At 68.6% G+C, this 57,671-nt stretch carries 56 protein-coding genes and 1 riboswitch (2 of these 57 only partly in view); of the genes, 6 read left to right on the plus strand and 50 right to left on the minus strand.

Going from position 1 to position 57,671, the window contains the following annotated elements; all coding sequences use genetic code 11:
* The 19 genes from VG502_RS06810 to mihF form a co-directional block, all read right to left on the minus strand.
* A protein-coding gene (locus VG502_RS06810; protein WP_325549270.1) for a phosphoribosyl-ATP diphosphatase crosses the window boundary here: on the minus strand, positions 1-2 show a 2-nt sliver of it. The gene continues 262 nt to the left of window position 1, outside the view; a 2-nt sliver of its 264-nt coding sequence is all that appears in the window; its start codon straddles the left edge of the window (only 2 of its three bases are visible, at positions 1-2); its stop codon lies off the left edge, out of view.
* Positions 3-47: 45 nt separating this feature from the next.
* Positions 48-1,064: a DUF2971 domain-containing protein gene (locus VG502_RS06815; RefSeq protein ID WP_325549271.1), complete on the minus strand. Its 1,017-nt coding sequence runs from the start codon at positions 1,062-1,064 to the stop codon at positions 48-50.
* A gap of 36 nt (positions 1,065-1,100) precedes the next feature.
* Complete coding sequence (locus VG502_RS06820) at positions 1,101-1,973, minus strand: class I SAM-dependent methyltransferase (RefSeq protein WP_325549272.1); 873 nt, start codon at positions 1,971-1,973, stop codon at positions 1,101-1,103.
* Between the two features lie 9 nt (positions 1,974-1,982).
* Positions 1,983-2,483, minus strand: a complete 501-nt coding sequence (gene ribH / locus VG502_RS06825) for a 6,7-dimethyl-8-ribityllumazine synthase (RefSeq protein WP_325549273.1) — start codon at positions 2,481-2,483, stop codon at positions 1,983-1,985.
* 133 nt (positions 2,484-2,616) lie between these two features.
* The gene (gene ribB, locus VG502_RS06830; RefSeq protein WP_325549274.1) at positions 2,617-3,807 is read right to left on the minus strand and encodes a 3,4-dihydroxy-2-butanone-4-phosphate synthase; all 1,191 of its coding nucleotides are present in this window, start codon (positions 3,805-3,807) and stop codon (positions 2,617-2,619) included.
* Entirely contained in the window at positions 3,804-4,508 is a 705-nt protein-coding gene (locus tag VG502_RS06835; RefSeq protein ID WP_325549275.1) for a nicotinamide mononucleotide transporter family protein, read from the minus strand. Before VG502_RS06835 ends, ribB begins: the two co-directional genes overlap by 4 nt.
* Positions 4,505-5,119 carry a riboflavin synthase gene (locus tag VG502_RS06840; protein ID WP_325549276.1) on the minus strand — a complete coding sequence of 205 codons (615 nt, stop codon included), beginning with the start codon at positions 5,117-5,119 and terminating at the stop codon, positions 4,505-4,507. The genes VG502_RS06835 and VG502_RS06840 overlap by 4 nt, the downstream gene beginning before the upstream one ends.
* Position 5,120: 1 nt before the next feature.
* A complete protein-coding gene (gene ribD, locus VG502_RS06845; RefSeq protein ID WP_325549277.1) occupies positions 5,121-6,128 on the minus strand; it encodes a bifunctional diaminohydroxyphosphoribosylaminopyrimidine deaminase/5-amino-6-(5-phosphoribosylamino)uracil reductase RibD in 1,008 nt (335 codons plus the stop codon).
* 118 nt (positions 6,129-6,246) lie between these two features.
* Positions 6,247-6,375, minus strand: a riboswitch (FMN riboswitch).
* A gap of 149 nt (positions 6,376-6,524) precedes the next feature.
* Complete coding sequence (gene rpe / locus VG502_RS06850) at positions 6,525-7,184, minus strand: ribulose-phosphate 3-epimerase (RefSeq protein ID WP_325549278.1); 660 nt, start codon at positions 7,182-7,184, stop codon at positions 6,525-6,527.
* Positions 7,185-7,226: 42 nt separating this feature from the next.
* A complete protein-coding gene (locus tag VG502_RS06855; protein WP_414655713.1) occupies positions 7,227-8,756 on the minus strand; it encodes an RsmB/NOP family class I SAM-dependent RNA methyltransferase in 1,530 nt (509 codons plus the stop codon).
* The gene (gene fmt, locus VG502_RS06860) at positions 8,750-9,679 is read right to left on the minus strand and encodes a methionyl-tRNA formyltransferase (RefSeq protein ID WP_325549280.1); all 930 of its coding nucleotides are present in this window, start codon (positions 9,677-9,679) and stop codon (positions 8,750-8,752) included. Before fmt ends, VG502_RS06855 begins: the two co-directional genes overlap by 7 nt.
* A gap of 1 nt (position 9,680) precedes the next feature.
* Positions 9,681-10,226, minus strand: coding sequence for a peptide deformylase (def, locus tag VG502_RS06865; RefSeq protein WP_325549281.1), 546 nt, complete (start codon positions 10,224-10,226; stop codon positions 9,681-9,683).
* 9 nt (positions 10,227-10,235) lie between these two features.
* The gene (locus VG502_RS06870; protein WP_325549282.1) at positions 10,236-10,919 is read right to left on the minus strand and encodes an HAD family hydrolase; all 684 of its coding nucleotides are present in this window, start codon (positions 10,917-10,919) and stop codon (positions 10,236-10,238) included.
* Positions 10,920-10,967: 48 nt separating this feature from the next.
* Entirely contained in the window at positions 10,968-13,133 is a 2,166-nt protein-coding gene (locus VG502_RS06875; RefSeq protein ID WP_325549283.1) for a primosomal protein N', read from the minus strand.
* Positions 13,134-13,394: 261 nt separating this feature from the next.
* Complete coding sequence (metK, locus tag VG502_RS06880; protein ID WP_325549284.1) at positions 13,395-14,609, minus strand: methionine adenosyltransferase; 1,215 nt, start codon at positions 14,607-14,609, stop codon at positions 13,395-13,397.
* Between the two features lie 66 nt (positions 14,610-14,675).
* Positions 14,676-15,908, minus strand: coding sequence for a bifunctional phosphopantothenoylcysteine decarboxylase/phosphopantothenate--cysteine ligase CoaBC (gene coaBC, locus VG502_RS06885; RefSeq protein WP_325549285.1), 1,233 nt, complete (start codon positions 15,906-15,908; stop codon positions 14,676-14,678).
* Between the two features lie 12 nt (positions 15,909-15,920).
* Positions 15,921-16,184 carry a DNA-directed RNA polymerase subunit omega gene (gene rpoZ / locus VG502_RS06890; protein ID WP_325549286.1) on the minus strand — a complete coding sequence of 88 codons (264 nt, stop codon included), beginning with the start codon at positions 16,182-16,184 and terminating at the stop codon, positions 15,921-15,923.
* A 75-nt stretch (positions 16,185-16,259) separates the two neighbouring features.
* Positions 16,260-16,850 carry a guanylate kinase gene (gene gmk, locus VG502_RS06895; RefSeq protein WP_325549287.1) on the minus strand — a complete coding sequence of 197 codons (591 nt, stop codon included), beginning with the start codon at positions 16,848-16,850 and terminating at the stop codon, positions 16,260-16,262.
* Entirely contained in the window at positions 16,847-17,173 is a 327-nt protein-coding gene (gene mihF, locus VG502_RS06900) for an integration host factor, actinobacterial type (protein WP_325549288.1), read from the minus strand. Before mihF ends, gmk begins: the two co-directional genes overlap by 4 nt.
* 326 nt (positions 17,174-17,499) lie before the next feature.
* Here mihF and VG502_RS06905 point away from each other — a divergent pair, with 326 nt between their 5' ends.
* The gene (locus tag VG502_RS06905) at positions 17,500-17,757 is read left to right on the plus strand and encodes a hypothetical protein (protein WP_325549289.1); all 258 of its coding nucleotides are present in this window, start codon (positions 17,500-17,502) and stop codon (positions 17,755-17,757) included.
* 35 nt (positions 17,758-17,792) lie between these two features.
* Here VG502_RS06905 and VG502_RS06910 read toward each other — a convergent pair whose 3' ends face one another.
* The 27 genes from VG502_RS06910 to VG502_RS07040 form a co-directional block, all read right to left on the minus strand.
* Positions 17,793-18,629 (minus strand): universal stress protein, encoded by an 837-nt coding sequence (locus VG502_RS06910; RefSeq protein ID WP_325549290.1) that lies wholly within the window; start codon positions 18,627-18,629, stop codon positions 17,793-17,795.
* A 93-nt stretch (positions 18,630-18,722) separates the two neighbouring features.
* Positions 18,723-19,622 (minus strand): orotidine-5'-phosphate decarboxylase, encoded by a 900-nt coding sequence (gene pyrF / locus VG502_RS06915; protein ID WP_414655710.1) that lies wholly within the window; start codon positions 19,620-19,622, stop codon positions 18,723-18,725.
* A 14-nt stretch (positions 19,623-19,636) separates the two neighbouring features.
* Entirely contained in the window at positions 19,637-22,948 is a 3,312-nt protein-coding gene (gene carB / locus VG502_RS06920; protein ID WP_325549292.1) for a carbamoyl-phosphate synthase large subunit, read from the minus strand.
* Positions 22,948-24,108, minus strand: coding sequence for a glutamine-hydrolyzing carbamoyl-phosphate synthase small subunit (gene carA, locus VG502_RS06925; protein WP_325549293.1), 1,161 nt, complete (start codon positions 24,106-24,108; stop codon positions 22,948-22,950). Before carA ends, carB begins: the two co-directional genes overlap by 1 nt.
* A complete protein-coding gene (locus VG502_RS06930; RefSeq protein WP_325549294.1) occupies positions 24,105-25,400 on the minus strand; it encodes a dihydroorotase in 1,296 nt (431 codons plus the stop codon). The genes carA and VG502_RS06930 overlap by 4 nt, the downstream gene beginning before the upstream one ends.
* On the minus strand, positions 25,397-26,329 hold the full coding sequence (locus VG502_RS06935) for an aspartate carbamoyltransferase catalytic subunit (RefSeq protein WP_325549295.1): 933 nt from the start codon (positions 26,327-26,329) through the stop codon (positions 25,397-25,399). Before VG502_RS06935 ends, VG502_RS06930 begins: the two co-directional genes overlap by 4 nt.
* Complete coding sequence (gene pyrR / locus VG502_RS06940) at positions 26,326-26,910, minus strand: bifunctional pyr operon transcriptional regulator/uracil phosphoribosyltransferase PyrR (RefSeq protein ID WP_325549296.1); 585 nt, start codon at positions 26,908-26,910, stop codon at positions 26,326-26,328. Before pyrR ends, VG502_RS06935 begins: the two co-directional genes overlap by 4 nt.
* A 109-nt stretch (positions 26,911-27,019) precedes the next feature.
* Entirely contained in the window at positions 27,020-27,784 is a 765-nt protein-coding gene (locus tag VG502_RS06945; protein ID WP_325549297.1) for an acetyltransferase domain-containing protein, read from the minus strand.
* Positions 27,785-27,820: 36 nt separating this feature from the next.
* A complete protein-coding gene (gene nusB / locus VG502_RS06950; RefSeq protein ID WP_325549298.1) occupies positions 27,821-28,270 on the minus strand; it encodes a transcription antitermination factor NusB in 450 nt (149 codons plus the stop codon).
* 11 nt (positions 28,271-28,281) lie between these two features.
* Positions 28,282-28,842: an elongation factor P gene (gene efp, locus VG502_RS06955; RefSeq protein ID WP_325549299.1), complete on the minus strand. Its 561-nt coding sequence runs from the start codon at positions 28,840-28,842 to the stop codon at positions 28,282-28,284.
* Between the two features lie 150 nt (positions 28,843-28,992).
* Entirely contained in the window at positions 28,993-29,505 is a 513-nt protein-coding gene (locus VG502_RS06960) for an O-acetyl-ADP-ribose deacetylase (protein ID WP_325549300.1), read from the minus strand.
* 54 nt (positions 29,506-29,559) lie between these two features.
* The gene (gene aroB / locus VG502_RS06965; RefSeq protein WP_325549301.1) at positions 29,560-30,651 is read right to left on the minus strand and encodes a 3-dehydroquinate synthase; all 1,092 of its coding nucleotides are present in this window, start codon (positions 30,649-30,651) and stop codon (positions 29,560-29,562) included.
* 68 nt (positions 30,652-30,719) lie between these two features.
* Positions 30,720-31,304 carry a shikimate kinase gene (locus tag VG502_RS06970; protein WP_325549302.1) on the minus strand — a complete coding sequence of 195 codons (585 nt, stop codon included), beginning with the start codon at positions 31,302-31,304 and terminating at the stop codon, positions 30,720-30,722.
* Complete coding sequence (aroC, locus tag VG502_RS06975) at positions 31,301-32,515, minus strand: chorismate synthase (RefSeq protein WP_325549303.1); 1,215 nt, start codon at positions 32,513-32,515, stop codon at positions 31,301-31,303. The genes VG502_RS06970 and aroC overlap by 4 nt, the downstream gene beginning before the upstream one ends.
* A gap of 62 nt (positions 32,516-32,577) precedes the next feature.
* Positions 32,578-33,456: a shikimate dehydrogenase gene (locus VG502_RS06980; protein ID WP_325549304.1), complete on the minus strand. Its 879-nt coding sequence runs from the start codon at positions 33,454-33,456 to the stop codon at positions 32,578-32,580.
* Positions 33,426-34,883, minus strand: coding sequence for an endolytic transglycosylase MltG (mltG, locus tag VG502_RS06985; protein ID WP_325549305.1), 1,458 nt, complete (start codon positions 34,881-34,883; stop codon positions 33,426-33,428). Before mltG ends, VG502_RS06980 begins: the two co-directional genes overlap by 31 nt.
* Positions 34,880-35,353 carry a Holliday junction resolvase RuvX gene (ruvX, locus tag VG502_RS06990; protein WP_325549306.1) on the minus strand — a complete coding sequence of 158 codons (474 nt, stop codon included), beginning with the start codon at positions 35,351-35,353 and terminating at the stop codon, positions 34,880-34,882. The genes mltG and ruvX overlap by 4 nt, the downstream gene beginning before the upstream one ends.
* A 26-nt stretch (positions 35,354-35,379) precedes the next feature.
* Positions 35,380-38,097: an alanine--tRNA ligase gene (gene alaS / locus VG502_RS06995; RefSeq protein WP_325549307.1), complete on the minus strand. Its 2,718-nt coding sequence runs from the start codon at positions 38,095-38,097 to the stop codon at positions 35,380-35,382.
* A 149-nt stretch (positions 38,098-38,246) separates the two neighbouring features.
* Positions 38,247-38,459: a hypothetical protein gene (locus VG502_RS07000; protein WP_325549308.1), complete on the minus strand. Its 213-nt coding sequence runs from the start codon at positions 38,457-38,459 to the stop codon at positions 38,247-38,249.
* On the minus strand, positions 38,456-38,836 hold the full coding sequence (locus VG502_RS07005; RefSeq protein ID WP_325549344.1) for a DUF948 domain-containing protein: 381 nt from the start codon (positions 38,834-38,836) through the stop codon (positions 38,456-38,458). The genes VG502_RS07000 and VG502_RS07005 overlap by 4 nt, the downstream gene beginning before the upstream one ends.
* Before the next feature lie 118 nt (positions 38,837-38,954).
* On the minus strand, positions 38,955-40,070 hold the full coding sequence (locus VG502_RS07010) for an ABC transporter ATP-binding protein (protein WP_325549309.1): 1,116 nt from the start codon (positions 40,068-40,070) through the stop codon (positions 38,955-38,957).
* Between the two features lie 3 nt (positions 40,071-40,073).
* Positions 40,074-41,168: an ABC transporter ATP-binding protein gene (locus VG502_RS07015; protein WP_325549310.1), complete on the minus strand. Its 1,095-nt coding sequence runs from the start codon at positions 41,166-41,168 to the stop codon at positions 40,074-40,076.
* Positions 41,165-42,163 (minus strand): ABC transporter permease, encoded by a 999-nt coding sequence (locus VG502_RS07020; RefSeq protein ID WP_325549311.1) that lies wholly within the window; start codon positions 42,161-42,163, stop codon positions 41,165-41,167. The genes VG502_RS07015 and VG502_RS07020 overlap by 4 nt, the downstream gene beginning before the upstream one ends.
* A 95-nt stretch (positions 42,164-42,258) precedes the next feature.
* A complete protein-coding gene (locus VG502_RS07025) occupies positions 42,259-44,034 on the minus strand; it encodes an ABC transporter substrate-binding protein (protein ID WP_325549312.1) in 1,776 nt (591 codons plus the stop codon).
* A gap of 89 nt (positions 44,035-44,123) precedes the next feature.
* Entirely contained in the window at positions 44,124-45,161 is a 1,038-nt protein-coding gene (locus VG502_RS07030) for an ABC transporter permease (protein ID WP_325549313.1), read from the minus strand.
* 198 nt (positions 45,162-45,359) lie between these two features.
* Positions 45,360-47,117 (minus strand): ABC transporter substrate-binding protein, encoded by a 1,758-nt coding sequence (locus VG502_RS07035; protein ID WP_325549314.1) that lies wholly within the window; start codon positions 47,115-47,117, stop codon positions 45,360-45,362.
* Positions 47,118-47,250: 133 nt separating this feature from the next.
* Positions 47,251-48,624 (minus strand): replication-associated recombination protein A, encoded by a 1,374-nt coding sequence (locus VG502_RS07040; RefSeq protein ID WP_325549315.1) that lies wholly within the window; start codon positions 48,622-48,624, stop codon positions 47,251-47,253.
* 19 nt (positions 48,625-48,643) lie between these two features.
* Between VG502_RS07040 and VG502_RS07045 the strand changes: the two genes are divergently transcribed.
* Positions 48,644-49,417, plus strand: a complete 774-nt coding sequence (locus tag VG502_RS07045; RefSeq protein WP_325549316.1) for a GNAT family N-acetyltransferase — start codon at positions 48,644-48,646, stop codon at positions 49,415-49,417.
* Between the two features lie 7 nt (positions 49,418-49,424).
* Entirely contained in the window at positions 49,425-50,261 is an 837-nt protein-coding gene (locus VG502_RS07050) for a thioesterase family protein (protein ID WP_325549317.1), read from the plus strand.
* Between the two features lie 57 nt (positions 50,262-50,318).
* On the opposite strand, the gene aspS is transcribed toward VG502_RS07050, so the two are convergent.
* Positions 50,319-52,121: an aspartate--tRNA ligase gene (gene aspS, locus VG502_RS07055; protein WP_325549318.1), complete on the minus strand. Its 1,803-nt coding sequence runs from the start codon at positions 52,119-52,121 to the stop codon at positions 50,319-50,321.
* Between the two features lie 349 nt (positions 52,122-52,470).
* Between aspS and VG502_RS07060 the strand changes: the two genes are divergently transcribed.
* The gene (locus VG502_RS07060) at positions 52,471-53,175 is read left to right on the plus strand and encodes a phosphotransferase (RefSeq protein ID WP_325549319.1); all 705 of its coding nucleotides are present in this window, start codon (positions 52,471-52,473) and stop codon (positions 53,173-53,175) included.
* Here the strand turns inward: VG502_RS07060 and VG502_RS07065 are convergent.
* Both VG502_RS07065 and VG502_RS07070 read right to left on the minus strand, forming a co-directional pair.
* The gene (locus tag VG502_RS07065; RefSeq protein WP_325549320.1) at positions 53,169-53,765 is read right to left on the minus strand and encodes a hypothetical protein; all 597 of its coding nucleotides are present in this window, start codon (positions 53,763-53,765) and stop codon (positions 53,169-53,171) included. The genes VG502_RS07060 and VG502_RS07065 overlap by 7 nt on opposite strands.
* Entirely contained in the window at positions 53,762-54,136 is a 375-nt protein-coding gene (locus VG502_RS07070; RefSeq protein WP_325549321.1) for a YchJ family protein, read from the minus strand. The genes VG502_RS07065 and VG502_RS07070 overlap by 4 nt, the downstream gene beginning before the upstream one ends.
* A gap of 58 nt (positions 54,137-54,194) precedes the next feature.
* Here VG502_RS07070 and argG point away from each other — a divergent pair, with 58 nt between their 5' ends.
* Both argG and VG502_RS07080 read left to right on the plus strand, forming a co-directional pair.
* Positions 54,195-55,613, plus strand: coding sequence for an argininosuccinate synthase (gene argG / locus VG502_RS07075; RefSeq protein WP_325549322.1), 1,419 nt, complete (start codon positions 54,195-54,197; stop codon positions 55,611-55,613).
* The gene (locus VG502_RS07080) at positions 55,603-56,490 is read left to right on the plus strand and encodes a patatin-like phospholipase family protein (protein WP_325549323.1); all 888 of its coding nucleotides are present in this window, start codon (positions 55,603-55,605) and stop codon (positions 56,488-56,490) included. The genes argG and VG502_RS07080 overlap by 11 nt, the downstream gene beginning before the upstream one ends.
* Positions 56,491-56,702: 212 nt before the next feature.
* Here VG502_RS07080 and VG502_RS07085 read toward each other — a convergent pair whose 3' ends face one another.
* Positions 56,703-57,671: the 3' portion of an aminotransferase class I/II-fold pyridoxal phosphate-dependent enzyme gene (locus VG502_RS07085; protein WP_325549324.1), read on the minus strand. 189 nt of this gene lie beyond the right edge of the window; 969 of the gene's 1,158 nt are visible here — the last part of the coding sequence; its start codon lies off the right edge, out of view; its stop codon occupies positions 56,703-56,705.

A 57,671-nucleotide genomic window follows, 5' to 3' on the forward strand; every position in this document is an offset into this window, starting at 1 on the left:
ACAGCGGCCAAGGCTAATTGCACGCGGCCACGCAGCGCGCACCCGGATCACTCTCTGAACGGTATGCCGGATCTGGTGACCGGCACATCCGCTCGTCCACCCGCTGCCAGGAGGTCGCGCACGGACTGTTCGGCCGCCGCACCGTGCGCCGACGGCGACACGGTCACGGCGCGGATCGGCAGCGGGCAGGGACGAGCACTGAGCGGTGCCTCCGGGTCGTCTCCCGGGCCGGTCAGCCGCAAGTACGGCGCGAGTCCGTACCTGCTGGCGCGGTACTGGATCACGTCGCGCAGGGCGTGCATCGTCGTTCCCCGATCACCTTGCAACCACAGCACGTAGGACGCACGAACCTCGTCCTCGTCGATGAACCCCGGATGTTTGATCAGCAGCAGGACGTCCTCCAGGTCCCCGAGCATGCGCTCCAGATCGTCGCGTCGCGCCGGCGACAGCAGGCGGCGCAGGTCCTCCGCGTCGCCCACGCCGGCGAGGTCGGCCGCCGCCTGCCGCAGCTTCTCGGCGGTGCCGGCCCGGTCGTCCAGCACGTGGTCGATCAGGCTCAACTGGGACGGACGGTCGTAGTGCACGGCGCGCCACGGCTTGCGCCGCAACCGGACTCCCCCGCCCAGCATCCCGTGGCCGCCCTCGTGCTCCTCGCCCGCGAGTTCGCCGAGCACGCGCAGCGGCCGCGCCGGGTCGAGGCCCACCGCGTAGGACTCGCCGGCGCCACCGTAGTTGCGCCACATCGCCAGGGAATCCGGGGAGCTCGACGCACTGAGCACGAAGAAGATGGCGCCGGCCCCGTCCTGCTCGGGCGGCGAGTTGCGTTCGTCGTTCGCCCGGAGCAGGCCGCCGAGCCGGCCGTAGATGCTGTCCGGCTCCAGTCGAGCGCGCTCCCGCATCCGTTCCTCGGCCAACTGGCGACCGAGCTGCACCTCGCCCCGGTCGTTCAGGAACTCCGACGACGTTGCCCACACCGTGTCGGTGCGCAGGATCGACAGCAGACCGGCCGCATCCGTGTAGTGCCAGACGAGATCAGTCAACGAGGGCTTCGGCTGGTCGTCCACTCCGCGATCGTATGCCGCTCGCAGCGACGAGGAGGCTCAGTGCGCTCCCCGCGTCGTGGCGTGCAGCAGGTGCGCGCCCGAACCTGCGGCGGGTGCCGGGACACCGAGGAACCGCTCGACCCAGCCCGCAGTCGTCAGGTCCTCGACGACGCCGAAGCCACCCTCCGCCAGCATCGCCGCCATCTCCTCGGGCCGGTATGACGACAGCCACGGCTCACCGATCGCCGCGACGCGTGCGGCACTCCGGGCTCGCGACCGGGCGGCCGGTCCCGACAGCCCGTCGGTCGGCTCCGGATAGTCGAAGACCAGGTCGACCCCTGCGGTCGCGAGCCCCGCAAGATCTGCCACGGTCCGCTCGATCGCGCGACGGGTCAGGTAGACGAGTACGCCGAGCCACACCACCACGACGGGAGATTCCGGGTCGAGGCCGGCGGCGTGCAATGCGCCTCGAGAGGACCCTCGAGAGGACTCTGTCTCGAAATCGACACCGACATACGCGACCGGGGCCGTCGCTGCGATGCCCTCACGACGTAGATGATCGCGCTTCCAGGCGCCGGTGTCCGGGTGATCGACCTCGAAAACCTTTGCCACCTGCGTTGATTCGATGCCATCGCGATATGCCGTGGTGTCCAGTCCGGCGCCGAGAATCACGACCTGCACCGGGCCATCGTTCCGTCCCGAAGCCGCCCGCAGGACCTCGCGCGCGAACTGGTGCCGCGCCGCGATGAAGAAGCGCATCCCTCGACGTTCGGGATGCTCTGCGACGTCGTCGGCAATCCGCTGCTCGCTCCACCCGGTCATCGGGATCGCCATCGGATCGTCGAAAACGCTTGCGCCATCGACGATCTGGTGAGCTGCACGATGCTTTGCCGCCGACCACGCGGTCCGGCTGGGTTCGCCCCGGATCATGCGCGGAGACTATTTCCCTTCCCTGGGCTGTCCGGAGGCGTCGGTCAGCCGGGCGAGGGTGACAGCGGTCGCGACGGCTGCCGTGGCGGCCTCGTGTCCCTTGTCCTCGGCCGAGTCCGGCAGCCCGGCACGATCCAGCGCCTGCTTCTCGTCGTCACAGGTGAGGACGCCGAAGCCGACCGGAACACTGGTGCGCACGGTCACGTCCGTGATGCCGGACGTCGCGGACGAGCAGACGTAGTCGAAATGTGGCGTCCCACCGCGGATCACGACACCCAGGGCGACCACTGCGTCATATGACGGCGCGAGCCGGGCGCACGCGACCGTCAGCTCGAACGTCCCCGGGACACGCACGACCGTCACATCGGTCACACCGCAGTCCTGCAGCCCACGTTGCGCACCGTCGAGCAGGCCGTCCATCACCTGCTGATGCCACGACGCCGCGATGACCGCCACCCGCAGCCCGGCCCCGTCGACGACCACACTGTCCGGCGCTCCATGCCCACTCATCCTTGTCCCCTCCTTCGTCGGGTCCCAGCATTCGGCTGAGCCATCTGGTCGTTCGCTGCGTTCCTCATGCTCGTCCCCTCCTTCGTCGGGTCCCAGCATTCGACTGAGCCATCTGGTCGTTCGCTCCGCTCACTCATGCCGACTCCAGGCGGTGGCCGAGGCGCACCCGCTTGGTCTCGAGGTAGCGGCTGTTGTTGACCGTGCGATCGGTGATCAGCGGCACCGTCTCGATGGTCAGGCCCGTCTCGCGCAACTGCGTCTCCTTCTCGGGGTTGTTGGTCAGCAGGCGTAGCGACTCGATCCCCAGATCGCGCAGGATCGCGCCGGCGGCGCCGAACTCGCGGTCGTCGACCGGCAGCCCGAGGGCCGTTTGTGCGTCGACGGTGTCCAGGCCCTGGTCCTGCAGCGAGTAGGCACGCAACTTGTCCAGCAGGCCCACGCCGCGGCCCTCGTGACCGCGCAGGTAGACCACGACGCCGCCTTCGGCTGCGACCCGGCGCATCGACTCGGCCAGCTGTGGCCCGCAGTCGCATCGTGTGGAGCCGAAGGTGTCACCGGTGAGGCACTCGGAATGCACTCGCACCAGCGGGGATTCGGCCGGTATGCCGAGCGGCGACACCAGGGCGACGTGGTCGGCGCCGGTGAGCAGATCGGCATACCCGATCGTTTCGAACGTGCCGGTGGCGGTGGGCAGCGTCGTGTGCGCACGCTGCTCGACCCGGTCATGCAGCCGGCGCCACGCGATCAGGTCGGCGATCGTCACGACGATCAGCCCCTCGCGCAACGCGAACGCTTCGGCGTCCTCCAGGCGCATCATCGAACCGTCGTCGTGCACGATCTCGACAATCGCGCCGACCGGTGCGCAGCCGGCCAGGCGGGCCAGGTCGACCGCTGCCTCGGTGTGTCCGGGACGCTCCAGGACACCGCGCTCACGTGCCCGCAGCGGGAAGACGTGGCCCGGGCGGGTGAACGTCTCCGACGTCGCCGACGGGTCCGCCAGCAGGGAGATCGTCCGTGCGCGTTCGGCCGCGCTGATGCCGGTCGTCAGGCCGGTCGCGTCCACGGACACGGTGTATGCCGTGCCCTTCGGGTCCTGGTTGTGCAACACCATCGGCGGCAGCCCGAGCCGATCCGCGACGGAGTCGGGCATCGGCGTGCAGATGACGCCCGAGCCGTGCCGGATGGCCCAGCCGACCCAGCGCTCATCGGCATGCTGGGCGGCCATCACCAGGTCAACCTCGTTCTCCCGGTTGGCGTCGTCTGCGACGAGCACCGGTCGGCCGGCGGCGATTTCGGACAGCGCCGCATCAATGGTGCTGATCATGATGACACCAACTCCTCGTTGAGATCGGCTCCCCGATCGGACGTGCGACTCACCCGGAGCCAGACGGTGAATCCCCAGATCACGAAGGCCGCATAGATCGCGTAGAGCGCGGCCGACGGGTAGTACTCGAAATGGATCAGCTCGGGAACGCCGACCAGGTCCACGGCGATCCACGCCAGCCAGAACTCGTTCAGGCCGCGGGCCATGGCGAAGGTGGCGATGATCGAGCCGACGAAGATCCAGGCGTCCGCCCAGAAGTACCAGCTCGGCGGGGTCCAGCCGACACCGATCATGCGGCTGATCCACTGCACGAGAACCACTGCCACCAGCCAGAATCCCAGCAACGCGAGACGTTCGGTGCTGGTCGCCCAGCGCGGCCGCACGGCCGGTGCCCCGGCACGCTTCCCGGAACGGTTGCGCTGCCACACCCACCAGCCGTAGAGCGAGGTGAGGATGAAGAACACCTGCCGGCCCGCCTGACCGAACATCACCTGTCCGCCGTGCGCGGTGAAGCCGAGGGCGAAGAAGACCGTGAAGAGCAACGCGTTGCCGATGATGCCGACCGGCCAGGCCCACACCTGACGGCGCATCCCACCGATGGCGGACGCCAATCCGAAGAGATTGCCGATGATCTCGCGCCAGGTGATGCCATGCCCGCCGATGGTGATCGAGGCGTCGTAGAGACGCTCGAAGAAGTTCACCTGCCGCCCTCCCCTCCGGTGGAGCGCACGGCGACCATGCGCTCGACATACTTGGCCAGCACGTCCACCTCGAGGTTGACCGTTTCCCCTACCTGACGGGACCCGAGGGTGGTGAGCGCGAGCGTCGTCGGGATGAGGCACACCGAGAACTCGTCATCGCCCACCGATGCCACCGTCAGGGACACTCCGTCCAGCGCGGCCGATCCCTTCTCCGCGACGTAGGGGGCGAGCTGCTCGGGCAGTGAGAAGGTCAGCTCGGTCCAGTGCTCGTGCTCCGCCCGGCGCAGCAGCTGTATGACGCCATCGACGTGTCCCTGGACGATGTGCCCGTCCAGCCGGCCGTCGGCCCGAACGGCACGTTCCAGGTTGACGGGACTCCCCGGCTGCAACGCGCCGAGGCTGCTGCGATCCAGGGTCTCTGCCATCACATCGACGGTGAACCCGTCCGGGGAGTGCTCGACGACGGTGAGGCACACGCCGTTGACGGCGATCGACGCACCGTGCTGCGCGTCCTTCACGACGGCCTGCGCGGCGATCGACAGTGTCGCCGAATCGCCTTGGCGGACAAGCTCTTGCGCGTGGCCGAGCTCCTCGATGATGCCGGTGAACACGTCACTTCCTCCGATAGCTGAGTCGAACGTCGTCCGCGAGGCGCGTGACGTCATACAGGGTCCAGGCGGTGGCGTCGGACAACGTCCCGACACCGAGCGGGCCGACGGCGGGGCTGCCGGCACCGAGTAACAGGGGTGCGACGTAGGCGACGATCTCGTCGACCAGTCCGGCGGCGCAGAACGCGGCTCCGAGGGTGGGGCCACCCTCCAGCAGCACCGTCCGGATGTCACGGGCGTGCAGCTCCTTGGTGACGGCTGCCAGGTCATGGGTGCGCAGGTGCAGCGTGTCCGCCGCGTCGTCCAACAGCCGCGCGCCGGCCGGCAGGTCACGGTCACCGACCACGACTCGCAGCGGTTGGGGACCGGTGGCCGCACCGTCCGCGGCGCGTGCCGTCAGTTGCGGGTCGTCGGCGAGCGCCGTGCCGGTGCCGACGACGATCGCACCGACGTGTCGACGCAGCTCGTGCACGTCGGCGCGTGACTGCTCATTGCTGATCCACTGACTGGTGCCATCGGCGGCGGCCGACCGGCCATCGACGGTCATGGCGAATTTCCAGGTCACCCAAGGCTTCTCGTGGGTGACGGCATACGTCCAGCGCTCGTTGAGCGCAGCCGCCTCGTCGGCGAGGACGCCACCGTGGACCTCGATGCCACGGCCGCGCAGCACCTCGCCACCGCCGCGCGCGACGGGGTTCGGGTCGCTCTGGCCGTAGACGACCCGGCTCACGCCGGCGTCGGTCAACGCGTCGGCGCATGGTCCGGTGCGGCCGGTGTGTGCGCAGGGTTCGAGGGTGACGTAGGCCGTTGCGCCACGGGCCCTCTCACCGGCTTCGGTGAGTGCGCCGACCTCGGCGTGCGGTGTGCCGGCTCCGGCGTGCCAGCCGCGACCGACGATCTCGCCGTCACGCACCAGCACGCAGCCGACGCGGGGGTTGGGGTCCACGACGGGACCGCGTGCGGCCAGGTCGAGGGCAGCACGCATCGGCTGCTCGAAGTCCGGTCTTTGCACGACTTCGTCACTCCTTCCCGGTCCGGTCTCACCGGCTCCGGGGGTGACGGGCGATCGCGCGAAGCGTCCGCTGATGCGGGCGAATACGTCGCCGCGGAGGTGTGCCAACGGCACACCCCCCGTGCTGCCTCCCATCCGGACTTTAACCGTCGGTCCTGGAGTTCCACCAGGTCAACCGGCTGCCACTGGCAGTCGGGTCGCGGACTATCACCGCCGGCTCGGAATTTCACCGACCCCGGAGCACGTTCGAGACGATTATGACACGGCCGGTCAAGCATTCAAACGCCGGTCAAGCTCCTCGAGGAGTTCGTGAGCTGTGCCCTGAGGAGCCCGTGAGGAACGAGCGGGCGGCTCGAAGGGGGACGAACGAACGTCGCGAAAGGTGCTCTCGCTCCCTCAATGACCGGCGCAGGCCGTCGCGAGTTCGCGCAGCTGCCCGATCGCCGCTGCGGCGTCATCAGCGCCGTAAACCGCTGAGCCTGCTACGAATACGTCCGCCCCGGCTTCGGCGCACTGCTCGATGGTCGACGCCGAGACGCCACCGTCGACCTGAATGCGGATCTCTCCCCCACGACGCGTGATCGCCTCCCGCACCTCGCGGACCTTCGGCAGCTGGTCGGCCATGAAGCTCTGCCCGCCGAAGCCGGGCTCGACCGTCATCACCAGCACCATGTCGACGACCTCGAGCAACTCCTCGTACGGCGCGAACTTCGTGCCGGGCTTCAGCGCCATACAGGCTCGGGCGCCGGCGGCATGCAGATCCTTGACCAGCGCCCGCGGGTCACCAGCGGCCTCGATGTGGAACGTGACGCTGTCCGCACCGGCTTCGGCGTAGGCGGGCGCCCAGCGGTCCGGGTCGTCGATCATCAGGTGGCAGTCCAGCGGGATCGGCGTGACCCGTTGCAACGCCTCGACGACCGGTAGGCCCAGGGTCAGGTTGGGCACGAAGTGGTAGTCCATGACATCGACATGCGCCGAGTCGGCGGTGGCGATGCGCTGCAGGTCGCGCTCGAGGTTGGCGAAGTCGGCCGACAGGATGCTCGGTGCGATCTGCACGCTTCCTCCAAGGTCTTGGTGAGCGAGATTCATTGAGGTTGTTCAGTTTTCGGCTTTTGGTGTCTTTCGCAGCAGCGCGAGGAACATGGCGTCGGTGCCGTGGACGTGCGGCCACAGCTGCACCGTCGGCCGGTCGCTGAGCTGCCGGATCTGCTCACCGGCCGCATCGCGGAACAGTGGCCGTGCGTCCTCCACCGTCACGTCGTCGCGGCCGCTGGTCACCGCGTGCACGACCGCGGTCGTCTCCGCCACGTGCGGGCTGCAGGTGACATAGGCGACGACCCCGCCGGTGACGGTTGCGTCGAGGGCGGAGTTGAGCAGCTCGGCCTGTATGGCGGTCAGGTCGGTCACGTCACCGGGAGTGCGACGCCACCGTGCCTCTGGCCGGCGGCGCAGCGCGCCGAGGCCGGTGCATGGTGCGTCCACCAGCACGCGCTCGTAGGCCTCCGGCTCCTCGGCACCCAGCTCACGCCCGTCACCGGTGCCGATCATCACCTCGACGCCCGCATCCAGCGCCGCGCGCAGTGTCCGGCGCACCAGGTCCGTGCGGTGCTCACTGATCTCGTTGACGAACAGTGTGACGTCCGGCTGTTGTGCCGAAAGTGCAGCCAGCAGAGCGGCTTTCCCGCCCGGCCCGGCGCACAGGTCGAGCCAGTCGCGCGGCCCCTCGACGCTTCCCGGCGCTGCTGCGAGCGCCAGCGCGACCAGTTGGGACCCCTCGTCCTGCACCGCCGCACGTGTCTCCCGCACGGCCGGTATGTCGGCCGGATCCCCGCTGGGCAGAGTGGCGCCGACCGGTGACAACGTCGACGGCTCGGCGCCCGCGTCGACGAGTTCCTGCACGGTCGCGAGCCCCGGGCGGGCCACCAGCGACACCGTGGGCGCTGCGTTGTCGGCCTCCAGCAAAGCCTCCAGGGCCGCGTCCAGCTCGGTCTCGTCGGTGATCCCGTCCGAGCGCAGCGCGCCACGCAGCGCCCGCACGATCCACTCCGGGTGGGAGTGCTCCACCGCCAGGGCGTCCTCGCGGGGGCGCCCGGCCGTCACCTCACGGATCCACTCCTCGCGGGTGCGTTCGGTGATCCGGCGCAGCACGGCGTTCACGAAGCCGGAGGCGCCGGTCCCGTTGACCTCCCGGGCCAGCGCGACCGTCTCGGAGGCGGCTGCATGCGAGGGCACCCGCATGCCCAGGATCTGATGCGCGCCCAGGCGCAGTGTGTCCAGCACGGGCGGGTCGATATGTCGGGCGGGTCGTCCTGCGGCGAACTCGATGATCGCGTCGTAGAGGCCGCGCATGCGGATGGCGCCATACGTCAGCTCGGTGGCGAATGCCGCGTCACGGCCGTGCAGGTCCGCCGAGCGCAGTGCCTTCGGCAGCTCGAGGTTGGCGTAGGCACCGTCGGCGACCGCGCGGCTGACCTCCCAGGCCACCTTGCGCACCGGGTCGCCGCCACGTCGCCGATCCGCCGGACGGGTCGCCGTGCGGTTCTTGCCGCCGGCCCGCCGGGACTCGGGACGTTGCCGTCCACGATCGTCGCGGTATCCGCCGCGGGTTCGGTCGCCGTCGCTCACGATAGATTTTCTCCTTCTGCGACGCGGACGCCGCGAGCCCAGTCTGCCGCCGCCATGGCCTTCTTGCCATGGGGCTGCACGGTGTCCAGCCGCACGGGGGTGGTGCCGGTGCCGACGTACACGGCGCGTTTGGTCGCCAGCAGTGCACCAGCGGCAGGTCGTATGTCGCCGGGCACGTCCTGGTCCAGCTTCAGCACCTTCAGGCGCGTGTCGCGGAAGGTCGTCCAGGCTCCGGGCGCCGGCGTGCAGGCCCGCTGTCGCCGGTCGATGGCGAATGCTGGCTCCTGCCAACGGATTTGGGCATCTTCGACGGTGATCTTCGGCGCCAGCGACACGCCCTCCGCGGGCTGTGGCACCGGCGTGATCGAGCCGTCGGCGAGGCCGTCGAGTGCGGCCACGAGCAATCCGGCGCCGGCTTCGGCCAGGCGGCCGAGCAGGTCGCCGCTGGTGTCGCTCCGGCGGATCGTCTCGGTCATCGTGCCGAGGACCGGCCCGGTGTCCATGCCCTCCTCGAGCAGGAACGCCGTGGCACCGGTGACCTCGTCGCCGTGCAGGATCGCGTGCTGCACGGGGGCGGCTCCGCGCCAAGCGGGCAGGAGTGAGAAGTGCAGGTTGACCCAGCCATGATGCGGGACGTCGAGCACCGGTCGTGGCACGAGCGAGCCATAGGCGACGACCGGGCACACGTCGGGCGCCAATGCGGCCAGTTCGTCGGCGAATCCGGGCTGTTTGGCCGAGCGCGGTTTCAGCACCGGCACACCGAGTTCCTCCCCCAGTAGGCCGACCGGCGACGCCTTGAGCGACCGGCCGCGGCCAGCGGGTGCATCGGGACGGGTGACGACGCCGACGATCTCGTGCTCGGATGCGGCGATCGCGCGCAGACTCGGCAACGCGACTTCCGGTGTGCCGGCGAAGACGACGCGCATCTCAGGCTCCGTAGGTCGGGTTGGCGTGCGGGCTGTCGCGGACTATCGGGCCGGGCAGCCCGGCCCACTCGGCGCTGCGGATCTCCTTCAGCGCCAGCATGCGCTGCTCCTTGTCGAGCCGGTCGATGAAGAGGATCCCGTCCAGGTGATCTGTCTCGTGCTGGATGCACCGGGCCAGCAGGTGACTGCCCTCGACCGTGACCGGTTCGCCATACATGTCGAACCCGCGGGCCACCACCGACAGTGAGCGCGGCGTCGGCCAGGAGAAGGCCGGGATCGACAGGCAGCCCTCCTCGTCGACCTCGATCTCACCGGAGAGGTCGAGATCGGGGTTGACCAGGTGACCGAGCTGACCGTCCACGTAATAGGTGAAGACGCGCAGTCCGACGCCCAGCTGCGGTGCGGCCAGGCCGGCGCCCGGCGCATCCATCATGGTGTCGGTCAGGTCCTGGACCAGCGTGCGCAGTTCCTTGTCGAAGGTCGTGACCCGCGCTGCGGGAGTGCGCAGGACGGGGTCGCCATACAGGCGGATGGGGGTGATCGACATGGCGCCGGCCTACTGCTCCACCGGCAGGCCACGCACCAGCAGATCGGCGCGCAGTTCCTCGGGGGTGGTGAACGCGATCGCGTCCATGCCGGCTGCGGTGGCCGCCTGGACGTTGGCGAGCTTGTCGTCGATGAAAATGCAGTCGTCGAGACTGCCCAGGTGGCGGATCCGGTCCTCCAGCTCCTCGAAGATCTCGGGATCGGGCTTGGCCACGCCCTCCTCGCCGGACACGATGATGTCCTCGAAGAGCTCGAGGAAGTCGAAGGTCTCGACCGCAGCAGGGAAAGTCTCCGCGGACCAGTTGGTCAACGCGATCAGCGGGATCTCAGCCGCGTGCAGCTGCTTGAGGATCGCCACCGTCCCCTCGATGGGTCCGCGCATCGACTTGGCGAAATTCTCGCGGTACGAACGGATTTCGTCGGCGAGGTGCGGGTATGCCGCGGTGGCTTCCTGCTCGGCCTCGGCGAAGGTGCGACCCGCATCCTGTGCGTGGTTCCAGGCACCGAAATCGAACTCGCCGCTGGTGAGGAACTTCTGCGCGCGTTCCTCGCCCACGCCCGCGGCGATCGCCGGCTCGGGGTCCCACTCGATCAGCACATTGCCCAGGTCGAAGACGACAGCGTCGACGGGAGACGGGTTCAGATCGGGCTCGTCGGTGGCCTCGTCGGAGGTCGTTGTCTGCTGCTGGCTCACCACGCAGAGACTAACGGCGCCGAGGCGCGCGACGATCCGTGGGGTGAATCAAAGCAGAGCGCCGCTGGGATCGACGCGAACGGTCACGGTGCCCGGCAGCTTGCGGGCGCTGCGGATGCCGCGTGCCGCCGCGATGGCCCTGGTCACCGCCGGCGCGTGGGCGCGCGGGGCACGCAGCAGCATGCTCGTGCCCTCGCCACCGGGGTTCGGCATCGGACCGATGCGCTCCAGGGGCACCGAGTCGTCCAGCGCCTGGCGGGCGGCGGTGCTGAACGCGTCCAGGTCTGCGGCGTCCCCGGTCAGGAGCACAATCCACGACGACGGCGGCAGGTCCAGCTCGCGCCGGGCGGCCAGTTCGCGTTCGGCGAAGGTGTCCGGCGCCCAGCGCACCAGCGCTTCCACAGGGGGCAGTGTCACCCCCGACGAGACACCGCAGACGACCACTGCGCCACCGTGTGACGCGGGTCGGGTCAACGCTGCGGCCGCCGTCCAGCGACGGTAGGTCTCCTCCCCCGCGTCCAGGGCGGCGCGATCCAGCAGCGCCCAGCCGTCGAGCAACAGCGTTGCGGCATAACCGAATTCGGCGATCGGCTCGGCCCCGGGGGTGGCAATGACCAGCTGCGGGGTCGAGCTGACCGACGCGACGATCTCGCCGGCGCCCGAGCGCAGGACAGGGGCGCCGGGGAACGCGCGCCCCAACTCCTCCGCGGTGCGCCGTGCGCCGACGACGGCGGCGTGCAACCGGGTGCTGTAACACTCCGGGCAGCGCCACGGCTCGGCGGCGCGGCCACACCACCGGCATACCGGCGGCGAGGTGGGAGCCGGCAGGCCCATCGGCCCATGACAGTGCTCGCAGCGGGCGACCTCACGGCACTGCCCACAGCGCAGTGTCGGCAGGTAGCCGCGACGCGGGACCTGCACCAGCACCGGCCCCTGCTCCAGCGCCGCGCGCGCCGTCGACCAGGCGACCGGCGGCAGGTGCGCGTGGGCGGCGGCGCCGGCGCGCTCGACCTCGCGCTCGTCACCGGCGACGATCACCCGCGGCACCGATCCGGGGGCGGTGCGTGTCTGCACCGGTCGGACCACGCCGTCCTCGAGCCAGCGCTGGACGGGCACCGACCGGACGAACCCGCCGAGCAACAGCGCGGCCTGCTCGCGTGCCGCGCGCAGGCGCAGCACCTCCCGCGTCTGCGGGTATGGCGAGCGCGGCTCGGCCAGCAGGTCGTCCCCGTCGTCCCAGCTCGCGAGCAGCCCGAGGTCACGCACGGGCGCCCAGGCGGCGGCGCGGGTGCCGATGACACAGCGGACGTGTCCGCGCAGCACCTTCAGCCATGCGGTGTAGCGCGCCTGCGGGCCCTGCTCGGCGGTGAGCCGGACGTGCCGCCCCTCGCCCAGCTCCGCGGTGAGTGCGGCATCGAGGCGGTCGAGGTCCCGATGGTCCGGCACGACGAGCAGCGCGCCGCGACCGCCGTGCAACGTGGCGTGCGCGGCCTGTGCGAGCGCGGCCGGCCAGTCGTTGTCCGGGTCGACGGTCGGTGCTGCCAGCCAGGACGCTGCGGGGTCGTCGCCACCGGACAACCGACGCAGGAACGCGTCTCCGGCGGGATAGCGCTGCCAGACAGTGCCCTGCGGAGCGCCCGGGCGCTCGAAGGCGGGCACCGGCTTGGCGTCCAGTGCCTTCTCGGCGGCGGCATGCCGTGGCGGCACCGCGAGCCGCAGCACGTCGGCGAGCGGCCCGGCGTAGTGATCGGCGACCGCGCGGCAGGCGTCGAGCACGTATGGCGTCAGCACCGGCTCAGGACTGACCACCCTGCGCAGCGGTGTCAGCCTGCCGGTGTGCTCCGGCTCGGCCACCCGCGCGACGATGTAGCCCGAGACGTCCTTGCCAGCGAAGCGCGCCTTGATCCGCACACCGGGTCGGGCCGCGTCGGCGAGCTTCTCGGGGACCGCGTATTCGAACTCGCGGTCCAGGTGTGCCAGCCCGACGTCGAGCACCACCCGCGCCACCGGTAACGGGACCGTGGACGTGACCGGCTCCGCCTGGACCCGCTCCCTGGTGACCCTGGGCGCTGCGGCGTGCAAGAGGTGCAGCTGCTCCGGCGTCGCGGGACGGGGCGGGTCATCGTTGGTGTGGTCGTTGGTGTGGTCGTTCCCGTGGTGTGTCGTGCCGGATGCGTCCGCCGACGGATCAGTGGGCCGGTCGGACGAACGCATGCCCTGTTTATACGCGATGCCCCGGACAGCGCGATCGCCATACCCGCGCACACTCGTCCCCAACCCGCAACCGTTGCCACTTAAGGACACGATCCAGCGCAACACTCGTCCCCAACCCGCAACCGTTGCCACTTAAGGACACGATCCAGCGCAACACCCGTCCCGACATACCGACCGTCGGCACTTAAGGACGCAACCACAGGAACGCCCGCCGAAAGAGTTCGGCGGGCGTTCCTGTTGTTGTGGGATGAGTCGGAGCGATCAAATGCTCCGGCGCAGGTCCTCGACCTTGTCGGTGCGCTCCCAGGTGAAGGCGTTCTCGACACCGTCGGCCTTGGTGCGGCCGAAGTGACCGTAGGCGGCGGTCGGCTTGTAGATCGGCCGCAGCAGGTCCAGCTCCTCGACGATCGCGGCGGGCCGCAGGTCGAAGACCGTGGTGATGGCGTTCTGGATCTTCTCCAGCGGCTTCTTCTCGGTGCCGAAGGTCTCGACATACAGACCGACCGGCTGCGCCTTGCCGATGGCGTAGGCAACCTGCACCTCGCAACGGTCGGCGAGCCCGGCCGCGACGACGTTCTTGGCGACCCAGCGCATGGCGTATGCCGCCGAGCGGTCCACCTTCGACGGGTCCTTGCCGGAGAACGCGCCGCCGCCGTGGCGGGCCATGCCGCCGTAGGTGTCGACGATGATCTTGCGGCCGGTCAGGCCGGCGTCGCCCATCGGGCCACCGATGACGAACTTGCCGGTCGGGTTGATCAGCTTGCGGTAGTTCGAGGTGTCCAGGGGGTTGCCGGAGGCGGCGAGCTCCTCGAGCACCGGCTTGATGACGTGGGTGTCGATGTCGGGCTCGAGCATGCCCTCCAGCGAGATGTTGTCGGCGTGCTGCGTCGAGAGCACGACGGTGTCGAGGCTGACGGCCTTCTCGCCGTCATACGCGATGGTGACCTGGGTCTTGCCGTCCGGGCGCAGGTAGGCCAGCTCGCCGCTCTTGCGCACGCTGGTCAGCCGCTCGGAGAGGCGGTGCGCCAGGAAGATCGGCAGCGGCATCAGCTCGGCGGTGTCGGAGCACGCGTAGCCGAACATCAGGCCCTGGTCGCCGGCACCCTGGCTGTCCTTGGCGTCGGTGCCGCCCTCGGCGCGGTGCTCGTGCGCGGTGTCGACACCCTGGGCGATGTCCTGGGACTGCTCGCCGATCGAGATGGACACACCGCAGGAGTTGCCGTCGAAGCCCTTGAGCGACGAGTCGTAGCCGATCTCCTTGATCGTGTCGCGGACCAGCTTGGCGATCGGAACGTAGCTGTCGGTCGTCACCTCGCCGGCAACGTGCACCAGACCGGTGGTCACCATCGTCTCGACGGCGACGCGGGATTTCGGGTCGTCGGCGAGCATGGCGTCCAGGATCGAGTCACTGATCTGGTCGCAGATCTTGTCGGGGTGTCCCTCGGTAACCGATTCCGAGGTGAAGAGACGGGCCACAGGTTGCTCCTTCTTGGTGTGCAGCGGCTGCTGGCTGGCCCGACCACTCGGCGGGCCACCCGGAGTCTAAACGTTGTCGAGGTGCTGCTGGACGGCATCCCACACGGCGTGTGCGAGCGTGACCTTGTCGGCCGGGCCGACCTGGGTGTCTTCCGGAACGGGACCGCCGGCACGCGTGAGGATGTGTATGGCGGCCCGGTCCTGGCCGAACGTCACGCCCGGCCCGACCTCGTTGACCACCTGGATGTCGCTGCCCTTGCGAGCGAATTTCGCACGGGCGTGGTCCATGACGGAGCCGCCCGCGTCACCGGTCTCCGCCGCGAAGCTGACGATGACCGGACGTGTCGAGGCGCCGCGCTCGGCGACCAGCCCCTTGACGATGTCGGGGTTCTCGACCAGTCGCAGGGTCAGGTCGTCCCCGCCGTCGGTCTTCTTGATCTTGTGGTCGGTGTATGCCGCGGACCGGTAGTCAGCGGGCGCGGCAGCCATCACGATCGCGTCGGCGTCCACGCCGGCCTTCATCACGGCCTGCTGCAGCTCGAGCGTCGTCTCGACCGGCACGATGTCGACGCCCGCAGGCGCCGACAGCGAAGCGTTCGCGCTGACCAGCGTGACGCGGGCACCGCGCTCGGCAGCGACCGAGGCGAGGGCGTAGCCCTGCTTACCGCTGGAGCGGTTGCCGATGAACCGGACCGGATCGATCGGCTCGTGGGTGCCACCGGCGGAGACCACGACATGACGTCCGGCCAGCGGACCCGGCGTCGAGGCTTCGTCGCCCTGCACCAGGCCGAGGGCGTATGACGCGATCTCCTCCGGCTCGCGCAACCGGCCCGGACCGGTGTCGACGCCGGTCAGCCGTCCCGAGTCGGGATCCATCACGTGCACCCCGCGCTCACGCAGCGTCGCGACATTGGCGACGGTCGCGGGGTGCTGCCACATCTCGGTGTGCATCGCCGGAGCGAAGACGATCGGGCAGCGCGCGGTCAGCAGGGTGTTGGTCAGCAGGTCATCGGCCAGCCCGTGGGCGGCCTTCGCGATCAGGTCGGTCGTCGCGGGCGCGACGACGACGAGGTCCGCGGCCTTGCCGATCCGGACGTGCGGGACGTGCTCGACGTCGGTCCAGACGTCATCGGCGACCGGCTTACCGGACAGGGCGGCCCAGGTCGGGGCGCCGACGAACCGCAGCGCGGCCGCCGTCGGGATCACGGTGACGTCGTGACCCGCTTCGGTGAACCGGCGCAGCAGCAGGCATGCCTTGTAAGCGGCGATGCCCCCGCTGACGCCGAGAACGATGCGCATGAAGGGTGGCTCTTAGGCCTCGACCGTTTCGATGGACAGCAGGCCCTCGTTGATCTCGCGCAGCGACACCGACAGCGGCTTGTCGTTGACCTGGCTCTCGACGAGCGGCCCGACATACTCCAGCAGGCCCTCGGACAGCTGCGAGTAGTAGGCGTTGATCTGCCGGGCCCGCTTGGCCGAGTAGATGACCAGGGCGTACTTGGAGTCGGCGACCTTCAGCAGGTCATCGATCGGCGGGTTGGTGATGCCCTCGGGGGCAGCCTTGGTGCCAGACACGAAGAAAATCTCACTTCTTGTTGGTGGGTGTTACTGAGGTGTTGCTGAGGTGTTACTCGGGTCGCGCACGCGCCGTCAGGAGGTGGCGCAGATGTGCTGCTGCATCAAGTGTACGAGTTCTTCTGCTGCTCGCTGCACATCGTCGTTCACGATGGTGGTGTCGAACTCCGGTTTCGCGGCGAGTTCACGCCGCGCGGTCGCCAGCCGCACCTCGCGTTCGGCCTCGCTCTCGGTGCCTCTGCCGACCAGCCGGCGCACGAGTTCGTCCCAGCTCGGCGGCTCCAGGAAGACGAAGTAGGCCTCGGGCAGTTGCTCGCGCACCTGGCGCGCGCCCTGCAGGTCGATCTCCAGCAGCGGCAGCTTCCCCTCCTGCGCGGCCTTGCTGACCGGCCCGCGCGGCGTACCGTAGCTGGCCCTGCCGTGGACGACCGCATGCTCGAGGAACTCGCCGTCGGCGACCATCGCGTCGAAACGCTCCTGGCTGATGAAGTGGTAGTGCTTGCCGTCGATCTCCCCCGGCCGGGCCGGACGTGTGGTCGCCGACACCGACAGCCACACCTCGGGATAGTGCTCCCGGATGTATGCCGAGACGGTGCCCTTGCCCACAGCGGTCGGCCCCGCCAGCACGACCAGCGGAGCGCAATTCTTGGCGGCCGCCTCCGTCACGAGGCACCCGTCTGTTCGAAATGCTCCAGCAGCCGGTGCACCTGGTTGGCGCCCAGCCCGCGAACCCGCCGGGTCTCGGCGATCCCGATCTCGGTCATGATCTGCCGGGCGCGCACCCGCCCGACACCGGGCAGCGACTCCAGGAGCGCGGACACCTTCATCTTGCCGATGACCTCGTTGTCCTTGCCCGCCTCGATGACCTCGCGAAGAGAGCCTTGCGCGTACTTCAGGCGGTTCTTCACCTCCGCGCGTTCTCGCCGTGCGGCCGCAGCCTTGGCGAGTGCCTCAGCGCGCTGCTCCGGCGTCAATTGCGGTAGGGCCACGTGTCTTACTCCTGGCGTGTCTCAGTTGTGAAGAGGTCTCTGCGAGGTGCGGAACGAGCCTCCCTGATCTACCCGCACCCAGCGAACCTAGCGACTCCCGGCGCGGTTCGGCAACGAGGGGTCGCCTCCGAGGTTGGATGCCCGAGGCCGTACGGCGACACCGCTTCCGGCAATAGGCTGGGGCGATGAGCGAGCGCAGCGAGCGACCAACGGGCTCAGGGCGAATGCCGATACCCGAGGAACGAGGGGATCGGCATGAGCGAGCGCAGCGAGCGACCAACGGGCTCAGGGCGAATGCCGACACCCGAGGAACGAGGGGATCGGCAGTGAGCACCGAGACGATCGACACGCGTCCCTCCGGCAGGCTCAAGCAGAAGTGGCACGCCCTCACGCCGATGCAGCGCAAGCTGCTCGTCGCCGCGTCCGCCATCGACACCGCTGCCAAAACCGTGGCACTCGTCGACCTGTCGCGACGCCCGGCGGACGCGGTGCGCGGCCCGAAATGGTTGTGGGCCAGTGCACTTCCGGTGGTGAACTCCGTCGGCGTGCTGCCCGCGGCATACTTCCTGTTCGGCCGCCGCTGACAGCAGCAGCCGGCCAGCGGTTGGTCAGCGCTGGGTCAGCGGACCACCGCGACGGGGCACGGCGCGCTCGCGAGCAGCCGGCGACTGACCGAGCCGAGCAGGAGCGAGCGGAAGCCGCCGCGGCCACGGCTGCCCACGACGAGCAGGCCCGCACCGGTGGCGATCCGGGCGATCTGCACCGGGGCCTCACCCCGAGTCACCTCGGTGGTCACCGTCAGGTCCGGGTGACGTGCCAGCACGCTCTCCCGGATGGCCTGCAACTCCTTGTGGACGTCCTCGGCGATCTCCTTGGCGTCGCCGACGACGGGCAGGCCGTAGGTCATCGCCGGGTCGCTCCACGCTCCGACGATGTGCAACGACGCGCCGGCGCTGTGCGCGGTGTCGGCGGCGAAGACAGCGGCCCGCTCGGCGGGCTCGGATCCGTCATACGCGAGCACCACCCGGACCAGGCAACCGGCATCGGGACCCCGGACGATGACTGCCGGGCATTCGGCGTGCGCCGAGACGGCGTGGCCAACGGACCCCAGCATGGTCTCGATCAGCTCGTGGTGGCCGCGGTTGCCGACCACGACCAGCGAGGCGCCCGCCGATGCCTCGACCAGTGCCTGCGCCGGATTCGCGGTGACACCGCGCCCTACGACGTCGGGCGCACCCTCCGCCTCGGCAACGGCGACCCCCGCTGCGGCGATCTTGGCTGCCTCGGCGGCGAATTCGTCGGCGGTCACGGGCGGGAGGAACTCACCCGTGTGCAACACCGGCGTCGGCACCGCGGTCAGCACCTGCAGGTCTTCCCGGCGGCGCTGCGCGGCCCGTGCGGCCCATCGCACCGCGGCACCGGATTGCTTCGAACCGTCGTATCCGACAACGATCATCAGCTGGGGCTCCTTCGCGTTCAGCCCGATGCGCTGGGCGCCGATGCCCAGTCATCCGAACGTCGCCATTCTACTACTCGTCGTAGTAAGGAGTCAGCTTCCGGGAACTCCCTGCGGCCGGAGATTCGATGCTTCCTCCTGCACGCTCCGCAGCGCCGCACGCAGCTCGCCGACGTCCGGTCCGGCGCTCAGGATCGCGCGCGACGTGGCCGGCAGGACGAGCGACGACGCGGCGCCGAAGCCGCGACCGATGTCGCCGATCGTGGCACCCTGCGCGCCGAGCCCCGGAGCCAGCAGGGGTGCGCGCGACTGGGCGAGCCGCTGCGCGAGACCGAGCTCGGCGATGTCCTTGCCGACGGTGGCGCCGACGACCATACCGACGTCACCGAACGTGCCTGCGGGGGCAAGCGCGTTGGCGTCGGCGACATCGTCGATGATCGCGCCGCTGACGGTCTCCTGCTCCCAGACTGCGTGCTGCACACCGGCGCCCTCCGGGTTGGACGTCATCGCGAGTACGAAAACGCCGCGGCCGGTGCGCTTGGCCAGGTCGAAAGCCGGTGCGAGAGAACCGAATCCGAGGAACGGACTCACAGTGATCGCGTCCGCACGCAACGGCGAGTCATCGCCCAGGTAGGCCTGCGCATAGGCCGCCATGGTCGACCCGATGTCACCCCGCTTCACGTCCAGCAGGCTCAGGGTGCCCATCTCGCGCAAACCCGCGAGCACGTCTTCCAGGACCTCGACACCGCATGCTCCGAAACGCTCGAAGAACGCGCTCTGCGGCTTCACGATCGCAGCAGCACCGCCGAACGCCTCCACCGCGATCTCGGCGAACTGCCGAAGGCCCTTCACCGAGCGCGGCAGGCCCCACTCCTCCAGCAACGACTCATGCGGGTCGATGCCGACGCAGACCGGACCATGCTCGTCGACCGCTTCGCCGAGTCGGATACCGAAAGGTTCCAAGGCTTTTCGTTCCTGCTGCTCTCCCACCATCGTCTCCTTCCCGCTCAGCCGCGGCCGCGACCGTAGAGGTCCAGATCGCGCGCGTGCGCCTGCAACGGCTTCACCCGGAACGGTCCGGCCAGCTGCGCCTCGATGCCCTGCACCGCTGCGGCGAGCTGCTGCACCGTCGTGATGATCGGCCGGTCCATGCTCGTGGTGGCAGCCCGGATGGCGTAGCCGTCGGCGCGAGCGCCCTGCCCGGAGGGGGTGTTGACGACCATCGCGACGTCCCCGGTCTGGATCCGGTCGACGATCGTGGGCTCGCCGTTCGCACCCGGCCCGTCGCTGTGCTTGCGCACCACGGTCGCCTGGATCCCGTTGCGTCGCAACACACCTGCGGTACCCGCCGTGGCCAGGATGCTGAAGCCGAGATCGGCAAGTCGCTTCACCGGGAAGATGACCGCCCGCTTGTCGCGGTTGGCGACCGAGACGAAGACCGAGCCCTCACGCGGCAGACCCGTGATCGAACCCAACTGGCTCTTGGCGAAGGCCGCGCCGAAATCGTCGTCGAAGCCCATGACCTCACCGGTCGAGCGCATCTCCGGGCCGAGCAGGCTGTCGACTACATCGCCGTCGTGGGTCCGGAACCGTTTGAACGGCAGCACCGCTTCCTTGACCGCGATGGACGATTCGGCCGGCAGCATGCCGCCGTCACCGACCGGCGGCAGGAGGCCGTCGTCGCGCAGCTGCTGGATCGACTCACCCAGCATCACGCGGGCTGCCGCCTTCGCCAGCGGCACACCGGTCGCCTTGGCGACGAACGGCACGGTGCGGCTCGCCCGCGGGTTGGCCTCCAGGACGTACAGGGTGTCGTGCGCCAGGGCGTACTGCACGTTGATCAGGCCGCGCACCCCGACGCCCTCCGCGAGCGCGCGGGTGGAGGTGCGCACCCGCTCGATCTCCTCGGCTCCCAACGTGACCGGCGGCAGGGTGCAGGCCGAGTCACCGGAGTGGATACCGGCCTCCTCGATGTGCTCCATGATGCCGCCGAGGTACATGTCGGTGCCGTCGAACACTGCGTCGACGTCGATCTCGATGGCGTCGTCCAGGAAGCGGTCGACCAGCACCGGGTGCTCACTGGATGCGTGCGTCGCCCGGGTGACGTAGTCGTTCAGCGTGGCGTCGTCATAGACGATCTCCATGCCACGGCCGCCCAGCACGTATGACGGGCGGACCAGCACCGGATAGCCGATCTCGTGGGCGACGGCGAGTGCCTCGTCGACGCTGTATGCCGTGCCGTGCTTCGGCGACGGCAGATCGGCCTCGGCGAGCACCCGGCCGAAGGCTCCGCGATCCTCGGCGAGGTCGATCGCCTCGGGTGTGGTGCCGACGATCGGCACACCGGCGTCCTTGAGCGCCTGCGCGAGACCGAGTGGTGTCTGACCGCCGAGCTGCACGATGACACCGGCGACCGGACCCGCCTGCTGCTCCGCGTGCACGACCTCGAGCACGTCCTCCAGCGTCAGCGGCTCGAAGTAGAGACGGCTGGAGGTGTCGTAGTCGGTCGACACGGTCTCGGGGTTGCAGTTGACCATGACCGTGTCAAAACCCTTGTCCTGCAAGGCGAATGACGCGTGCACACAGGAGTAGTCGAACTCGACACCCTGACCGATGCGGTTCGGCCCGGAACCCAGGATGAGCACTGCGGGCCGTTCCCGCGGCAGCACCTCGGACTCCTGGTCATAGCTGGAGTAGTAGTACGGCGTCTGCGCCGCGAACTCCGCCGCGCAGGTGTCGACGGTCTTGTAGACCGGTCGCACGCCGAGGGCGTAGCGCAGGCCGCGTACGACGGCCTCGGGCATGTCGGCCAGCTGGGCGATCTGCTGGTCGGAGAAACCGTGCCGCTTGGCCAGTCGCAGCAACTCGGGGGTGAGCTGGTCGGCGTCTGCGATGATGCCGGCCATCTTGTTGATCAGCTGGATCTGGTCGAGGAACCACGGGTCGATCTTGGTGCCGTCGAAGACTTCCTCGACCGTCAAGCCTGCGCGAAGAGCCTGCTGCACCAACACGATTCGGCCATCGGTCGGGGTGCCGGCCTGCTCCAGCAGCGCCTGTCCCATCTCGCGGCTCGGCGCGTTGTCCGGGTCCCAGTGGAACGTCGCGCCGCTGCGCTCGAGCGACCGTAGCGCCTTCTGCAGGGCCTCGGTGAAGTTGCGGCCGATCGCCATCGCCTCACCGACCGACTTCATCGTCGTGGTGAGCGTCGGGTCGGCCGCCGGGAACTTCTCGAACGCGAAGCGCGGCACCTTGACCACGACGTAGTCGAGCGTCGGCTCGAAGCTGGCCGGGGTCTCCCAGGTGATGTCGTTGGGCACCTCGTCCAGCGTGTAACCGATCGCCATCTTAGCGGCGATCTTCGCGATCGGGAATCCCGTTGCCTTGGAAGCCAATGCCGAGGAGCGGGACACGCGCGGGTTCATCTCGATGACGATGATCCGGCCGTTCTCCGGGTCGATCGCGAACTGGATGTTGCAGCCGCCGGTCTCCACCCCGACCTCGCGGATGACCGCGATGCCGATGTCGCGCATCTGCTGGTATTCGCGGTCGGTCAGGGTCAGCGCCGGTGCGACCGTGATCGAGTCACCGGTGTGCACTCCGACCGGGTCGACGTTCTCGATGGAGCAGACGACCACGACGTTGTCGGCGTGATCCCGCATGACCTCGAGCTCGTACTCCTTCCAGCCCAGGATCGACTCCTCCAGGAGCACCTCCGTGGTCGGGCTGGCGTGCAGGCCGGCGCCCGCGATGCGGCGCAGGTCCGTCTCGTCATACGCGAAACCGGAGCCGAGACCACCCATGGTGAATGACGGGCGCACCACCATCGGGTAGCCGAGTTCACCTGCGGCAGCGATGCATTCGTCCATGGTGTGGCAGATGATCGACTTCGCGGACTCGGCGCCGCAGCGCTCGACGACGCCCTTGAACCGCTCACGGTCCTCACCCAGCTGGATCGCTTCGACGCTCGCGCCGATCAGCGGGCAGTCGTACTTGTCCAGCACCCCGGCCTCGTGCAGCGCGATGGCGGTGTTGAGTGCGGTCTGCCCGCCCAGGGTCGCCAGGACGGCGTCGGGGCGCTCCTTGGCGATGATCGACTCGACGACCTCCGGGGTGATCGGCTCGACGTAGGTCGCGTCGGCGAACTCCGGGTCGGTCATGATCGTCGCCGGGTTGGAGTTGACCAGCACCACGCGCAGGCCCTCTTCGCGCAGCACCCGGCACGCCTGGGTGCCGGAGTAGTCGAACTCGCACGCCTGCCCGATGACGATCGGGCCGGAGCCGATCACCAGGACACTCTTGATGTCGTCCCGCTTCGGCATTACTTGTTCTCCTTCTTGGACTCCAGAAGTCCCACGAACCGGTCGAAGAGGTATGCCGCATCGTGTGGACCAGCGGCGGCCTCGGGGTGGTACTGGACCGAGAACGCCGGAATGTCAAGGCATTCCAGCCCTTCGACCACGTCATCATTGAGGCAGATGTGCGAGACACGCACCCTGCCGAACGACTCGCCCGCGGGTGCCTGCACCGGCTCACCGTCGCGTGGTGCATCGACCGCGAAGCCGTGATTGTGTGCGGTGACCTCGACCTTGTCGGTCGTGCGGTCGAGCACGGGCTGATTGATCCCGCGGTGGCCGTACTTCAGCTTGTAGGTGCCGAAGCCGAGTGCGCGGCCGAGCAGTTGGTTGCCGAAGCAGATGCCGAAGAACGGGATCCCGGCCTCGAGCACCTGCTGCAGCACCTCGACCTGCGGAGCGGTCGAGGGGTCACCCGGGCCGTTGGAGAAGAAGACGCCGTCCGGCTGCACCGCCCGGATCTGCTCGAAGGTGCTGTCCGCCGGCAGCACGTGCACCTCGATGCCGCGCTCGGCCAGCCGCTGCGGTGTCATCGCCTTGATGCCGAGGTCGAGGGCTGCGACCGTGAAGCGCCGCTCCCCCTGGGCCGGCACGACATAGGTCTCATCGGTGCTGACCTCGGAGGCGAGCTCGGCGCCGGCCATCTGCGGCTGCTCACGCACCCGCTGGGTCAGTGCCTTGGCGGAGTCCCCGGTGCGGGAGAAGATGCCGACGCGCATGGCACCGGACTCCCGCAGGTGCCGCGTCAGCGCCCGGGTGTCGATGCCGCAGATCCCGACGACGCCCTGCTCGGCGAGCTCGTCCTCGAGCGTGCGCTGCGAGCGCCAGTTGGACGGTCGCGGCGAGGGGTCACGCACGACGTAGCCACTCACCCAGATGCGCCGCGACTCCGAATCCTCATCGTTCACACCGGTGTTGCCGATGTGCGGCGCCGTCATCACCACCACCTGGCGGTGATAGCTGGGGTCGGTCAGCGTCTCCTGGTACCCGGTCATCCCGGTGGAGAAGACGGCCTCGCCGAAGGTCTCGCCGATGGCGCCATACGCCTGGCCGTCGAAGACGGTGCCGTCCTCGAGCACCAGCGTCGCGCGGCCGCGGCCGGTCAGCGGATCGATGTGGGTCGTCATACGGGGACCTCCTGGTCGAGCAGCGTGGGCCGGCCACGCAGCAGCGTGGACTGCACCCGGCCGGTGAGTGTCATGGCGTGCCATGGGTTGTTCCGCGACAGCGAGCGCGAGTCGGCGCGGTCGACCTCGACCGTTGCGGCCGGGTCGATGAGGGTGATGTTGGCGGGTTCGCCGGCGGCGAGCGCGCGTCCGTGCCCGGTCAGTCCGGCGATGCGCGCCGGCGTCGTCGACATCGCTGCAGCCACCTGTGCCCAGCTCATCAGGCCGGGCTGCACCATGACGGTGTTGACGACCTGGACCGCCTGCTCGAGGCCGAGCATCCCGAAGGCCGCCTCGGCGAAGGCGTGCTCCTTGTCGTGCCGGGCGTGCGGTGCGTGATCGGTCGCGACTGCGTCGATCGTTCCGTCCGCCAGGGCTTTCCGCAGCTCGGCGATGTCCTCGGCCGGGCGCAGCGGCGGGTTGACCTTGAAGGTCGGGTCGTAGTCGGTGAGCCGGGTCGTGTCGAGCATCAGGTGATGGGGAGTGACCTCGGCGGTCACCGCGATGCCCTGCGCCTTCGCCCAGCGCAACACCTCGACCGAGCCTGCCGTGGACACGTGCGCGATGTGCACCCGCGAGCCGGTATGGCGAGCCAGCATCACGTCGCGCGCGACGATGACCTCCTCTGCCACACCCGGCCACCCGGGCAGGCCGAGCCGGCCGGACAACTCGCCCTCGTGGCAGCAGGCGTTGCTGTCCGCGAGCCGGGGTTCCTGGGCGTGCTGGGACACGACACCACCGAAGGTCTTCACGTATTCCAGTGCGCGGCGCATCAGCCGCGCGTCGTGCACGCACTTGCCGTCGTCGGAGAAGACGCGCACCGCGGCGCGGCTGCGTGCCATCAGGCCGAGCTCGGCGAGCTCCGCGCCGGCGAGGTCCTTGGAGACCGCCCCGACCGGCTGCACGTCGACCAGCCCGCACGCGCGGCCGAGATCGAGCACCCGCTCGGCGGCCTCGGCCGTGTCGGTCACCGGGTTGGTGTTGGCCATCGCGAGGACCGCGGTGTAACCGCCGGCGGCAGCGGCCGCGGATCCGGTGGCGACCGTCTCGGCGTCCTCGCGACCGGGCTCCCGCAGGTGGGTGTGCAGGTCGACCAGGCCGGGCAGCGCGATGAGGCCGTCCGCGTCGATCACGGTGGCGTCGCCGGCGGTCACGGTGCCGACCTCGGCGATCACACCGTCCCTGACCAGCAGGTCCTGCCGGCCGGCGCCGAGCAGGTCGGCGCCCTTGATGAGGTAGTGGTTGTCACTCATGCTTGTTGTTCCGCCCCTCCGAGCAAGTGGTAGAGGACACTCATCCGCACCGCGACACCGGCCGACACCTGGTCGAGGATGAGTGATCGGGCTTCGTCCGCGGCGTCGGCGGTGATCTCCAGACCGCGGTTCATCGGACCGGGGTGGCAGATCACGGCGTGCTCGGGCAGTGCGCGCAACCGGTCACGGGTGAGGCCGTAGCCGACGGTGTATTCGCGTGGTGTCGGGAAGAAGCCTCCCGTCATACGTTCCTTCTGGACGCGCAGCATCATGGCCGCGTCCAGCTTCGGGAGAACTTCGTCGAAGTCGTAGTTGTACGAGAACCCTTCAGCAGCAGCCCAATCCGCGATGCCGCTGGGCATCAGCGTGGGCGGAGCGACCAGGGTGACGTCGGCGCCGAGCGTGCGCAGCAGGATCAGGTTGCTGCGCACGACCCGCGAGTGGGTGAGGTCGCCGATGATGCCGATCCGCTTGCCGGCGAGATCGCCGAGCCGGGCCTGCATCGTGTAGGCGTCCAGCAGCGCCTGCGTGGGGTGCTCGTGGGTGCCGTCGCCGGCATTGATGATCGCGGCGTCCACCCAGTCGGTCACCTGCAGGGGCGCACCGCTGGCATGGTGGCGTATGACGAGGGCGTCGACCCCCATCGCGGCGACCGTCATGGCCGTGTCCCGCAGCGACTCACCCTTGCTCACCGACGAGCCCTTCGCCGACACGTTGATGACGTCGGCGGACAGCCACTTACCGGCGATCTCGAACGAGGAGCGCGTGCGAGTGGAGTCCTCGAAGAAGAGGTTCACGACGGTGCGGCCGCGCAGCACCGGCAGCTTCTTGACCTCGCGCTGCTGCACGTCGTGCATCTGCGCGGCGGTCTCCAGGATCTGGCGGGCGTCGTCACGGCTGAGGTCCGCCGCCGACAACAGATGCTTCATGAGAGTCCTTCCGCGATGCGGACTTCCTCGACGCCGTCCGGGTCGGCCAGGCGCACGCTGACCCGTTCGGCCCGGGCGGTCGGGAGGTTCTTGCCGACGTGGTCTGCGCGGATCGGCAGCTCGCGGTGTCCACGGTCGACCAGGACGGCCAGCCGGACGGCCTGCGGGCGGCCGAGGTCGCCCAGGGCGTCGAGTGCGGCACGCACGGTGCGACCGGAGTAGAGCACGTCGTCGACGAGCACGACGATCTTCCCGTCGATGCCGCCGTCGGGGATCGTGGTGGCGCCGACCGCACGCGTCGGCTGGCTGCGCAGGTCGTCGCGGTACATCGTCGTGTCGAGCGAACCGACCGGCACGTCGGCACCCTCGATCTCACGCAACAGCGCGACGATCCGGTGTGCGAGGGCCTGCCCTCGCGTCGGGATGCCGAGGACGACGAGGTCCTGCACGCCCTTGTTGTGCTCGACGATCTCGTGCGCGATGCGTCGCAGGGCACGGGAGATGTCGGAGGAATTGAGAACTATGCGGCCCGGGGCGGATGCCTCGTCGGGCGCGGGTGCAGCAGAGTCTGGACGCTCCATGCGTCGTAGACCTCCTTCGCCGCCTCACAGGACGGAATCGTTAAAGGATGTCGAACGCGGCAAGGATAGCGCTGCGCAGGGTGTGGCCTGCACCACGTCCACCTGCCGGTCAGGCGACGAGCGAGAGCGCGCCATACAGGATCGGTTGGTGGAGCACATAGATCGCGAGCGTATGGCGCCCGAGCACGCCCAACCAGGACCGTGGTCCGGGCGCCGGCCGCCACCCCTGCAGCCGCGGCACCGCCGCCGTGTCGGCCCGCAACACGAGCGAGCGCATCACACCGATCCCCACGAAGGTCAGTGCGATCCAGGGCAGCACCGGCTGCCAGTCCAGCGCCGGTTCGGTGCCGTCGGCCAGGCCGGTCCAGGAGATCCAGGGCGAGCGACCCGGCAGGTGGACCAGCCACGGGAGCGCGACGGCGATCGCGGCGAGCAGCCACGCAACCCGGCGCGGCGCCCGCACCGCGGGCAGCGCCAGCACCGAGACCAGCGCGATGGCGTGCAGGATGCCGAAGGTGACGATCTCGCGCGGTTGGTGGACCGCACTGAACGCAGTGATGGCCAGCGCCAGCAGCACGAGTTGCGCCTCGCGCCGCCAGAAGGAACGCCACCGGATCCCGCGCCGATGGGCCAGCACCAGCGAGACGCCGACCAGGAACAGGAACGAGCCGGCGATCGCGTGCGCAATGACCTTGCCGGCCGGATCGGCGCTGATCCGCCACGAGATCAGACCGAGGTCACCGAGGTCCCAGGTCAGGTGGAAAGCGACGACCGCCACGATCGCGATGCCGCGCACCAGGTCGACGACCGCCCACCGCGGGCTGTGCGCGGCAGGCACGACCGACTCACGGGTGCGCTGGAGTTCGGCCGTCATACCCGCTACGACCCTCCGGTCACCGGATCGGCTCCGTCAGACGAGCGACTGCTTGACTGCGGCGATCTTGTCGAGCAGGCCGTTGACGAACTTCGGCGAGCTGTCGGTCGACAGCTCCTGGGCCAGCTTCACGGCCTCGGAGATCACGACCGGAGCGTCGACGCCGTCGGCCCACACCAGCTCCCAGGTCGCGGCGCGCAGCAACGAGCGGTCGACCGCGGGCATCCGCTCCGGCGGCCAGTCGCTCGTGCTGTAGGTCTGCAGGGCGTCGTTGATCGCACCCCAGTGGTCGACGACGCCGCGCACGATCTGCACGGTGTAGTCCGGCAGCGGCGTCTGCGTGGTGGGCACGTCGACCCGCTGGTCGACCAGCTCACGGGCGTTGACACCGCGCTGCTCGGCCTCGAAGAGCAGGTCGAGCGCCTTCTTGCGAGCCTTGCTGCGCGAGCCGCGGCGAGCAGTCGCGTCGCGGGATGTCTCCGGCATCTGCGGCATCGTCAGCTGACGCGGCCCAGGTAGGAACCGTCGCGGGTGTCGACCTTGACCTTGGTGCCCTGCTCCAGGAACAACGGCACCTGGATCTCGGCACCGGTCTCCAGGGTCGCCGGCTTGGTGCCACCGGACGAACGGTCGCCCTGCAGGCCCGGCTCGGTGTGGCTGATCTCCAGCACGACGGACGCGGGCAGTTCGACATACAGCACCGAGCCGTCGTGCTGCGCGACGATGGCTTCCTGGTTCTCCAGCAGGTAGTCGGCGGCTTTGCCCACGACGGCGGCCGAGATCGGCAGCTGGTCGTAGGTCTTGGTGTCCATGAAGATGTAGTCGGTGCCGTCGTTGTAGAGGTACTGCATGTCCGAGCGGTCGACGCTGGCCGTCTCCACCTTGACGCCCGCGTTGAACGTCTTGTCGACGGTCTTGCCGGACAGCACGTTCTTCAGCTTGGTGCGCACGAACGCCGGGCCCTTGCCGGGCTTGACGTGCTGGAACTCGACCACGGACCACAGCTGGTTGTCGATCTTCAGCACCAGGCCGTTCTTCAGGTCGTTGGTGGATGCCACGTTTCGCTCTTCTCTTTCGGATCGACGGACGCCCGTCGGCGCTCAGGACGTATGACGCGCCGCGACACGAGCTGCCTGCGTCAGGGCGTGGGGCAGCCGCGCAAAGCGGCGGGAGGTCACAAGTCTAGCGGCTCACCGGGCCGGGTTCGTTCACACGTCCGCCAGCGCAGCCTCGAAAGCCGCCAGTGCGTCCGCGGAGAAGAGTGCGAAGGTGACCTCGTCCAGCGCCGTCGAACTGCCGCGCACCGTCCGTACGGCGATCCGCGCCGCGTCGTCCATGGGCCAGCCATAGATGCCCGCGGAGACCGCCGGAAAAGCGACCGTTCGGGCACCGATCTCGCCCGCGACCCGCAATGAATTGCGATAACAGTCGGCGAGCAGCGCCGAGCGATCCTCCCGTCGTGAGAACACCGGCCCGACCGTGTGGATGACCCATCGCGCCGGCAGCTCGCCCGCGGTCGTCGCCACCGCCTGTCCGGTCGGTAGCCCGTCCGGATAGTGCGAGTCACGCAACTCCCGGCACTCGCGCAGGATGTCCGGCCCACCCGCACGGTGGATCGCGCCGTCGACTCCCCCGCCGCCCATGAGCGACGAATTGGCAGCATTCACAACGGCATCCACCGTCAGGGTGGTGATGTCGGCGCGGACCGCTGTCAGCTGCACCCTCCTCACGCTACGCCGCGCGTGCGCTCGGATGGGCCCGACCGGCGGTGCGGCTCAGGAACCCTGACGCACGGCGTCGAACGTCTCCCGCAGGAGACCCTCGTCGGGGCCGGCGAGGCGGGTGGGCGCACCGACCGCGGTCAACGCCACGAAGCGCAGCGTCGAGCCACGGGTCTTCTTGTCCCGTCCCATCGCCGCGCGCAAGTCCTTCCATCGCTGGTCCACGTCACCGTCAACGCTGTATGACGTGGGTAATCCCAACGCCTGCAACGCTTCTCGGTGCTGGGCGACCAGTGCATCGTCGATCAGACCGGAACGTCGGGCGAGCTCTGCGACATACATCATCCCGACGGCGACGGCGTCGCCGTGCCGCCAGCTGAAGCCGGAGACCTGCTCGACCGCGTGCGCGAAGGTGTGCCCGTAGTTGAGGATCTCCCGCAGCCCAGCCTCGCGCAGGTCGGAGGCGACGACGTCGGCCTTGACCTGGACCGCCCGGGCGATGAGTTCCGGCAGCACAGCACCGTCGACGTCGGTCACCGCAGCCGGGTCGGCCGCCAGCCGGAGAATCTCCGGGTCGGAGATGAAGCCGCACTTCACCACTTCGGCCAGCCCCGCGATCAGGTCCGCCCGCGGCAGCGTCCGCAGTAGATCCAGGTCGCAGACGACGGCCGCCGGCGGGTGGAAGGAACCGACGAGGTTCTTGCCCTCGGCGATGTTGATCCCGGTCTTGCCCCCGACCGCGGCGTCGACCATGCCCAGCACCGTCGACGGCACCTGCACGACCGGCACACCACGCAGCCAGGTCGCCGCCACGAAGCCGCCCAGGTCGGTCGTCGCTCCCCCGCCGAGCGCGATCACCGCGTCGGTGCGGGTGAACCCTGCCTCTGCCAGCACCGACCACAGCCGCGCCGCGACGTCGGCCGTCTTGGCGGCCTCGGCATCCGGCAGTTCCGCGCTGGTGGGCTGCAGACCACGTGCGCCGGCCTGCTCCGCAAGGCGGGCCGCAGCGTCGGCCATCACCGGCGCATGCACGATCAGCACCCGCTGCGCACCGTCGGGCACGCGCGACACGACCTCGTCCAGCACGCCCCGCCCGATGACCACGTCGTAGTCGTCGCCGACCCGAATCACCTTGGTATCACTCACGCTCTCGGTCGCGCCTCCACCCTCGCCTCCGGTCCTCGCTGCGCTGCGATCCTCGGCTCGGTCGGCGCTCACAATCCACGCACCTTCGCAACAACCTCCGCCGCCACGTCCTCGGCGCTGCGCCCACCGGTCTCGACGACCCAGGACGCGAGCCGCTCGTAGGTCGGGCGCCGCTCCCCCATCAGCCGGGTCCAGGTCGCGCGCGGGTTGACCGCGAGGAGCGGGCGCGCACCGGTCAGGCCGATCCGCCCGGCCGCGTCCGCGATCGCAACACTCAGGAACGCCACCGGCAGCGTCTCGAGCAACTGCGCGGTCGCCGGAGTCATCGGCGCGCCGCCGCCCACCGCGACCACGCCGCCACCGGTCACTGCGTGTGCCACCGCGTCGGTCTCCAGCTCGCGAAAGCGCGCCTCGCCGTGCTCGACGAAGATGTCCGAGATCGAGATCTGCTGCTCGGTCTCGATGAGTTCGTCGGTGTCGGTGAACGCCAGGTCGAGTTGCTGCGCGACCAGTCGCCCGACGGTGGTCTTGCCTGCTCCGGGCGGGCCGATCAGGACGACGGCGGGGGCGGCCACTCCCTCTGTCGCGCCTCTTCCCTCGCCTCCGGTCCTCGCTCGTACCTCGCTGCGATCCTCGGCTCGGTCGGCGCTCATCGAAGCAGCTCCGGGATCGCTGCGAGGTAGGCCCGGTGGTTGCGCGCGACCTCGGCCACACTGTCGCCACCGAACTTCTCCGACGCGACCTGCGCGAGAACCAGCGCGACCATCGCCTCCGCGACGACGCCCGCAGCAGGGACGGCGCACACATCCGATCGCTGGTGTATGGCGGTGGCCTCCTCGCCGGTGGCGACGTCGACGGTCCGCAGGGCGCGCGGCACCGTCGAGATCGGCTTCATCGCGGCGCGCACCCGCAGCACCTCGCCGGTCGACATACCGCCCTCGGTGCCGCCGGCGCGATTGGTCTCGCGCCGGATCCGGTCGTCCGCACGGACGATCTCGTCGTGCGCCGCCGATCCGCGCCGAGCGGCGGTGCGGAAGCCGTCGCCGACCTCGACACCCTTGATCGCCTGGATGCCCATCAGCGCACCGGCCAGCTGGGCGTCGAGCCGCCGGTCGCCGTGCACGTGCGAGCCGAGGCCCGGTGGCACGCCATACGCCAGCACCTCGACGACCCCGCCGAGGGTGTCGCCGTCCTTCTTGGCCGCGTCGATCACGGCGACCATCCGCGCCGAGCCGTCCGCGTCCAGGCTGCGCACCGGGTCCGCGTCCAGCGCCGCCACATCGTCCGGACCGGGCAGCGGTGCGTCGTCGGCGACCTCCTCGCCGCCGATGGCGACCGTGTGCGACACCAGCCGGATGCCGAGCGCCTGCTCCAGGTAGGCGGCTGCCACCCGTCCCAGCGCGACGCGGGCCGCGGTCTCGCGTGCCGACGCCCGCTCGAGCACCGGGCGCGCCTCGTCGAAGCCGTACTTCTGCATGCCCACCAGGTCCGCGTGACCCGGCCGCGGCCGGGTCAGCGGGCGGTTGCGGGCGATCTCACCGGACGCGCCGACGTCGGCGGCCGCCGCGAGCGCCGCGGGGTCGATCGGCTCCGGGCTCATCACGGCCTGCCACTTGGGCCACTCGGTGTTCTCGATGGTGATGGCGACCGGGGACCCGAGGGTGCTGCCGTGCCGAACGCCTCCGGTGAAGGAGACCTTGTCCTGCTCGAACTTCATCCGCGCACCGCGGCCGTAGCCGAGCCGGCGCCGCGCCAGTGAGTCGGCGAGGTCTCCCGCGCTGATGCTGACTCCAGCGGGGAGGCCGTCGATCACGGCGGTGAGCTCGGGCCCGTGGGATTCACCTGCAGTCAACCAACGAAGCATGTCGCTGATCTTTTCATGCGGCCCGGGTCGTCCGTATGCCGCCGCCGTATGGCGAGAAGCGGTCAGCCCAGGGCGGCGGCGCGACCGGCCCGCTGCATGACCTCCAGCGGTGCCGGACTGCCGGTCATCAGCTGGAACTGCGCGGCGCCCTGGTGGATCAGCATCTCGATCCCGGGCACGATCCGGGCCCCGTATGCCGCGGCGGTCGCCGCCAGCTCGGTCGGCCAGTCGGCATACACGACGTCGAGCAGCACGCGCTGCGTCGGCGAGGTCGCCGACGCCGCGACTCCCAGCTCGCTCATCGCGCCGGCGAGGGAATCGGCGGCGCCGGCCGGGATCGTGCTGATCGTCAGCGGTGCCTCGAGCACCGCCGCCGCGCCCTCGGTCTCGTTGAGGACAACGACCCGGAAACCGTGATCACGTGCTTGTGCCAGCGTCGAGGCACGCACGTCCTTGCGCACCACGAAGATGACCTCGGGCACCCGGAGGTCGGCGAGGGCGGCCAGCGCGGACCGCGCGGTCGCACCCGACCCGACGACGACTGCCCGTGGCAGCGCACCGGCGGCGACGCCCGCATCCCGCAACGCTTCCCGGATGCCGATGACGTCGGTGTTCTCGCCGTGCCAGCCGCGACCCGTCCGGATCAGCGTGTTGACGGCGCCGGTCCGCAGTGCGACGTCGCTGGCCGTGTCGGCGATGAGCAGCGCCTCCTCCTTCAGCGGCATCGTCAGCGACAGGCCGCGCCAGGTCGGACCGAGCCCCGCGATCAGGTCCCGCAGCGAGGCCGCGTCGCACTCGCGGACGTCGTAGGACCAGTCCGCCATACCGCGCGCCTCGTATGCCGCCCGGTGCAACACGGGCGACATGGAGTGGGCGATCGGCTTGCCGAGCACCGCTGCGCGGTGCCGGGTCAGCACTTGCCGGGATGATGCTTGCACCATGAGTGGAACACCTGCTCGTTCTTCTGCTGCTCCGGGTAGGTGTCGGCGAAGAGCGTCTTACCGGTCTGCGGATCCACCGTGACGAAGTAGAGCCAGCCGCCGCTCGCCGGGTGCAGGGCCGCCTTGATGGCGGCCAGGCCCGGGTTGTTGATCGGTGTGGGCGGCAACCCGGTGTTGAGATAGGAGTTGTACGGCCCCTTCTTGGCGCGCTGCTCGTCGGTCGTCGTGATCGTGCCGCGCTTCTTCTCGGCGTAGTGGATGGTCGAATCCAGTTGCAGTGGCATGCCCTGGTTCACGCGGTTGTCGATGACGCGCGCCACCTTCGGGCCGTCCTCGGACAACCGGGACTCGGCTTCGACCAGGGATGCCTCGACCATCACCTCGTGCAGTCGGCTGTCCGGGATCTGCAACGGCGCGACCTTCTTGCGCCATTCGGTGACCATGGTGCGCAACTGCTGCTCGGCGGTCGCGTCCTTGCCGAAGTTGTAGGTCGACGGGAAGAGGTAGCCCTCCAGGTGACCCTTCGCCGCCGGGGGCAGCCCGATCGAGGTCGGGCTGACCTTCTGGTAGTCCGCAACCGGCACACCGGTCGCCTTGGACAGCAGGGTGAAGATCTGGCCGGCCCACAGTCCTTCGGGGATCGTCGTGCCGGTGCTCGCGTAGCTCTTGGGGTCCAGCATCAGGTCCAGTGCCGCCTGTGCGCTCATCTTCTGCCGCAACGTGTAGCGGCCCGGCTGGATCGAACCGAAGTTGCGGCTGGCACCGGCGGCCGTGACGAAGGCACCGGTCGACTTGACGACACCGGCCTTCAGCAGGGTCTGGGCTATCGCGGTGCCGGTGTCACCCTCCTTCACCACGATCGTCACCGAACCGCTGCCCTTGCCCGCGTAGTCGGGGCTGGTCTCGCTCATGCCCGGCAGGCTGATCCGCCCGACCCGGCTGGCGGCGTAACCGGCGCCGCCGACCGCCAGCAGCATCACCAGGACCAGCAGCAGGCACGACCGGCCGGCCTTGCGCCGGCGTTGGCGCTGGATCTCCTCGTATGACGTGTGGCTTCCGTGCTCGTCGTGGTCGTCCTCGCTGGCCCAGTCGTGGAAGCCGGTCCACTCACCGTTCGCCGACGACGTCTCGCTGCGCTCGTGCTCCTCCCAATCGCCGGCCGGACGCCGCTGCGCCCGGCTCGCCGAAACCGCGACGAACTCGGTCGTCTCGTCCTCGTGCGTCAGGTCCGGACGGGGCTGCGGGGGTCGCTGGGACCTCGGGGTCCCCGGAGGCCCCGGAGGCGTTGCCCGGCGCTCGCGTCCGGCGCCGGTCGAACGTCCTTCCGGGGAAGCTGCGGCGGCCGCCCGACGCGCGCGCTCACGTGCCTCGCGGCGCGAGCGCGGAGCGGAGTCGCCCACCGACTTCCCATCCTGAGGAGTGCTCACTGTCGCCTTTCGGAGTCGGGTCTGGCCGAGTGGCGTGGTTTGCGTCCGCCGACGAGTTCTCCGGCAGATTGGCCGGAAACACGCTCGGCGTCAAGCGCGGCTTGCAGGATCAGCACAGCTGCTTGTTGATCGACCACCTCACGCCGCTGCCGTTCCCGCAGTCCGCTGGCACGCATCGCCCGGTGCGCGTCGACCGTCGTCATACGCTCATCGACCAGGCGTACGGCGAGGCTCGGAGCCCGTCGGCGCAGCGCTTTTGCCCAGCCGCGGGCGGCCTCGGCCGCCGCGCGCTCCGCGCCGTCCAGGGACAATGGCAGCCCGACGATCACCTCGATCGCATCACGCTCGGCGGCCAACTCGGCCACCTCCTGGATGTCGGATTCGTCACTCGCACGCCGCGCCGTCCGCAGCGGCGTCGCGAGGACGCCGTCCGGGTCGCTCACGGCGACGCCGACGCGGACACTGCCCACGTCGACGCCGATCCGTACCCCTCGTCTCACTGGACCCCGGTGAGCGTGTGCAACTGGCTCTCGACCGCTTCGAGAGCCGCGCCGACCGCCGATGCATCGGTGCCGCCGCCCTGCGCGAGATCCGGCTTGCCGCCACCGCCGCCGCCGAGCACGCCCGCCGCGGTGCGCACCAGGTCGCCCGCCTTGATCCCGCGGTCCCGTGCGCGGGCGTTGGTCGCGACCACGATCAGCGGCCGGCCCTTGGCCGACCCCGTCACGGCCACCACGGTCGGCGACTCATCCCCGAGCCGGCCGCGCAGGCCGGTCACGAGGGAGCGCACCTCGTCGGCGCCGAGGTCACCACCGTCGTGGGTGAGCACGCGCACTCCCCCGATGTCGGTCGCACCGGCCAGCAACTCGCCGGCCTGCGCCTGCAACTGCTGCTGGCGCAACGTGGCGATCTCCCGCTCTGCGCTCTTGACCCGGGTGAGCAGTTCCTCGACGCGCTCGCGCAGTTCACCGGGCTGTGCCTTGACCAGCCGGCCGAGCTCCGCGACGATCGCACGCTCCTTGGCGAGGTACCGCAAGGCATCCATGCCGACGAACGCCTCGACGCGGCGCACGCCCGAACCCACCGACGACTCACCGGTCAGGGTCAGGGCGCCCACCTGGGACGAGTGCGCGACGTGCGTGCCACCGCAGAGTTCGCGCGACCAGGGGCCGCCGATCTCGATGACGCGTACCTGCTCGTCATACGTCTCGCCGAAGAGCGCCAGAGCGCCCCATTCGCGTGCCTCGGGCAGGGTCATGTACTGCGAGGAGACCGGCAGGTCCTGGCGGACCGCCAGGTTGGCGACCTCCTCGATCTCCGAACGCGTCTCCGCGGACAGTGCGCTGTTCCAGGCGAAGTCGAGTCGCAGGTAACCGGGCTTGTTGTAGGAGCCGCTCTGCAGCGCCGACGGGCCGAGCACCTGCCGCAACGCCGCGTGCACGACGTGCGTGCCGGAGTGCGCCTGGCAGGCGGAGATACGCCAGTCGGGGTCGACCTGCGCCTCGACCTGCTCGCCGACCTTGACCTCACCGGACGCGACCTCGACGGTGTGCACCACGAGGCCCTTGACCGGGCGCTGCACGTCGAGCACGCGCAGCTGTCCGTTCGGCGTGCTGATGACACCCTCGTCCGCGATCTGTCCACCGGACTCGGCGTAGAACGTGGTGCGGTCGAGCACGACCTGCCCGGTCGCACCCTGCTCGAGACCCTCGACGCGCTGGCCGTCCGAGACCAGCCCGACGACGGTGCCCTCGGTCGAAAGCGCTTGGTACGCCTGCCAATCGGTTGCGCCGAGCGCGCGGAGTTCCTTCCAGATCTCGGTGTGCGCGTGACCGGTCTTCTTGGACTTCGCGTCGGCCTTCGCGCGCTCGCGCTGCTGCGTCATCAGCCGGCGGAAGCCGTCACGATCCACCTCGACGCCCTGCTCCGCCGCCATCTCCAGCGTCAGGTCGATCGGGAAGCCGTAGGTGTCGTGCAGTGCGAAGGCCTCCGAACCGGGCAGCGTCGGAGTGCTGCTGCCACCGAGCGCAGCCGAGGACTGCTTGGCCTTGGTGACCGCGGTGTCCAGGATCGTCGTGCCCTGGTCGAGCGTGCGGCGGAAGGCATCCTCCTCGCCATACGCGATCTGGCTGATCCGGCCGAAGTCGGCCTCCAGCTCCGGGTATGACGCCTTCATCCGGTCCAGGCTGATCGGCAGCAACTGCGGCAGCACCTTGTCCCGGTACCCGAGCAGTCGCATGGCACGGACCGCGCGTCGCAGCATCCGGCGCAACACGTAGCCGCGGCCCTCGTTGCCGGGTGTGACACCGTCACCGATCAGCATCAGCGAGGAGCGCACGTGATCCGCGACGACGCGCAGGTGCACGTCGTCCGGGTGGCTCGACGTCGCGGCATGCCCGGAGTGCGCGCCGTAGACCTTGCCGGTCATCTGCGCGGCCTGCGCGAGCACCGGGTAGACCTCGTCGATCTCGTAGAGGTTGTCCTTGCCCTGCAGCAGGGTCGCCATACGTTCCAGGCCCATGCCGGTGTCGATGTTGCGCTTGGGCAGCGGACCGGACACGTCGAAGTCCGGCTTGCTGCGAACCGCGGACAACTCCTCCTGCATGAAGACGAGGTTCCAGAACTCCATGAAGCGGTCCTCGTCGACCGCCGGGCCACCGTCCGCGCCGAACTCGGCGCCGCGGTCGTAGAACAGCTCCGAGCACGGGCCGCCGGGGCCGGGGACGCCCATGTGCCAGTAGTTGTCGTTGGCGTCGCGGCGCGTGATGCGCTCCACGGGTATGCCGATCTGCTCGTGCCAGATCGCGAACGCCTCGTCGTCGTCGGTATAGACCGTCGGCCAGATCCGCTCCGGGTCCAGCCCGTAGCCGCCCTCGTCGACCGAGGAGGTGATCAGGCCCCAGGCGAGCCCGATCGCGCCCTCCTTGAAGTAATCACCGAAACTGAAGTTGCCGTTCATCTGGAAAAACGTGCCGTGCCGGGAGGTCTTGCCGACCTCCTCGATGTCACCGGTCCGCACGCACTTCTGCACGCTGGTCGCCCGGTCCCACGGCGGCGTCTGCTGCCCCAGGAAGTAGGGCTTGAACGGCACCATGCCGGCGTTCACGAACAGCAGGTTCGGGTCGTCGTAGATCAGCGGCGCGGACGGCACGACGGTGTGCTTGTTCCGCTCGAAGTAATCCAGCCAACGTCGCCGGATCTCTGCGGTTTCCATCAATCAATTCCTTTACGTAGCGCGCTGGTTGAGTAGGGCGAGGGACGATCCCGCATCGAAACCAGGAGTTGGTCGATACGTCCGTCCGCTCTACTGCGGTACTCGCGCAGCATTGGTCCATGGGCAGCAAGGAGGTCGGATGCGGGGCCTTACCGGCCCTCGATAGCTCGCGTGCCATCGACCCGCTCACCGGGCAGCGTCAGGTGCGTGTCCATCGCCAGGACCTCGCGCAGTTGCGCCTCGCGCGCGCCCATGCCCTGTCGCACGTCGTCACGGAACCGCGCCGCCTGCTCACGTGTGCCGTGCCTGCTCGCGAGGGCGACACCGGCCGCCGCAACGGCCATCGGCACCAGCCACTTCACGACCGGTCACCGACCTTGTTCAGTGGCTTGGCCCGCCGCGAGTCGACGGCCGAGCGCACGCCGTACGAGAACGCGGCGATCTTGATCAGCGGCCTCCCGACGGTCGCGGTCGCCACCGACGTCAAGGCACTCACATTGGTCGTCATCGTCGCGACGTTCGACGAGATCGTGTCGAGCCGGGCCAGTTGCTGGCTTGTCGCGGCCACGGTGTCGGTGACCTCACGCAGCAGCGGCACCGTCTCATCGGTGATCTCCCGCACGCCCGCCCGGGTCTCGTCGAGCACCTTGCCGGCCTTGCCCACGACGGAGCCCATGCGCAGCACGAGGACGACGAACGCCAACGCGGCGATCATCCCGGCCAGGTCCCCGAGGGACACACTCATGATTGATCTCGTTCCATGGTTGCCGCCCAGCCTAGCGAAACGGGCGGTATGACGACGCCGGGCCCATGGCACCTCACGGTGTCATGGGCCCGGCGATCACGGTGCGACCCGATCAGGAAGCGTCGACCTCGGCGACGAGGTTCGACTTCACCTCCGGGAAGTGGCACGCGATCGTGTGGCTCGCCTTGTCGTCGGCGGGATCCAGCGGCGGCTCCTCGGCGGCGCAGATCTCCTGCGCCTTCCAGCAGCGCGTCCGGAAGCGGCAACCACTCGGCGGGTCGATCGGGCTCGGCACGTCGCCGATCAACCGGATCCGCTCGTTCGGCACCGCACCACGCACGATGTTCAGGTCGGGCGCCGCGGACAGCAGCGCCTGGGTGTAGGGATGCTGTGGCTTCTCGTAGATGTCCTCGCGGTCGCCGACCTCCATGATCTTGCCGAGGTACATCACCGCGATCCGGTCACAGAAGTGCCGGACGATGCCCAGGTCGTGGGCGATGAACACGAAGGCGATGCCGAGGTCCCGCCGCAGCTGGCTCATGAGGTTCATGACCTGTGCCTGGATCGACACGTCCAACGCGGAGACCGGCTCGTCAGCCACCACGACCTTCGGCTCCACCGCCAGCGCGCGGGCGATCCCGATGCGCTGGCGCTGACCGCCGGAGAATTCGTTCGGGTAACGGTTGACGTGCTCGGGGTTCAGACCGACGATCTCCAGCAGTTCCTGCACGCGGGCCTTGATCTTGTCCTTGGGGACCAGTCCGTGGATCTCCAGGGGTGCACCGATGATCTTCGACACGGTGAACCGCGGGTTGAGGGACCCGTAGGGATCCTGGAAGATCATCTGGATGTCCCGCCGCATCGGCCGCAGCGCCTTCTCCTTCAGGTGCGCGATCTCGCGACCCTCGAACTCGATCGAGCCCGCCGTCGGTTCCAGCAACCGCGTGACCAGTCGACCAGTGGTCGTCTTGCCACAGCCGGACTCACCGACCAGGCCGAGGGTCTCGCCCTTGGCCAGATCGAAGCTCACTCCGTCGACCGCCCGCGTCTGCAGGGTCTTGGGGAAGAGACCGCTGTATTCCTTCACCGGGAAGTGCTTGGCCAGGTCTTTGACGGTCAGCAGGATCTCGCGGTCACGCTGCGACTCGTGCACGACGGACTCTTCGGTCCGCTTGCTGAAGTCGATGGTGCCTGCATCCTCGACGGAGTCAGTGGTGTTGTCAGTCATCGATCACTCCAGGTTGGGGGCGACTTCGTCGGCGAAGATCGCGGCAGGGTCTGCCAGGTGGCAGCGGCTGAGTCGTCCCGGCTCGCCCGGTACCTCGTCGAACGCCGGCAACTCGGTGGCGCACCGGTTGTCCGGCACGCGGTCCGAGTACGCACAGCGCGGCCGGAAGGAGCAGCCGTCGGGCAGGTTCAGCAGGCTCGGCGGGTTGCCCGGGATCGGCTTCAGGTCCGATCCCACGTCGGCCGTCAGCGACGGAACCGAGCTGAGCAGGCCCCACGTGTAGGGCATCCGTGGGTCGGCCAGGATCTGGTGCGCCGTGCCCTTCTCGACACTACGGCCGGCATACATCACCAGCACGTGATCGGCGATCTCGGCCACGACGGCCAGGTCGTGGGTGATCATGATGATGGCCGACCCGAACTCACGCTGCAGGTCGTTCATCAGGTCCAGGATCTGCGCCTGCACCGTGACGTCGAGTGCCGTGGTCGGCTCGTCCGCGATGAGCAGCTTCGGGTCGTTGACCAAACCCAGGGCGATCATGGCTCGCTGACGCATACCACCGGAGAACTCGAACGGGTACTGCTTGGCCCGTCGGTCCGGGTTGGGCACACCGACGCGGTCCAGCATCTCGACGGCACGCTTCGCGGCCACCGACTTGGACACCTTGTGGTGCGCCAGGTAGGCCTCGGCGATCTGGGCGCCGACCTTCTTGAACGGATGCAGCGAGGACTGCGGGTCCTGGAAGATCATGGCGACCGTTTGGCTGCGCAGCTTGCGGAACTCCGCCTGTGAAGCGCCGACGAGTTCCTGGCCGTCCAGCTTGATGGAGCCGCTGATCCGGCTGCTCTTGGGGTTGTGGAGTCCCATGATCGCCATGGACGAGACACTCTTGCCCGAGCCGGATTCGCCGACGATGGCCAGCGTCTGACCGGCCTTCACCTGGTAGGAGACGCCGTTGACCGCACTGATCAGGCCCTCTTCGGTCGGGAACTGGACCTTCAGGTCCTCGACGGTGAGGATGACCGGAGCGTTCGGGTCGAGTGGCGGGCGACGGTGAGTGCCCGGCTCACCGGCCGGGGAGGTTGTTGTCTGGGTCATGTCAGCTTCACTGTCGGGTCGACGGCAACGTAGAGGAGATCGATGAGCAGGTTTCCGAGCACGATGAACGTCGCGCCGACGAGCACTGTGCCGGCGATCACCGGCAGGTCGTTGGTACTGATGGCGTCGAGCCCCAGCCGGCCGATCCCGCGAACGTTGAAGACCTGCTCGGTGAAGATCGAGCCGGACAACTGCAGTGCCACGTCGACACCGATCAGCGTCAGGTATGGCGCCAATGTCGCGCGCAGCGCATGTCGCCACACCACCGTCCGCTCCGGGATGCCCTTCGACCGCGCGGTGCGCACGAAATCGCTGGACAACGTGTTGATCATGAAGGCCCGCACATATCGCACATAGAGCATTGCGTTGAAGAGGCCGAAGATGATCCAGATCGCGATGAAGCCCGTGAACCACGTCCCCGGGTCCTGGGTCAGCGGCGTGTAGCCGGTGGCGGGCAGGACCTTCCAGGTGAAGATCAGGTACAGGTTGAGGATCAGCGCGACGGCGTAGTACGGCATGGAACTGATCACCTGCGAGGCGCCCACCAGGAATCGATCGAGTGGTGAGCCACGATTGCGCCCACAGACGACGCCGAGCAGGAGTCCGAGCGGAACGAAAATCAACATGCCACCGAACACAATGGCGAAGGTGACCGGCATGACCTGTTTGACCTGGTCGGTCACCGACTGGCTCTGCACGTAGGACCAGCCCAGGCACGGGGCGTCACAGTGCCCGGTGACCTGACCGTCATTGGTAATGTCACGGCCCGCGACGAGACCCTTGACGTAGGTCCCGAACTGCTGGACGACGGGCTTGTCCAGACCGAGGCTGTGGTTGATGTCGTGCACCTTCTGGTTGGTGCACTTGGTGCCGCAGATCTGGTACGCGACGCCGTCCTTGGCCGGCCCGGTGAAGAACAGGCCGAAGGTCAGCACGATTGCCGCGAACAGCACCGAGATTGCGAGCAGCAACCGTCGGGCGATGTAGACGATCACGTGGTGGCTCCTAGAAAGATGGTGACCCGCCGGTGACCGGAGCGGAGAAGACGCTGCTCCCCGCCCCGGTCACCGGCGAATATGACAACCTGGCGTCAGCTCTTGACCCAGAGCTGGGACAGACTGGGCATGCTGATGATCGGGTTCAACTCGACGTTGCCGACGTTCTTGCCGAACGTCGCGGTGTTCATCGAGTAGTAGTCCGGCAGGCCCGGCACGTACTTCGCCATGATCTCCTGGTCCAGCTTCGCCCACTCGGGCGCAGCCTTGGCCGGATCCATCTTGCCGATCTTGTCCATCTTGGCGTTGACCGCGGCGTTCTTGAACTGACCGACCGTGGTGCCGTCCGGAATGCCCTCACCACTGAAGAGCACCGGGTAGACCGAGTCACCGGTCGGCCAGTCGTAGCACCAGCCGGGCGTGCCCTGCATCATGTTGACCGGGGCCTTGGGGTCCGCGATCTTCTTGGTGCGCTCGGCCTTCGGGATCGGGATGTCCTTGACCTTGAAGCCGGCCTTCTGCAGCGCGGCCTTGCGGGCGGCATTGGCCGCGACCGACTGCGGGTTGTCGCCGGTGTAGTAGTAGGACAGCTGGAAGCCCAGCTTGCCGGCCTTCTTCAGCATGGCCTTCGCCTTGGCCGGGTCGCCATTGCCCTGGCCGGTGGCATAGGGCAGCGGGGTGTACTTCTTGTATCCCTGCAGGCTGGGGGCGGCATACGTGGTCGCCGGCTGCAGGTTGATCTTCGAGGTGCCGCTCGCCTTGCGGATCTGGTCCCACGGGTACGCGTAACCGATCGCCTTGCGGATGTTCAGCGGGATCTTGTTGACGTTCATGTTGACGTAGTACTCACACGACGACGGGCCGAGCGCGAACTGGTTCTTCTGCGCGCCGGTGACCTTCGCCTCGAGTGAGGAATCGAGAGCACCGATGTTGACCGTGTTGGCGCCGGTGCCGCTGTTGGCCAGGATCCGCTGCTGCGAGGCCAGGTCCACGACCGCCAGGTTGATCTGCACCTTGTCCGGATACGCGTGACGTACCGGGTCCGATTTGGGGTCCCAGTACTTGTTGCGCGACAGCACCAGCTTGGAGCCGATGTTGTAGGAGTCGACCTTGTAGGGGCCGGTCGTCAGCGGGTGCTTCTGGTAGTCGGTCTTGGTGTCCTTGGCCTTCGGGACCGGGGTGAACTCCGGGAACGAGGCGAAGTAGTTGAACGAGGGGACCTTCGTGACGAGGTGGAAGACCAGGGTGTCGTCACCCTTGGTGGTCACGCCCTTGAAGTTGGCGTTCGGCTGCTTGTAGGGGCCCTTGTAGTCCTTGCCGCCCACGAGGTACTGGCGCTGATAGTCGGTGCCGTTCAGGGCAACGCTCTCCTTGGCGAAGGAGCGCTCCATACCGTAGACGAAGTCCTCGATCTTGACCGGCGAACCGTCGGAGTACTTCAGGCCCTTGCGGATCTTGAAGGTCCAGGTCAGGCCGTCGGCGGACGGGGTGCCGACGCCCTCGGCCAGGTCGGGCACCAGGACCGGCTTGCCCTTGACGATCTTGTACTGCGTCAGCGCGCGGTACATGTACTGGGTGGCGAAGGCGTTCGAGTCGACGTAGTAGATGCCGGCCGGATCCATCGTGGGCGGGTTCGACGAGTCGTCGATGAAGAGGGTGCCACCCTTCTTGGCGCCCGTGACCTCCGGCGCCGGGCCCTTCAGGTTCGGGTTCGTCGCAGCGACCGCAGCCTTGGTCTGTTCTGCGGCCGCGGTGTTGTCGCCGTTGCCCGAACCGCTACCGTTGCCCGACGGCCCGCCGCTACTGCACGCAGCCAACGAGACCGCGGTGACGCCTGCGGCGCTCAGCGCAGCCAGTTTCGTCCAGCGCATTTGTCATTCTCCCTTTTTCGTTACTTCCCGGCACAGCCCGGGAAGAGTCTTTGATGTGTTGTCGTGCTTTGTCGTGCGTTGGTCGCGCTTCAGCGCCGGGTGTTGGGGTTGAAGGCGTCCGAGACCGCATCGCCCAGCAGGCTCAGACAGAGCACGACGACGAGCAGGCCGATCAGCGGGACCAGCATGGGCAACGGGAAGGCCTGCATCTGCTGCTGCCCCAAGGCGATGTCCAGGCCCCAGTCCGCTGTCGGCAAGCTGATGCCGACGCCCAGATAGGAAAGTCCGGCTTCGGCACCGATCCATGCCGGCAGCGCCGTGGTGAAAGCCACCAGGATCACGCTGGTCAAGTTGGGCAGCATCTCCTTGAACAGGATGCGCTTGGTCGGCGCCCCGAGTGAGCGAGCGGCCTGCACGAACTCGCGCTCGCGCAGTGCGAGCACCTCACCGCGGATCAGGCGGCACAGGCCCGCCCAGCCGAAGAACGTCAGCGCGACGAAGACGGCGATGATGCGGATCTTCTGCGCTTCACCGGAGGTCGGCTGCCCGCCGGGCACCAGGTACGCGGTCATGATCGGGACCAGCGCGATGGCGAAGAGCAGGAATGGCAGCGACAGCACGAGGTCCACGAACCAGCCGATGATCCGGTCGACCCAACCGCCGAAGAAGCCGGCCACCAGACCGAGGACGACACCGATGATCGTGGTCGTGATGGTGACGACCAGTGCGATCAGGAACGACGGCCGGATGCCGTAGACGAAACGAGCGAAGACGTCATACCCGGAGTTCGAGGTGAGGCCGAGCCAGTGCGAGCTGTTCGTGTAGAACGTCGGCAGGTTGTCGTCGCCGATGAGGTTGTAATTGGCTTGTGTCGGCGACTGGCCCTCGATACCGGTGATCAGCGGCGCGAAGATGCCCATCAGCAGGAAGAGCACGATGACGACCGCGCAGGTGACGGCGATGCGGTCCTTGCGTAGGCGGGCCAACGCGATCTGCGCCGGGGACTTGCTCTGCTGCCCCCCACCGCCATGATCCGTCTTGCCCAGGACTGCGGTGGCGCCGTCGGTCCCGTGAACTTGACCGACCTCCGTCAGCGTCTCATTGACGCCGCCTGGCCCAGCGGTCATCGATCCTCCATACGAGATTTGGGTGTCGGCAGGCGTGATCCCTCCCGACGCTTTCAATGGTCACTCGCCGTGCCCCCGCCCGCCGTGACGCATTAACGATGCCACAGCGGACGGGTCCATCAGTCGAGACGGCCCGAAGGTCACCCAATCGTTACATTGAGTGAGTTACGTCTCAGCCCGACGTCTCAGCCCGACGTCTCAGCCAACCCACACCTGTGCGAAATCGGGCAGTCCGTGGTTGGGGTCGGGCACGACGTTGTGCACCTTGTTGCCCAAGACCGAACTCGCCTTCGAGTAGGACAACGGGATGCCCATGACCTGCTTGGTCATCTTCTTGTCGAAGGCGAGCCACTCCGGCGCTGCCTGCGTCGGGTCGAGGGCGCTGATCCGGTCGAGTTCCTTGTCGATCGCCGTGTCCTGCAGGTTCGCGACCGAACGACCGTCCTTGGCGGTCGTCGTGCTGAACAGCTGCGGGTAGATCGAGTCTCCGGACGGCCAGTCGTAGCACCAGGAGCTGATGCCCTGACCGACATTCTCGGGAGCGTTCGGGTCGTTGATCTTCTCCGAGATCTCCGCCTGGCTGACGGGTACGTCCTTCACCTTGAAGCCGGCCTTCTGCATCGCAGACTTCAGCGCGTCGTTGGCCGCCTCGTCCTGACCCTTGCCGCTGACGTAGTACCAGGACAGCTCGAAGTTGGACTTGCCCGCCTTCTTCAGCATCGCCTTGGCCTTGGCCGGGTCACCCGAACCCTTGCCGATCAGCCCGTTGACCGCGGGGTACTGCTTGATGCCCGGCACCTGCGGCGGTGCGTAGGTCGTGGCCGGGTCGAAGGTCAGCTTGCTCTCGCCACCGGCCTTGCGCGTCTGGTCGTAGGGGTAGGCGACGGCGATCGCCTTGCGGACCTCCAGCGGGATCTCCTTGGAGTTCAGCGGCAGGTACGACTCACACGGCGACGGCCCGAAGACGACCTGCTTCGTCTGCGACTTGGCCTTCGACTCCAGGCCCGCGTCGAGACCGGAGATGTCCAGCGTCGTGGCGCCCGGGCCCGAGTTGGCGAAGATCCGCTGCTGCTCGGTGAGTGCGGTGACGCCCAGCTTCACGTCGATGGTGTCCGGGTACTGGTGTCGGATCGGGTCGGACTTGGCGTCCCACTGCGTGTTCTTCTCCAGCACGATGCGCGTGCCCTTGTTGAACGTCTTGAACTTGTAGGGGCCGGTGGCCAGCGGGCTCTTCTCGTAGGTGGACTTCTTCTCGGCGGACTGCGGCACCGGGCTCGCAGCCGGGAACGCCAGGTAATAGGGCAGCGTCGGCCACTTCCGGGTCAGGTGGAAGATCACCGTGTCGTCGCCCTTGGAGGTGACGCCCTTGAAGTCCTTGCCCTTGTCCGTGAAGGGGCCCTTGTAGGTGTCGCCACCGACCAGGGTGGTCTTCAGGTAGGGGACCGGACCCTGGCCACCGAGGTTCTCGTCGAACGATCGCTTGATCGCGTAGACGAAGTCCGCGGCCTTCACCGGTTGGCCGTTGCTGTATTTCATCCCCGGCTTGAGCTTGAAGGTCCAGGTCTTGCCGTCCGCCGACTCCTTGCCCAACCCTTGCGCCATGTCGGGCACGAGGGTGGACTTACCGTCCTGGTCGATCTGGTAGCCGGTCAGCCCACGGGTCACCAACTCCGACAGGATGGTCATCGAGAACTCGTAGTACGCGCCGGCCGGGTCGAACGTCGGCGGTGCTCCGGCATCCGTGATGGTCAGCGTCCCGCCCTTCTTGGCGCCTGCGATGTCGGGCGCCGGTCCCTTGACCGACGCATCCATGGCCGAGGACTTCACCTTGGCCCTCGGCGTCGACGAACCCTTGGACGAGGTGTTCGAGCTGCTCGGCCCACTGCTACTGCAAGCGGCCAGCGGCATGGCGATCATCACCACGGCAGCGGCGATCTTGCTCGACCTACGCATCATTGTGTTTACTCCGATTCGGTGAAGCGACGGGACAATCTCCGCACGCTGTCACGAGATCGGTTCCGGCGTGCGGCATTTACAACCCCTGAGACGAGATCGTTACTTGTTTACCATCACGCTCGGGCGCGCGGGTTCAATCGCGGCGATCGTCCGTACCGCGGACCACGGAACGCAGGGACTGCCAGCGGGGCCCGAGGTTCTGCTCCCAGCCGCGGTCGGTCGGCTGGTAGTAGTCGGCGTCCAGCAGATCGTCGGGGAGGAACTGTTGCGGGCCGACCCCGGCGGGCTCGTCATGCGTGTAGCGGTAGCCGTCCCCGTGGCCCAGCGCCGCGGCGCCGGCATACCCCGAGCCGCGCAGGTGCGGTGGCACCGCTCCCCCGTGCCCGGCGCGGACGTCCTCGATCGCCGCATTGATCCCCTTGTATGCCGCGTTCGACTTCGGCGCGAGCGCGTTGTGGACGACGGCCTGCCCCAGGATGATGCGCGCTTCCGGCATACCGATCTGGGCGACCGCATGCATGGCTGCGACCGCCGTCTGCAGGGCCGTGGGGTCCGCCATACCGACGTCCTCGCTCGCACTGATGACGATCCGGCGCGCGATGAAGCGCGGGTCCTCCCCCGCCTCGAGCATCCTCGCCAGATAATGCAACGCGGCGTCGACGTCGCTGCCCCGCATCGACTTGATGAGCGCACTGGCCACGTCGTAGTGCTGGTCACCCGCGCGGTCGTAGCGCACCGCCGCGGTGGCCATCGCCTGCTCCACGTGCGGCAACTCGATCGAGACGGGGTGCGTTCCGGGCGGGGCCGCGTCCTGCGCGACACCGGCAGCGGCCTCGAGCGCTGTCAACGATCGCCGGGCGTCGCCCCCCGCCATACGGACCAGATGCGCGCGCGCGTCATCGGCGAGCGTGAAATCCCCTGCCAAACCGCGTGATTCGGTCACCGCGTCATCAAGCAGCGCGGCCACCTCGTCGTCGTCGAGCGACTCCAGGCGGACCAGCATGGACCGCGACAGCAACGGTGCGATCACGCTGAAGCTCGGGTTCTCGGTGGTCGCCGCGACGAGCACCACCAGGCGATTCTCGACCCCGGGCAACAGTGCGTCCTGCTGTGCCTTGCTGAAGCGGTGGATCTCGTCCAGGAACAGCACCGTCTGGCGGCCGTAGAGGGATCGTTCCCGGGTCGCCTGCTCCATGACGGCGCGGACGTCCTTCACGCCGGCATTGATCGCCGACAACTCCACGAAGCGCCGGTCCTCCGCGGTCGCGACGAGGTGTGCCAGCGTCGTCTTGCCCGTGCCGGGCGGTCCCCACAGGATCGCGGAGATCGGTCCGGCAGCACCCTTGGCCCCCTCGATCAGCCGTCGGAGCGGACTTCCCTGCTTCAGCGCGTCGCGCTGGCCACGGACCTCGTCCACGGAGCGAGGACGCATCCGGACCGCCAGTGGTGCCGTCGTCGCGTCGCCGGGCTCACGATCGTCGGTGGCACTGAAGAGATCATCGGACACGCGTGCAACGCTAGCCCGCGTGTCGGACACGATCCTTCGCTGCCTCCCGGGCAGCGCGCTGCACGAGCTGTTCCCCGATGACCCGTTCCTGCGCTGGGACCTCGCCCGCCCCCATCTCTCGGACATCTGGGTGTATGGCGATTCCGTTGGTTTCCAACGACATTCGCACTCCCGGCACATCCACGGTCTCTCGTTGATCGGCCGTGACAACGTCCCGCAGCTGCTCGATGCCGTGCTGGCGGACCTGCCGCCCGAGATCAACGGTCTGGCCTTGGAGCGGCGCTTCCTTCCCGTGCTGCAGGACCGGCTCGGCACACGGCTGGGCGCCGGAGGCGACTGGGACTGGATGTGGACCGAGCAGCCGCCACCGCACATCGCCGCCGAGGACTTGCTGGTCGAACTGGACGACCTCGCGGACGCCGCCGACATCATCGCCCTCAACGCGGTCGGCAACCCGTCCGCCGAATCGGAACCCGGCACCGGTCGCACCCGGCTGTGGCTCGGCGTGCGCCGAGCCGACGAACTGGTGGCGGCCGGTGCGATGCACCGGACACCCGGCGGCGCACCGCACCTGGCGGGCATCGTCGTGCACCCGCGGTTGCGCGGGCGTGGCCTCGGTGTCGCGGTCACCGCAGGGTTGACCCGACGGGCGATCGCCGACTACGGCGTCTGCACGCTCGGCATGTATGCCGACAACGACCGCGCCCGCGCGATGTACGAGGGACTCGGCTTCGCGGTGGCCAGGGCATGGGCCAGCCGCCGCCTGCTCCCGGCCGACGGCGCTCGGCAATGATGACCGCATGAGCGAACTCGGCGACGCACTGCGCCTCGAACAATCCGGCAACGGCTGGGCCGGCGAGCTCAGCGACGACTGGGCGATCGGTGAAGCGGTCAATGGCGGCCTGCTGATGTCGCTCGCAACGACGGCGACCGCGCGGGCCAGTGCGGCAGCGGGCGGGCACGGCGATCCGCTGAGCTTCTCCGGTGTGTTCCTTTCCCCCGGCACCGCGGGTCCGGTGCTGATCGAGCCGCAGATCCTGCGATCCGGACGCTCGATGACCACCGCGCAGGTCACGGTGTCGCAGGACGTCGACGGTAAGTCCGTCGAGCGATCGCGAGCGCTCGTGACGCTCGGCGACCTGATCCGGTATGCCGAGCCCGTGCTGAAAACCGCTGCAGCGCCTGACATTCCACCGCCCGACAAATGTGTCGCCGCGAGCGATGCGCCACCGTCGACGCTGACCAAGTCCGGCTTCCTGAAGCGCTTCGACGCGCGGATGGATCCGGCGACGATCGGCTGGGCCGTCGGCGATCCCAGCGGCGAGGGCGAGATGCGCGGCTGGCTACGGCTCGCTGACGGAGCCCCGATCGACGCCATCGGTCTCTTGCTCGTGCTGGACGCGTTCCCGCCCGTGGCGTTCGATCTCGGATCGACCGGCTGGGTGCCGACGGTGGAATTCACCGGCTACGTGCGCGGCGTACCCGCACCGGGCTGGTTGCAGCTGAGACTGCACACCACGCACGTCGCCGGCGGTCTCCTCAACGAGGACTGCGAGGTGTGGGACTCCACCGGCCGCCTCGTCGCGCACTCTCGCCAGTTGGCCTCCGCGCGGTTCCCCGCCCCGGACGCCGACTGACCCAACTGACAGAAGTGACGCCGAGTGACGCACCTGCGTCACTCGGCGTCGGGTGCGTCACTCAGCGAGCGCGGCCTCGGATTTCTCGCCCTTCTTCTCCGGCTTCGCGTCGACGCCGGCCTCCTTGCGCTGCGCCGGCGTGATCGGCGCGGGCGCAGCGGTCAGCGGGTCGTAGCCGCCACCGGACTTCGGGAACGCGATGACCTCACGGATCGAGTCCGTGTGTGCGAGCAGCGCACAGATCCGGTCCCAGCCGAACGCGATGCCGCCGTGCGGCGGCGCGCCGAAGGCGAAGGCGTCGAGCAGGAAGCCGAACTTCTCCTGCGCCTCCTCCTCGGACAGGCCCATCACCTTGAAGACACGCTCCTGAATGTCCTTGCGGTGGATACGGATCGAGCCGCCGCCGATCTCATTGCCGTTGCAGACCATGTCGTAGGCGTAGGCGAGTGCCGAGCCGGGGTCGGTGTCGAATGTGTCGACATACTCCTTCTTCGGCATGGTGAACGCGTGGTGCACCGCGGTCCAGGCGCCCGCACCGACGGCGACGTCACCGGAGGCCACCGCGTCTGCGGCCGGCTCGAACAGCGGCGCGTCGAGCACCCACAGGAACGACCACTTCGACTCGTCGATCAGCTCGCAGCGGCGGCCGATCTCCAGCCGGGCAGCACCGAGCAGGGCGCGCGAGGACTTGGCGTCGCCCGCGGCGAAGAAGATGCAGTCACCCGGCTTGGCGCCGACATGGCCCGGCAGCGCTGCGATCTCGGCTTCGGTGAGGTTCTTGGCGACCGGACCGGTGAGCGTGCCGTCCTCCTGCACCAGGATGTAGGCAAGACCCTTCGCGCCGCGCTGCTTGGCCCACTCCTGCCAGGCGTCGAGCTGGCGACGCGGCTGCGACGCACCGCCGGGCATCACCACCGCGCCGACATACTCGGCCTGGAAGACGCGGAACGTCGTGTCCTTGAAAAGGTCTGCGCATTCGACGATTTCGAGGTCGAAGCGCAGGTCCGGCTTGTCCGATCCGTAGCGCTGCATCGCGTCGGCATACGTCATCCGCGGGAACGGTGTCGGAATGTCGACGTCGATGACCTGCCACAGTGACTTCGCGATCGCTTCACCGAGCTCGATGATGTCGTCCTGCTCGACGAAGCTCATCTCGATGTCGAGCTGGGTGAACTCCGGCTGCCGGTCCGCGCGGAAGTCCTCATCGCGGTAGCAGCGCGCGATCTGGTAGTAGCGCTCCATGCCGGCGACCATCAGCAGCTGCTTGAACAACTGCGGGCTCTGCGGCAGGGCGTACCAACTGCCCGGCTGCAGGCGCGCCGGGACCAGGAAGTCGCGGGCGCCCTCGGGCGTGGACCGAGTCAGCGTGGGCGTCTCGATCTCGACGAAGTCACGCTCCGCCAGGACCGTGCGCGCGGCAGCATTCACCTTGGAACGCAAGCGGATTGCGGCGCCCTGCGCCGGGCGGCGCAGGTCGAGGTAGCGGTGCTTGAGGCGGGCTTCCTCGCCGACGTTGATGCGCTCGTCGATCTGGAACGGCAGCGGCGCCGACTCGCTGAGCACCTCGATCTCGTCCGCGACGACGTCGATCTCGCCGGTCGGCAGCTCGGGGTTGACGTCCTTGGCGTCGCGCGGCGTGACCGTGCCGGTCACCGCGATGCAGTATTCGTTGCGCAGGCCGTGGGCGGCGCCGGTCAGCACCTCATCGCGTGCGACGACCTGGACCACGCCGCTGGCGTCGCGCAGGTCGAGGAAGGCCACGCCACCGTGGTCGCGGCGTCGGGCCACCCAGCCGGCGAGGGTCACGGTCTGTCCGGCGTCGGCGGCGCGCAGGGTGCCGGCGTCATGAGTTCGAAGCATGATTGCGAATCCTTTCGGGGTTGGTTCCCGTCAAGGTCGCGAGGTCGGCCACCTTGACGAAAAGGCAGCCCTGGAGGTGTGGGCGGGGGCCAGATCGCGGTGCCACCACACCTTCGCCGAGGAGACCTCGGCCTCTCGTCGGTATCGCCGAACGCGCGTCCCCCGGCCGGTGTCCGGTGTATGGCGGCCAGCGCCATACACATCCAGCACCTGGTGGGTCGTCACTCCACCACCGCGGGCAGCAGCCATCTTACGGCGCCGGACGCCGCGCCCCGAAATCGACTACTGCTGCAGCCATGCACTGGCAAACGGCTACGTCGAGCCGGCGCCCCGCACCTAAGCTGGCCACATGTCCACCTGCGACCATCCCGGCGTCCTGCTGGCGACGGGAGCGACAGCGCTGGTCTATGAACTCGACGATCGGCGGGTGCTGCGCCGCTACCGGGACCGACGGCGGCCGGTCGACCGCGCTGCGAACGCGACCGAAATCGCCTGGGCTGCAGGCATTCCGACGCCTCGTGTCCTGGCCGCGCACGGTCCGGACCTGGTGCTCGAACGGGTGGATGGTCCGACGATGCTCGCCGAGATGAGTGCTGGTCGGCTGTCGATGGACGACGCGATGCGGCTGCTTGCCGACCTGCACCGCATGACGCACGCGGTGCGCCGGCCCGACGACGCCTCACTGCTGCCCGAGCGCGATGGCGGCGACCGCCTCATCCACCTCGATCTGCACCCGAACAACGTCCTGATGGCGCCCGGCGCGCCGGTGCTCATCGACTGGGAGAACGCGTGCTGGGGACCGCCCGGGCTCGACGTCGCAGTGACCGCGGTGATCCTCGCGTGTTACGCGCTGGCGTACCGCACCGAGGACGACGCGCTCGACGCGACGGATTTGCTCGACGTGTTCCTACGGGCTGCCGAACCGCTCACGCATCTTGACGAGGCGGTGGCCTTCCGACGTGATCGGGTCGACTTCATGCCGCCCGCCGAGGCGGCACAGCTGGACAACGCAGCAGGACTGGTGCGCTATCTGGCCGACCAGCCGCCTCAGTAGTCGTCGTCCATCCGATGCTCTTCGAAGATCACTTCAGCCTCATCGTTGTAGTCGATGACGATGTCGAGGAGGTCCATCACCACTGCGCACAACTCCTCCCCCGCGAGTTCCTGCATCTCGCGAATGGTGGCGACCTGCTGTCCGGCGATGAGCGAACGCAGCTGTCGGTCCTCGCCGGGCGACGTCTCGTAGTCGTGCTGCACCACTGTCAGCACATGCCGGAAGTCGGCCAGCGCGAGCGGCGTCCGGGTCTTCGTCTCGTCATGGAGAACCTCGGCGGCGTCCAGCCACACCTCGTCGCCCGCCTCGAAGACGTCCAGCACTGACTCCAGCGCATACATGTGCGCGGCCAGTGACAGCGGCGAGGCGCCGCCGTAGTCGTCATACGGCAGCCGCTCCGCCTTGCGGACATACGTCAACGCCTTGTCGGTGTCGGCCACTTCGAGCGCGGCGACGGCCTTGTGCAGGAGGTTCCTCGCCGCCTCGTGCATGGCGAGACTCTGGTCCTGCAGCGCGGCATGCTTGCGGTGCTCGATGTCGCCGAAGCCACGGTCGGCAGGGTTCTTCGGTATGCCGAAAGCGTCCGTCACGAGGGCTCCTCGTCCAGGTAGAACCACCGGCCGCCGCGTTTGGTGAAGCGGCTGCGTTCCCGCAATTCTCCTCCGTCGTATGACGCAACGAACTCCACCACCCCGGTGTCATCGCCGGCTCCACCATCGCGAACATCGAGGATTCGCAGGCCAGTCCACGTCATCGACGAGTCGAGCGTGACCTCCGCCGGACGGGTCCTCGGGTGCCAGGTGCGCCAGAGGTGTTCCCGATGTCCGTAGAAGTAGGCGGTGTAGCGGGAGCGCATCAGCTCCTCCGCCGTTGCGGCCAGTCGCTCGGTTGCGAGGAGCGGGCCGCAGCAGTCGTCATACGCCTTCCCGGAACCGCACGGGCAGGGGTCGTCGGTGCTCACGTTCCACACCGTAGACCGACGCACGATCGGCGGGGCGTTACCCCTAGGCTGGTGAGCCGTGTCGAAAGTGTTGAACTCCATTCCCGTCGGCGAGCGCGTCGGCATTGCCTTCTCCGGTGGCCTGGACACCTCGGTCGCAGTGGCCTGGATGCGCGACAAGGGCGCCGTCCCGTGCACCTACACCGCGGATCTGGGCCAGTATGACGAGCCGGACATCGACTCGGTCCCCGGCCGCGCCGGCCAGTACGGCGCGGAGCTGTCCCGCCTGGTCGACTGCAAGCGCCAGCTGGTCGAGGAGGGCCTGGCCGCGATCGCGTGCGGTGCCTTCCACATCCGATCCGGCGGCCGCGTCTACTTCAACACCACCCCGCTCGGCCGTGCGGTGACCGGCACGCTGCTGGTCCGCGCCATGCAGGAGGACAACGTCTCGATCTGGGGCGACGGATCCACCTACAAGGGCAACGACATCGAGCGGTTCTACCGCTACGGCCTGCTGGCCAACCCCGACCTGCGCATCTACAAGCCATGGCTGGACGCGCAGTTCGTCGATGAGCTCGGCGGCCGCCACGAGATGTCCGAGTGGCTGAAGGCCAAGGAGCTCCCCTACCGCGACTCCACCGAGAAGGCCTACTCCACCGACGCCAACATCCTCGGCGCCACCCACGAGGCCAAGAAGCTCGAGCACCTCGACACGTCGATGGAGATCGTCGAGCCCATCATGGGTGTCCGCTTCTGGGACCCCGAGGTGAAGATCGAAACCGAAGACGTGACAGTGCGTTTCGAGCGTGGCCGGCCGGTGTCGATCAACGGGCAGACCTTCGACGACGTGGTCGACCTCTTCAAGCTCGCCAACGAGGTCGGCGGCCGGCACGGCCTCGGCATGTCGGACCAGATCGAGAACCGCATCATCGAGGCCAAGTCACGCGGCATCTACGAGGCGCCGGGTCTGGCGTTGCTCTTCGCGGCATACGAGCGACTGGTCAACGCCATACACAACGAGGACACCGTCGCGCAGTACCACAACGAGGGTCGTCGGCTGGGTCGCCTTCTCTACGAAGGCCGTTGGTTCGACCCGCAGTCGCTGATGATCCGCGAGGGCCTGCTGCGCTGGGTCGCCTCCGCAGTCACCGGCGAGGTTGTGCTGCGGCTGCGTCGCGGTGAGGACTACTCGATCATCGACACCCGCGGCGAGGCGTTCAGCTACCACCCCGACAAGCTGTCGATGGAGCGCACCGAGGACGCGGCGTTCGGTCCGACCGACCGCATCGGCCAGCTCACGATGCGCAACCTCGACATCGCCGACACCCGCTCCAAGCTCGAGCTGTATGCCGGGCTCGGCGCACTCCCGCAGCGTGACTCCGACCTCGTCGGTGAGCTGAAACCCGGTGGTGCTGCTGCGATTTCGGCCAATCCCTCCGTCGAGTCCGACGAGGACGACGCACTGGATCGCGCCGCGATCGACTTCGGTGTCGACTGATCCCGTCGTCGCCGACACCGCCCTCGTCATCGAGGGTGGTGCCATGCGGAGCAGCCACTCCGCCGGCCTCGTCGTCGCGCTGATCGAGGCCGGCATCCGGCTGGGCTGGGTGGTCGGAATCTCCGCCGGGGCGACCAATGCTTCCAACTACGTCACCCGCGATGTATGGCGCGCCCACGCCTCCTTCACGACATTCGCGCAGGAGCCGGAGTTCGGCGGGTGGCGCAGCTTCGTACGCCGCAAGGGTGTCTTCAACTCCCAGTTCATCTACCAGGAGTCGGGTCTGCCGGACAACGTGCTGCCCTTCGATTGGAAGACCTACAGCGAGTCGACCGACCAGTGGAAGATCGGCGCGTTCGACGCCACGACCGGCGAGACCGTCTACTGGGGCCGCGAGGACATGCCGACCCTGCCGGACATGCTGGTGCGTGTGCAGGCCTCCGCGTCGATGCCGGTGCTGATGCCGCCGGTGAAACTGGACGGACACCTCTACGTGGACGGCGCCCTGGGCACCTCCGGTGGCGTCGCATTGGACGCAGCGCAGGCCGACGGTTTCGAGAAGTTCTTCGTCGTGCTCACCCAGCAGCGGTCGTATGTGAAGGAGCCGGAGGGCAAGGACTGGTTCTTCAAGACCTACTATCGCCGCTACCCCGCAGTCGCCGAGGCGCTGCGCACCCGGTACGAGCGCTACAACCGCACCCGTGAAGAGCTCTTCGAGCTCGAAAAGGCAGGCAAGGCATACATTTTCGCGCCGGAGGTCCAGCCGGTCAGCAACGGTGAACGCCGGCTGCCGGTCCTCGAGGCGACCTATCGCGCAGGTTACGACCAGGCGCAGCGCGAGCTGCCCGCCATACGGGAGTTCCTCGGCCTGGCCTGACGCGACCACCCCTCACCCCCGCGCGAAAAACCGGACCTCGCACACCTGACCACGCCAGAACTCGCCACCCGATGCCGAGAGGACACCCTTTCGCCGACAGGACAGGCAAATTTCGCGTTCTGAAGGCGAAATCGCCTGTCCTCTCGATAGGAGGGTGTCCTCTCGGCGAGGGTTGAGTGCTGCGCCGGTCAATGCGCTTGTATGCCGGTGAATCAGACGATCGCGACGAGACGATCGAGTGCGTCATCCAAGGCATCCGTCGCGCCGCAGAAGCTGAGCCGCACGAAGCGGTTGCCGCGGACCGGGTCGAAATCGATCCCCGGGGCGATCGCGACGCCGGTACGGTCGAGCACGTCGGCACACCAGCGCGTGCTGTCATCGGTCAGGTGCGACACGTCGCAGTAGGCGTAGAACGCACCGTCCGGCGGTGCGAACGACGCGATGCCCAGCTCCGGCAGCCGGCGCAGCAGCAGGTCGCGATTGACGGCATACCGCTCGACGTGGCGCTGCAGCTCCGCCGTGGCTTCGGGCGAGAACGCAGCAACCGCAGCGTATTGCGACACTGCCGGCGCACAGATCGCCAGGTTCGTCTGCAGCACGTCGACGGGGCGACGCAACGTGTCGGGCAGGAGATTCCAGCCCACGCGCCAGCCCGTCATCGACCAGAATTTACTCATCGACCCGAGCACGACGGCGTCCCTGCTGAAGCGACGTGCGGTCTGTGCGGGCCTGCCGTAGGCGATGCCGTGATAGATCTCATCGGAGATCAGCAACACACCGTGGTCGTCGCACCACTGCGCGATCGCTGCCAGCTCCTCGGGCTCGATGATCGTGCCCGTCGGGTTGGCCGGACTCGCCACGATCACGCCGTCCAGCGGCGCAACCGCGTGCGCGCCTTCCAGATGATCAACGGTCAACTGGAACCTCGTGTTGGGACCGCAGTCGATCTCAACCGGCTGAATCCCCAGCGCCTGCAATGTGTTCCGGTATGCCGGGTAGCCCGGCCGCGCCATCGCGACGCGCCCACCGGGGTCGAAGGCAGCCAGCAGTACGGTGCTGAACCCACCCGATGACCCGGTGCTGACGAGGACCTCGTCGGGCGAGACGTGCACGTCATACGCAGCGCGATAGTGCGCCGCGATCGCCTCGCGAAGCTGCGGGATCCCGTCACCTTCGGTGTA

Source organism: Flexivirga sp. (assembly GCF_035551235.1).
GTDB lineage: Bacteria > Actinomycetota > Actinomycetes > Actinomycetales > Dermatophilaceae > Flexivirga.

Bases quoted from the DNA above. Each gene is read 5' to 3' on its own strand.
- VG502_RS06820 (WP_325549272.1), bottom strand. From the start codon at position 1,973: ATGATCCGGGGCGAACCCAGCCGGACCGCGTGGTCGGCGGCAAAGCAT.
- ribH (WP_325549273.1), bottom strand. From the start codon at position 2,483: ATGAGTGGGCATGGAGCGCCGGACAGTGTGGTCGTCGACGGGGCCGGG.
- ribB (WP_325549274.1), bottom strand. From the start codon at position 3,807: ATGATCAGCACCATTGATGCGGCGCTGTCCGAAATCGCCGCCGGCCGA.
- fmt (WP_325549280.1), bottom strand. From the start codon at position 9,679: ATGCGCGTCGTCTTCGCCGGCACACCGGAAGTCGCGTTGCCGAGTCTG.
- def (WP_325549281.1), bottom strand. From the start codon at position 10,226: ATGTCGATCACCCCCATCCGCCTGTATGGCGACCCCGTCCTGCGCACT.
- VG502_RS06875 (WP_325549283.1), bottom strand. From the start codon at position 13,133: ATGCGTTCGTCCGACCGGCCCACTGATCCGTCGGCGGACGCATCCGGC.
- coaBC (WP_325549285.1), bottom strand. From the start codon at position 15,908: ATGCGCATCGTTCTCGGCGTCAGCGGGGGCATCGCCGCTTACAAGGCA.
- VG502_RS06910 (WP_325549290.1), bottom strand. From the start codon at position 18,629: ATGATCGTTGTCGGATACGACGGTTCGAAGCAATCCGGTGCCGCGGTG.
- pyrF (WP_414655710.1), bottom strand. From the start codon at position 19,622: ATGGTGGGAGAGCAGCAGGAACGAAAAGCCTTGGAACCTTTCGGTATC.
- carB (WP_325549292.1), bottom strand. From the start codon at position 22,948: ATGCCGAAGCGGGACGACATCAAGAGTGTCCTGGTGATCGGCTCCGGC.
- carA (WP_325549293.1), bottom strand. From the start codon at position 24,108: ATGACGACCCACATCGATCCGCTGACCGGCCGCGGCCGCGCGACGCTG.
- VG502_RS06930 (WP_325549294.1), bottom strand. From the start codon at position 25,400: ATGAGTGACAACCACTACCTCATCAAGGGCGCCGACCTGCTCGGCGCC.
- VG502_RS06935 (WP_325549295.1), bottom strand. From the start codon at position 26,329: ATGAAGCATCTGTTGTCGGCGGCGGACCTCAGCCGTGACGACGCCCGC.
- pyrR (WP_325549296.1), bottom strand. From the start codon at position 26,910: ATGGAGCGTCCAGACTCTGCTGCACCCGCGCCCGACGAGGCATCCGCC.
- VG502_RS06945 (WP_325549297.1), bottom strand. From the start codon at position 27,784: ATGACGGCCGAACTCCAGCGCACCCGTGAGTCGGTCGTGCCTGCCGCG.
- nusB (WP_325549298.1), bottom strand. From the start codon at position 28,270: ATGCCGGAGACATCCCGCGACGCGACTGCTCGCCGCGGCTCGCGCAGC.
- VG502_RS06970 (WP_325549302.1), bottom strand. From the start codon at position 31,304: ATGAGCGCCGACCGAGCCGAGGATCGCAGCGAGGTACGAGCGAGGACC.
- aroC (WP_325549303.1), bottom strand. From the start codon at position 32,515: ATGCTTCGTTGGTTGACTGCAGGTGAATCCCACGGGCCCGAGCTCACC.
- VG502_RS06980 (WP_325549304.1), bottom strand. From the start codon at position 33,456: ATGGTGCAAGCATCATCCCGGCAAGTGCTGACCCGGCACCGCGCAGCG.
- alaS (WP_325549307.1), bottom strand. From the start codon at position 38,097: ATGGAAACCGCAGAGATCCGGCGACGTTGGCTGGATTACTTCGAGCGG.
- VG502_RS07010 (WP_325549309.1), bottom strand. From the start codon at position 40,070: ATGACTGACAACACCACTGACTCCGTCGAGGATGCAGGCACCATCGAC.
- VG502_RS07015 (WP_325549310.1), bottom strand. From the start codon at position 41,168: ATGACCCAGACAACAACCTCCCCGGCCGGTGAGCCGGGCACTCACCGT.
- VG502_RS07025 (WP_325549312.1), bottom strand. From the start codon at position 44,034: ATGCGCTGGACGAAACTGGCTGCGCTGAGCGCCGCAGGCGTCACCGCG.
- VG502_RS07030 (WP_325549313.1), bottom strand. From the start codon at position 45,161: ATGACCGCTGGGCCAGGCGGCGTCAATGAGACGCTGACGGAGGTCGGT.
- VG502_RS07035 (WP_325549314.1), bottom strand. From the start codon at position 47,117: ATGATGCGTAGGTCGAGCAAGATCGCCGCTGCCGTGGTGATGATCGCC.
- VG502_RS07050 (WP_325549317.1), top strand. From the start codon at position 49,425: ATGAGCGAACTCGGCGACGCACTGCGCCTCGAACAATCCGGCAACGGC.
- aspS (WP_325549318.1), bottom strand. From the start codon at position 52,121: ATGCTTCGAACTCATGACGCCGGCACCCTGCGCGCCGCCGACGCCGGA.
- VG502_RS07060 (WP_325549319.1), top strand. From the start codon at position 52,471: ATGTCCACCTGCGACCATCCCGGCGTCCTGCTGGCGACGGGAGCGACA.